Here is a 44802-nt window from a genome sequence, read left to right as displayed (position 1 = left end):
CGTCGTGCCACCCCCTCGCCTCTGCTCCCGACCGCCGCTGTGGTCCAGCGGTTGTGCCGGGCCCGCCACCGCGTACGCGCGGGTGGTGCCACTCACCCACCGGACGGCTGGCCGGCCGGCGTCCACAAGTTATCCACAGCCTGTGTGTACCGACCGATTGTGGCCGCCCGCCGGACGCGGGTCGGACCTGCCCCCTGCCGGGGAGGGCGTGGAAGCGGGTTCACCGTGCCGAACGATTCACTGCCGGGTCCGGTCTTGCCCTCCGCCGACAACCCGGAATCGAAGCTGACCGCAAACGCGCACGGTAACAGCGACGGCGGGCCGCCATCAACCGCCGCCACCCCGACGCCCGCCCCGACCCGGGTGGAGAACGCCTGATCGGCGGGGTGCCGGCCAGCGGACCGCCGGCCCGGGGTGGTTTGACGGTCATTGCCCCCTTGCGTAGGGTGGAGGGGCTGCTCTGTCGCCCTCTGCTAGGGTGATGGGTGCTTGCTGTCCGTGGTCGCTGCCCCGCATCGCCGAGGTTTCGCGCCGCCGGGCAGCACCGATCGGAGGCCACCGCCGAGGTGGTCTGGTCCATCAAACGACCCTGGCGAACCCGCGCCGGGGACGTACGAAAACGGAGAGCCTGACGTGAGCAAGCGCACCTACCAGCCGAACAACCGTCGGCGCGCGAAGACCCACGGCTTCCGGCTGCGCATGCGCACCCGTGCCGGCCGCGCCATCCTGTCGACCCGCCGCGCCAAGGGCCGTGACCGCCTGTCGGCCTGAGGCCGACCGGTCCGAGGACGTGGACAGTCGTGCTGACGGCCGCACAGCGCCTGCGGCGTAGCACCGACTTCGCCGCAGCGGTCCGTGCTGGTCGACGCGTCGGTCGTGGTGCCGTCGTCGTCCACCTGACGTTGCCGGCGACCTCCACATCTCCAGCGACCACACCCCTCGGGACAACCTCGCCGGAGCCGGCGCGGAGCACCGACCCGGAGCTGAGCTCCGGATCGAGCCGCGCCGGCTTCGTCGTGTCCAAGGCCGTCGGACCCGCCGTGGTCCGCAACAAGGTCCGCCGCAGGCTGCGGCACCTGGTCCGCGACCGGCTGGCCGCGCTGCCGGACGGCAGCACCCTGGTGGTACGCGCCCTGCCCCCCGCGGCCGGGACGCCGTACGCCCGACTGGGCAGCGACCTGGACGCGGCGATCGCCGCCGCACAGTCGCCCCGGGCACGGCGGTCGCGGTGAGCAGCGGACCCGCCGTGTCGGCACGCCGGAGCATGGGTGCCCGGATGCTCAGTGGCCCCATCATCGCGTACCGTCGTTGGATAAGCCCGGCACTGCCGGCCCGCTGCCGGTTCTACCCGTCGTGCAGTGCCTACGCCCTGGAGGCGGTCACCCGTCACGGTGCGCTCCGGGGAGCCGGCCTGACGGTCCGGCGGCTGTCGCGCTGCCACCCTTTCCACCCTGGTGGACACGACCCGGTGCCGGAGCCGGGCGGTCGCCGACGCGCCGACGTGACTGGAGTCTGAGAATTGAGTCTCGACTGGATCTACTACGCGATCTCGTGGATCCTGCTGACCTGGCACTCGGCGTGGGACGCCATCGGGGTGCCGGTCCGCACGGTTCTCGGCACGAACTGGTCGTGGATTCTCGCCATCGTCTTCCTGGTGGTCACCGTCCGGGTGATCCTCTTCCCGGTCTTCGTCAAGCAGATCAAGTCTCAGCGGGCCATGCAGGCGCTCCAGCCGAAGGTCAAGGAGCTCCAGGAGAAGCACAAGGGTGACCGGGAGACGCTCCAGAAGGAGATGATGGAGCTTTATCGGAAGGAAAAGGCCAACCCGCTGATGGGCTGCCTTCCGATGTTCCTCCAGATCCCGGTCTTCCTCGGTCTCTTCCACGTGCTGCGTCGGCTCGACCCGACCAGGGAGGCCAGGAGCCTCTACGGCTGGACGACCGAGCAGTTCGACAGCGCCTCCAGCGCCACGATCTTCACCGCCCCGATCGCCGGCAAGTTCGGCTCCACCGCCGAGGAGTTGGCCAGCCTCGGCGCCAACGGCACCACCGTGAAGGTGATCGCCGGCATCCTGGTCCTGGTCATGATGGGCACCACCTACCTGACCAGCCGTCAGATGATCCTCAAGACCGGCTGGGCGGAGGACCCGCAGCAGCGGATGGTGCAGCGGCTGATGCTCTACGGCATCCCGCTCTCCCTGCTGGTCTCCGGCTCGATCTTCCCGATCGGCGTGATCATCTACTGGGTCACCAACAACCTGTTCACCCTCGGCCAGCAGCAGTGGGTGCTCCGCAAGTTCCCGCCGCTGGTGACCAACAAGGGGGTCGCCGGCAACAAGGCGACGACCACCGCTGGCCGGGGCCCGGTGCAGCCGGCCAAGACCGGCGGCTTCCTCAACCGGAACAAGCCCGTCGCGCAGGTGCCGGCCAAGCCGGCCGCGCCGAAGGTCGCCGGGCCGAAGCCGGGTGCCAAGCCGGCCAACCCGAAGAAGGGCCCGGCCAAGCGCCAGGGCTGAGCCACCGGGCCGCCGCCGGAACGACCGACGGCGGCCTCTCCGGCACCGCGCAGCCACCTGACGGTCGGCGCCGGGCCGGAACTGCCGCGCCCCGCGCGGATGCGGGCGAGACTGCCCCTACGAGACGTGCCCGTGACCGAACCGGCCCCCTTCCCGCCGGTCGCCCGGGAGACCAGCGGACCCGACGGTCCGGCCGAGCTAGTACGGAGATGACACCGTGACGGACACCAGCATCCCCAGCGCGGACGCCTCGCTCGACGAGGAGACCGTCCCGACCGCCGCGACCGGTGACGGTGAGCCCGAGGAGGGCGGCAAGGAGAGGAAGCCCGCAGGCGAGGGCGAACTGTTCGCGCAGAGCGAGATCGCTGCCGACTACATCGAGGGACTGCTCGACATCCTCGACTACGACGGCGACATCGACGAGTTGGTCTCCGGTGGCCGCCCGGTCGTCGAGGTGGTCGGTGCCCGGTTGCAGAACCTCGTCGGCCAGCGCGGTGCCACCCTGGAGGCGCTCCAGGAGTTGGCCCGACTGGCCGTGTTCCGGCAGACCGGCTCGCCGAGCCGGCTCCTGCTCGACGTGGGCGGCTACCGGGCCACCCGGCGCAAGGAACTCGCCGCCGTCGCCAAGAACGCGGTGGAGAAGGTCAAGGAGCACGGTGAGCCGGTGCGGCTGGAGCCCATGTCGGCCTTCGAGCGCAAGTGCGTACACGACGTGGTGAACGCGATGAGCGGGGTGGAGAGCGAGTCCGAGGGTGTCGAGCCGACCCGACGCATCGTCGTCCGGCCGGCGGACTGAACTGGTGACGCCCGACGACCTCACGACGGATGCCGGTCCCGGCCCGGGTGGTACGCCGCCCGGGCCGTCGGCCGAGCGTCCCGTCCCCTCCGCGCAGGACGCCGCGCTCCCGGCCGAGCTGGCCGGCGCCGCACAGGCACTCTTCGGTGACCGACTCGATCTGGCCGCCGGCTACGCCGAACTGCTCGCCACCGACGGCGTGCTGCGTGGTCTCCTCGGCCCCCGCGAGGCACCCCGGATCTGGGACCGGCACCTGCTCAACTGCGCCGCCGTCGCCGAGCGGATCCCCGAGGGCGCCAGCGTGATCGACGTCGGCTCCGGAGCCGGGCTGCCCGGGTTGGTGCTGGCGATCGCCCGCCCCGACCTGAGCGTCATCCTGGTCGAGCCGTTGGCCCGGCGTACCTCGTTCCTCGTCGAGACCGTGGAGCGGCTCGGGCTGGCCAGGACGGTCCGGGTGTTCCGGGGTCGGGCCGATGAGGCGGCCACCGGGGCGAACGGCGTCGGCCCGTTCATGGCCGACGTGGTGACCGCCCGCGCGGTGGCACCGCTGGACCGGCTCGCCACCTGGAGCCTGCCGCTGGTGGTCCGCGGCGGCCGGCTGCTCGCCCTCAAGGGGTCGTCCGCCAGGGACGAGATCACCGAGCACGCCGGGGCGGTGGCGAAGCTGGGCGGAGGCGAGCCGACGGTGCAGCTGTGTGGCACCGACATCCTCGACCCGCCGACCACCCTGGTGGAGATCGTGCGGGAGCGGGTGGTCAGACCTCCGGGGGTCAAGAAGGCGCCGAAGCGGTCGCACGGTAGCCGAAAGCGCGCCCGCTGAGCTTTTCCTGTCGCCGCGGATCGCACCGCTCCATCGGGAGGTCCGGTGGAGCGGTGCCAAACTGATCGGACGCAGCACCGCCGGAGAACGAAGATGGACCCGCCGCGCCCGTCCCCCGTAGGCTGACCGCGCGTCGATAGTGTGGGGCGGGCGGATGTCGGGCGCACCGGGTCACGATCGCCCCCGCCGGACCGTACGCTCTGCGGTGCGAGCGCGGGTAGGGCAAGCGAGACGGGGTGCGGGCCGACCATCCGGAGCGGGTAGGGATGACAGGTGCATGACGACGACAGGTACGACGATCCACGGGTGAACCGTCCCGAGGGATCGGGCTCGGGCGCGGGCCCTGTTTCACGTGAAACCGACCCTCAGGGCCGGGCCACCCGCGGGCAGCCGACGATCCGCCCACCGGAGCACGATCCCGGGTTACGGCGGGAGCCGCCGGCGGTGGGTGCCGCACGCCCGGCACCCGAGTCGTACGTACCGCCGCCCGGTGCGCGTTCCGGTCCCGACGGCGGACCGGTCAATGCCCCGGATGGCCGGGTGCCCTCGGTACGACGGAATGCGGGAGCACCGTCTCGGTTCGAGCTCCCGGTGCAGGGCAATTCACCACCGGTACCCACCCAACCCCACCCCGGCGCGGTGCCCGATGCGACGCCCACGCTCGACACCCCTGGGCCCGCCCCCGGGGTCGTTGCCGTGGCCTCGGCGGACGCCGCGTACGTTTCACGTGAAACTCCGACGCGCGAAGAGGATGACCCACCGTTGGCTATGGAGGCGATGCGCGCCGTGCAGATCCTTAATCCGAGTGGCGAGGTGACCATGCCCCGTCCTGAGCGGACCCGGGTGATGTGCGTTGCCAATCAGAAGGGCGGCGTGGGCAAGACCACGACCACGGTGAACCTGGCGGTGGCTCTGGCCCTGCACGGTAACCGGGTGCTAGTGGTCGACCTCGATCCGCAGGGCAACGCTTCCACCGGGTTGAACGTCCCGCACCACACCGGGGTGCCGGACGTCTACGACTGCCTGATCGACAGTGTGCCGCTGGCGGAGGTGGCGCAGGAGGTCGAGGGCATCCCCAACCTGTGGTGCGTGCCGGCGACCATCGACCTGGCCGGCGCCGAGATCGAACTGGTCTCCGTGGTCGCCCGGGAGTCCCGGCTGAACCGGGCCATCGACGCGTACCCGGGGCACTTCGACTACGTCTTCATCGACTGCCCGCCCTCCCTCGGCCTGCTCACGGTCAACGCCCTGGTGGCCGCGCAGGAGGTGCTGATCCCGATCCAGTGCGAGTACTACGCCCTGGAGGGGTTGAACCAGTTGATAAACAACATCAACCTGGTTCGCCAGCACCTGAACCCGAAGCTGGAGGTCTCCACGATCCTGCTCACCATGTACGACCGCCGTACCCGGCTGGCCGACGCGGTGGAACAGGACGTCCGGAACCACTTCGGTGACAAGGTCCTCCAGGCCGTCATTCCCCGCAACGTACGCGTGTCGGAGGCCCCGAGCTACGGGCAGTCCGTGATGACCTACGATCCCGGTTCGCGGGGTGCCACGAGTTACTTCGAGGCTGCCCAGGAGATCGCCGAGCGCGGTGCCAAGGAGCCGGTGAGCCGGAATGCGTAGTGCGGACGAGTCGCTGGGAGGCGTCGTATGAAGAACCGTCCCCGGGGCGGTCTGGGTAGAGGGCTCGGTGCGCTGATCCCGACCGGGCCGGTGCAGGAGAGCACGACCACGGCGACCATGCCCGTGGAGGTCGACCCGGCACATCCGGCGATCGAGACGTCCGCCGATCCGGTGGCCGTTGACGTCACGCCGCCCGCTCCCGTGGCCTTCGCGCCGCCGGAGCCCGACGAACCGCAACTCAGCCCGGTGCCCGGCGCGCGCTTCGCCGAGATCTCCGTCGACGCGATCATGCCGAACCCCAAGCAGCCCCGGCACGTCTTCGACGAAGAGGCGCTGGAGGAGCTGAAGACCTCCATCCAGGAGGTCGGCTTCCTTCAGCCGATCGTCGTCCGACAGTTGGACAGCGAGAAGTACGAACTCGTCATGGGTGAACGGCGCTGGCGCGCCGCCCAGGCGGTCGGTCGGGAGACCATCCCCGCGATCGTCCGGGAGACCAAGGACGACGCGATGCTCCGCGACGCGCTCCTGGAGAACATCCACCGGGCCAACCTCAACCCGTTGGAAGAGGCCGCCGCCTACCAGCAGCTGCTGGAGGAGTTCGGTGCGACCCACGAGGAGTTGGCCCGGCGGATCGGCCGGAGCCGGCCGCAGATCTCGAACACGATCCGGTTGCTTAATCTGCCCCCGCAGGTCCAGCGTCGGGTGGCCGCCGGTGTGTTGTCGGCCGGTCATGCCCGCGCGCTGCTCAGCCTCGACGAGGCCGAGGCGCAGGAGCAGTTGGCCCTCCGGATCGTCGCCGAAGGGCTCTCGGTCCGGGCCACCGAGGAGATCGTCGCCCTGGCGCTCAGCGACGGCCCGGCGAAGACGCCTGCGGCGAAGCGCCGTGCCAAGCCGCACGCACCCGCGTTGACCGATCTGGCCGACCGGCTCTCTGATCGGTTCGACACCCGGGTAAAGGTGGACATCGGTCGGAGCAAGGGAAAGATCACGATCGAGTTCGCCACGGTGGACGACCTGGAGCGGATCGTCGGCATCATCGGGGTCGGCGAGGAAGGCCAGCCGGAGCCCGAGGACTGACCGTCCCCGCCGTTCCCCCCGGCCGCGTACCCGACTCGGGTACGCGGCCGTTCTGCGCTGGGGTGCTGCTCTCCGGCAACCGTGGGTGGAAGGACCTGGCGCGGCGGGCCGAGCACGCCTGCGTCGGTCAACGACGCCCTGCTGAGTTTCCAGGCCCACCCGGACGCCGGCCTCCCGCAGACGGCTCCGTTTGGCGCGGCCTTGAGGGCGCGATTCCTCCGGGTCCCTGGAACCTCCGGGGCCCTGCGGAGCCTGGCCCTCCCTGGCCGCCAGCCCCTCCGGCGGACGGCGGTCCGCAATTCGGCGCGGTCAGGTGCCCATGCTGTTTCTCGTTCCTCTCGGGCGACCCATGTCTCCTGCCCGGCGATCCCCGAAGTTCGGGGTCAGTGATCAGCCGGCTCGTGACCGAGCCGAGCGCCTCCCTGTTTCACGTGAAACGGCGACGACCGATGCGGGGCACTCGGCCCGGGTGAAGAACCCGATCGGGCCGCCCGTCTGTTGCTGGCGGTGTCCGGACGACGAGCAGGGGAGTTCGGGGGCACGGTCAAGGGGCGGCGACTCAGCTGTGCGGTGGAACCCGGGATGTCCGGGCGGCGGACCGGATCGGGCGCGGTCCGATTGACCGGTGACCGGAGTTCGGTTCGGTCGGAGGACCCTGGCCCTGCTGTGCGGTGACTGACGCCTCGGCAAAGCGGGGTACTAGTTCCGGGCACGGCACGGCACGGCTGCGGCATGCACGGCATGGCGCAGCACGACTGCGGCGCGCACGGTAGGGCACGGTAGGGCACGGTAGCGGCGCGAACCGCAGCAATGAACGTGGTGGGCAGGCCGTGCCCGAACCTGGACGTCAGGGAGAGCTGAGCGGTCGAGTTCATCTCCGGAGGTCTGGGCCCGCCTCTCGATGATCCCGCGCCGCCGCTTACGTCGCCGTAGATCGCTCGGAGAGTTGCACCCCGCACCGTGGTGCCCAATAGGTTCCGGTGACTGCTCAGTCGATCTGAGGCCCCCTGGAGTGCGTGGCAAGCCGGGCGGCCTAGGCGACGAAGGACCGCCTCGCCCTTGGGGGGCCTCGGGAAGCGGATCTCGGTAGCGGCGATGTGAGAGGATCGCGGCTCTCTGCTACGGCGGTGCCGATCCCACCGGCCGAGGGCTGCATGGGCCATCGCTGCCAGCACGACAAGTCCCACCTGCCACATGCGGCCATGTTTCACGTGGAACGGGACCCGGTCTCGCTCGTCCGGCCAAGGCTCCTGCGCCGCCACCGCCACGCTCCCCGCTACCTGGTCGCTGTCGGCGAGGACTCCGGGGAGACCGGTGCAAAGGAGCGGCGGCCGATGGGTCGGGCAGGCGGGAGAATGACGGGCCGCGACCGCGCGGTACCGGGCCGACAGCAGATTCGCCACGAAACCCACCGCCAGCACCCCGACCATCGTGAACAACGCCGGCCGGGCCAACGCCGGCCGGGCGAAGTGCAGACATCTCTGCATGGCGGTGCTCAGGATCTGGACCCGCCCAAGGTGGGACTCCGCCACCGGAGCCAAGGTCTCGGCGACAGGTTGGCATCGGATTGCTGGCCAAAGAAGCCCTCGCCTATCCCCGGTCGGCGCCCGTGCCGTACGGCCAGCCGAGCAGCCGGTCTGCTCGACGGTTTCACGTGAAACCCGCGCCACTCGCCAGGCGGAACCTCGCGACATGCCGGCGGGTCGAGTCCCTGGTTCCACGTGAAACCAGGCGCGCTCAAGCGACCTCGTGGAACCAGGCCGCGCGAGCGACCTCGTAGTACCAGCGTCCGCGCCCGCGTTGAGCAAGTACCCGCACCAGTTCTCCGGTGGGCAGCGGCCGCGGTAGCGACGAGGACGCCCCCCCAGCGGGTGGCCCGCCGAGCTTGACGGTCCTTGAATCCAGCCAGGGCGGACAGGCCGCGCCGGCCTCACAGCGGCTTGTGTAGACCGGGCTCCGAGGGAAAAGTCTCGGCCTCCCGACAGCCGGAGGAGCCCCTCGGTCGTTGAGAGAATCGGGCCCGTTGTCCCTGTGAACAGTGCTGTGGACGAGCACCAAAGTTATCCACAGAAGTTTTCCACAGGCAGGACCCGTTTCACGTGAAACAGCGCGTCAGAGCCCTCCCCAGCCTGTGGATGACGGGGTGTGGTGGTGATCTCATCAGCCTGTGGACAACTATCTTCCCGCCCCCTCCGTGCGCGGATGTCAGCCGCGTCGATCGGCCGAATTCCCGTCATGATCAGCGGCGTTCGGGGTAGGGACAGCGGTGCCGGTCTCGGTTAGGGTCAGCGTCGTGCACGACACCCCTCCCTCCTCAGTTCCGGACTTCACCCAGTGGCCGTCGTTCCCCTTCGAAGGCGAGCTGCGCGTCAAGCATCTCGACGAACCGGTGGCGGTCGAGCCTCCCCGCAAGGGCGAAGGACTGCGGGAGTGCATCGCCTGCAACGCGCCCGACGATGCGTACATCTGGGTCGGTGAGCGTTGGCGGGTGCGGGCCATGGACCGACCCACCGGCCTACCGATGGTGCTGATCCTTGAATCGCGGTCGCATCTCGACCTGGGCGACCTGCCCAACCTGCTCGCTGCCGAACTCGGGGTGATGACCGTTCGCCTGGAACGCGCCATCCGCTCGCTGGACGGCGTCGCCCGGGTGCATGTGAACCGATGGGGCGACGGGTCCGCCCACCTGCACATGTGGTTTCTGGCCCGTCCGTACGGCCGGCTCCAGTTGCGCGGCACGTTCCTGTCGCTCTGGGACTCGATCCTGCCGCCCATCTCCGAATCCCAGTGGCGGGAAAACCTGGCGCACGTCGCGGCCTGGCTGGCCGAGTTCGGTGGACGTCCCCTCGCCGAGCCGCCCCGCATTCAGTGGCAGACGCCCTCCAGCATCGCCGCGCAGTCGTCGGCCGAGGCCGCTGCGGCGGCGGCGGCCGAGGACGCCGTCTCGGTGATCGAGGCGGAGGAAGAAATTCCTCCACCGGCACCGGAGGAGACCGAGACCGCGTCAGCGGAGCACTCGACCGGGATCGCGCCGGAGGAGGGTGCCGCGCCCGGCAGTGCTTCCCTCGACCCCGGATCCGACGGCACCCCGCACGACGGGATCAACGGGACCGGTGCTGACGAGAACGACAGCGTCGCCGCACCCGCCTCGCCCCGGACCAACGCGGCGGCCCGGACCGATTCGGGGGTCGCGGCCAGCACGGCCAGCGCCGACGCGGACGCCGGGACTGACTCAGATGGCAACAGGTCCGACCGGACCGGCACCGGGTCGGGAAGCGGCGACATCGAAGCCGGGGCGGATGCCGAGGGCACCGGGGCCAACGGGCCGGCCGGCGCCGACAACCGGACGGGCACCGACGACGGAGACCAAGGAACTGTCGCGTCGGATCCCGACCGGCGCTGACGGGGCCGCCCCGTGCGAGCCAGCACGGCTCGCTCCGGGCGACCAAGCTGGCAGAAGCAGCAGCACCTGTCCGGGCGGAAGAGCGCCGGCACCGACCCGACCCGAAAGGAAGCCGGGGCATCGCGCCGGGCGGACCGGTCGAGGGAGACGTGGTGCGTAGGGATCAGGAGCGGCGGGCTGCGGCCTGGCCGACCAGGGTGCCGAGGACCTGACCGAAGTCCAGCCCGGCGGCCTGGATCGCCAACGGCAGCAGCGACGTCTCCGTCATGCCGGGCGACACGTTGACCTCCAGCACGTGGGGTCGGCCGTCCCCGTCGACGATCAGGTCGACGCGGGAGAGGTCGCGCAGCCCGAGCGCGCTGTGGGCGGCCAACGCCACCTCGGCCACCGCACCGGCCACGGCCGGGTCGAGGCGGGCCGGCGCGTGCCAGGTGGTCCGGCCGGCGGTGTACCGGGCCGCGTAGTCGTACACGCCGTTGCGGGGCACGATCTCCACCGGCGGCAGCGCCTGCGGCCCGTCGCCCAGGTCGAGCACCGACACCGCCACGTCCATCCCGGCCACGTACCGCTCGACCAGCGCCGTCGAGTCGTACGCGAAGCAACCGACCATGGCGGCCGGCAGTGCGGCGGCATCCCGCACCACGGCGGCACCGAGGCCCGAGCCGCCCTGCGTCGGCTTGACCATCAGCGGCAACCCCAACCGCTGCACGATCCGGTCGAGCACCGCCACCGCGCCCAGCTCGGAGAACCGGTCGTGCGGCAGGGCCACCCAGTCGGGGGTGGGGATGCCGTTCTCCCGTAGCACCGCCTTGGCCGACGGCTTGTCCCAGGCGAGGCGGGCGGCCCGCGCGTCGCAGCCGACGTAGGGGACGTCGCACAGGTCGAGCACCCCGCGCAGCGAGCCGTCCTCGCCGGTGGCGCCGTGCAGGGCGATCACCACGGCGTCCGGCGGGTCGGCGGCCAGCGCGGGCAGCAACGCCACGTCGGCGTCCCGCAGCTCCGCCTCCACCCCGGCGCTGCGCAGCGCGTCGAGGACCCGCCGGCCGGACCGCAGGGAGACGTCCCGCTCGTACGACAGGCCGCCGGCCAGCACCAGGACGTGCAGCTCGGTGGCGGCAGAGCCGGTGGCCGCAGGAGTTGCGGCGGCGGAATCGGTCACGAGGGAGCGCTCGGCGGGGATGGCAGCCATGCGGGAATCATGCCAAGTCAGGGCCGGGGGCGTCCGCGCCACCCCGTCGGCTACCGGTCGGGCCGACGGTGCCGAAGACCTGACGCATGGCGAGGTCCTGCTCCATGACCCGGGCCAGCCGGCGTACGCCCTCCCGGATCCGCTCCGGGGTGGGGAAGGAGAAGTTGAGCCGCATGTTGCCGGTGCCGGTGCCGTCGGCATAGAAACCGGTGCCCGGCACGTAGGCGACCCGGGCGGCGATGGCACGCGGCATCATCGCCTTGGCGTCCAGCCCGTCGGGCAGGCTGGCCCAGACGAAGAGCCCACCGGTGGGCCTGGTCCAGGTGGTGCCCTCGGGCATTAGATCGTGCAGCGCGCCGAGCAGCGCGTCACGCCGCTCCCGGTAGACCTCCCGGTAGATCTTGAGCTGCTCGCGCCACGGCATCGTCGACAGGTACGTCGTGACGGCGGCCTGCGCGAAGCCGCTGGGGCAGAGGATCTGCGCCTCGCTGGCGATGACCAGCTTGTCGCGTACCGCGTGCGGGGCGAGGATCCAACCCACCCGCAGCCCGGGGGCGAAGGTCTTGGAGAAGGTGCTCAGGTAGAACACCCCGTCGCGGCGGCGGGCCCGCAGCGGCCGGGGCGCCTCGCCCTCGAAACCCAGCTGACCGTACGGGTCGTCCTCGACCACCAGCAGGCCGGCCCGCTCGCAGATGTCGAGCACCCGTTCCCGCCGTTCCTCGCTCAGCGTCACGCCGGCCGGGTTCTGGTAGGTGGGGATGGTGTAGAGGAACTTCACCCGCCGGCCGGCGCGGGCGAGGTCGGCGATCGCCACCTCCAGGGCCTCCGGAATCAGCCCGTCGTCGTCCATCGGCACGTGCACGACCTGCGCCTGGGCGGCCTGGAACACCCCGAGTGCACCGACGTAGGTCGGGCCCTCGGCGAGCACCACGTCACCCGGGTCGAGAAAGAGCCGGGCCACCAGGTCGAGCGCCTGCTGCCCGCCGACGGTGACCACCACGTCGTCCGGGGAGGCGCCGCAGGCCGCGTCGATGCCGGAGAGCGCCATCACCTCGCAGATCCGTTCGCGCAGCTCCAGGGTGCCCTGGCCGATGCCGTACTGGAGGGTGGTGACGCCGTGCTCGCTGCCGAGCTTGCCGAGCATCTCGCCGACCGCGTCGAGCGGCAACGCGGCGATGTATGGTGCACCACCGGCGAGCGAGACGACCTCCGGCCGGCTGGCCACCGCGAAGAGGGCCCGGATCTCCGAGGCGGTCATGCCCCGGACGCGCCGGGCGTACCGGTCGGTGTAGTCGTCGAGCGTCGTGCCGGTCATGACATCACCTCGATCGGGTGTCGGTCGGGCTCCCGCCCGCTGGGGTACCCGCGGTGCCGGCGACCATGGCGGCGCGGGGACGCCGGTCGGTCGATCGTAGTCCCCGCCGGGCCGGTCGTCGGTCACGATGTGGCCCCCGTCCACATCCCGGACGTCCGTCCCCCGGCCCGGGTGGCGATTCGCGCGTCCCCTCCCGTACGGTCGGCAGTCGGCGTACGATCGCTCGTCGGGGATGCAGCCGGTGCTGCTGCCGCTGTGGGCTGGTCTCGCCTCCGAGCCTGAGTGTGGGGATGCGCTGATGTCGCGACGTCTGGTCAGTCTGACCCTCGACACCCTGGAGGACCTGCCTCGCCCGTGCCGGCAGTGCGTCTACTGGGAGTTGGACCCGGTCTCCGCCGAGCGGGCCTGCGCCAACGGTGACCCGGGGCTGGAGAAGGAGGCGTGGGTCTCCCAGACACTGCTGGAGTGGGGTTCCTGCGGCAAGTTGGCGTACGTCGACGGGATGCCCGCCGGTTTCGTGCTGTACGCGCCGCCGGCCTACGTGCCCCGTTCGATGGCCTTTCCGACCTCGCCGGTCTCGGCGGACGCCGCGTTGCTGATGACCGCCAGTGTGGTGCCCGCCTTCGCCGGCGGCGGGCTGGGCCGGATGCTGGTGCAGGGCGTCGCCCGGGATCTGACCAAGCGGGGGATCAAGGCGATCGAGGCGTTCGGTGACGCGAAGTTCGGTGACGAGCCGGACGACACCGTCCGGGCCTGCGTCGCCCCGACCGACTTCTTCCTCTCGGTGGGCTTCAAGACGGTCCGTCCGCATCCCCGTTACCCACGCCTGCGGTTGGAGCTGCGCACCGCGCTGAGCTGGAAATCCGACGTCGAGTACGCGTTGGAGAAGCTGCTCGGCTCGATGAGCCCGGAGAGCCTGCTCCGCCCGGTCCGCCCCGCCCCGGCGACCCGCTCCAGCGCCGGCTGAACCACCCCGCGCCGCACCGGTCGACCCGTCCCGCCAGTCGGGCGGGACCGCTCAGTCGCGGATGGCGCCGGCGGCCACCACCGCCCGCAGCGTGCTCACGTCGATCGAGCCGGTCGGCACGTCCCGTTCGATCGGGAAGAACATCCGCTGCACGGCGGCCATGATCGCCTCGACGACCCGGTCCCGGAACCGGGGGTCGACCAGCCGGGCCCGGTCCTGTGGGGAGGTCAGGTAGCCCACCTCGACCCGGACGGCCGGCATCCTGGTCAGCCGCAGCAGGTCCCACGCCTTGGCGTGGGTACGGCAGTCCCGCAGCCCGGTCCGCGCGACGATCTCCCGCTGCACCAGCCCGGCGAGCCGTTCCCCGGTGGCCGAGGTGACACCGTTGTCGGTGCCGTAGTGGTAGGTGGCGACCCCGTCGGCGACCGGGCCGGGGTGGCCGTCGGTGTGCAGTGAGATGAACACATCGGCACCGAGCGAATTCGCCAGCTCCGCCCGGTCGACGTCCGGCAGGCAGTCCCGGGGCGCGGGACCACGGGTCAGCTGCACCCGTACCCCGGCTGCGGCGAGCCGTCCCTCCAGCCGGCTGGCCAGGTCGTGCACCAGGTCCGCCTCGGTCCAGCGCAGCGCCCCGTCGGGCACCACCACGCCGGGGTCGGTGCCGCCGTGCCCCGGGTCGATGACCACGGTCCGCCCGACCAGCGTCGGGCCGGACTGCCGGATCGCGTCGGACTCGCGCAGCCACTGGGGGCGTCCGCCGACCACCTTGCGGCCGAGCCGACGCAGCGCGCCCATCGTGTACGGGCCGCAGGAGCCGTCGGGCTTCAGCCCGACCTCGCGCTGGAACTGGGCCACCGCCCGGGAGGTGCGCACGCCGTAGACGGCGTCGGCGCCCCCGACGTCGTACCCCATCTCCAGCAGTCGTTCCTGCAGGGACCGGACGTCCTCACCGGTGAGCGGGTCGGGCACCGCGTGGTAGAGGGTGCGGGCGCCGAGCCGCCAGCGGGCGGCGTCCAGGGCCCGCCAGGTCTCCGCGCCGACCCGGCCGTCGGCGCTGAGCCCACGGGACTGTTGGAAGGCCCGGACGGCGCGTTCGGTGGCGACGTCGAACTCGTCGCCGGGGGTGGCGGCGAGGAGGTCCAGGCCGGTCAGGACCGCACGGATCTCGGTCACTGCCGGGCCGCGGTCACCGGATCGGATCGGACGCACGCAGGACCCCCTCGGAGGTTGGCTGCCGGGCACCTCAACGCCGGCCACGCTGTGCGTCCGGCGGACCAGCGCTTACGGAGCGTACCGTGACCGCTGCGGTCCGACCGACGGTTCGCGCAGGTCAGCGGCCGGGACGACCGGAACCCCGCACCCGGTGGGGTACGGGGTTCCGGTGGTACGCCGGTGTTACAGCGCCGACTCGATCAGCCGGACCAGTTCGCCCTTCGGCTTGGCACCGGCGATCGACTGCACCGGCTCGCCGTTCTTGAAGATGGTGAGGGTCGGCACCGACATGATCCGGTAGGCGCGGGCGGTCTCCGGGTTCTCGTCGATGTTGAGCTTGACGATGGTGACCTGGCCGGCCATCTCGCCCGCGATCTCCTCCAGCAGCGGCGAGACCTTGCGGCACGGCCCGCACCACTCGGCCCAGAAGTCCACCAGGACCGGCTTGTCGGACTTCAGCACGTCGGCGGTGAAGCTGGCGTCGGTGACGACCTTCGTTGCTCCCACTATGACCCTCCTCCTCAGTTTGTTGTGTTGCGAGCGTTCAGCTCAGGGTGGCGATGAACCGCTCGGCGTCGAGGGCGGCGGCGCAGCCCGTACCGGCGGCGGTGATCGCCTGCCGGTAGGTGTGGTCGACCACGTCACCGGCGGCGAAGACGCCGGGCACGGTGGTCCGGGTGCTCGGTGCCTGCACCTTCACGTAACCCTCGTCGTCCAGCTCGACCTGGTCGCGGAAGAGCTCACTGCGCGGGTCGTGGCCGATCGCCACGAAGACACCGGTCACGTCGAGCACCTTGACGTCGCCGGTGTGCACGTTGCGGACCCGGACGCCGGTCACCTTGCCGTCGTCGCCGAGCACCTCCTCGACGGTGCTGTTCCACTCCACCTTGATCTTGTCGTTGCCCAGCGCGCGGTCGGCCATGATCTTGCTGGCCCGGAACGAGTCGCGCCGGTGGATGATGGTGACCGACTCGGCGAACCGGGTGAGGAAGCTGGCCTCCTCCATCGCGGAGTCACCGCCGCCGACCACCACGATGTGCTGGTTGCGGAAGAAGAACCCGTCACAGGTGGCGCAGGACGACACGCCGTGCCCCAGGTATTTCTGCTCACCCGGCACGCCCAGCGGACGCCAGGCCGAGCCGGTGGAGAGGATGACGGCCTTGGCCCGGTAGGCGGTCTGCCCGACCCACACGGTGCTCACCGCGCCGGAGCCGGTGTCGCCGGTGTCCTTCAGCTCGACCCGGGTGACGTCGTCGGTCAGGAACTCCGCCCCGAACCGCTCGGCCTGCTTGCGCATGTTGTCCATCAGCTCGGGGCCGAGGATGCCGTCGGCGAAACCGGGGAAGTTCTCCACCTCGGTCGTGGTCATCAACGCACCACCGGACTGCACACCCTCGATCACGAGTGGCTTCAGGTTGGCGCGTGCGGCGTAGACCGCCGCCGTGTAGCCGGCCGGCCCGGAGCCGATGATGATCAGGTTGCGGACCTCGTCCACTGCCGTCTCCCGATGTGTGTGTACGACATCGGCGGCGCACCGACGTCGATCCGAGCGCCGACGGTTCAATGACGTCGGCGGCTGACTTGCAGAACGTCATCGTACGAACCGGGGATTCCCGGACCGGTCGTCCGGTGGGTCACGTCACGCGATGCGGGACGAGCGGTGACCGGGCCCTCACCCTACCTGCGCCTGGTAGCGGGTGTCCGCGCCGGACCCCGGCACTCCGCACTCCGCACCGCTCGCCCACGCCCACCGCCCACCGCGGGGATCGGTGAAGCGGACCACCACCGCCGGCAGGCCGTTGAACGTGGCGTAGTCGACCACCTCGACGGCGACCGGCCCCCGGTTGTGCTCGGCCGCGATGTCGGCGAGACAGGCGTCGAGCGCCGCCCGGCCGGTCAGCCGGTCCAGCCCGCCGGGGGCCATCAGGCGTTTGCTCTCGGCCGCGGTGGGGGCGGTGGGGCTGATCTGGGTGGTGACGCCGGGCCCGTTCCCGGGCTGGAAACCCGGCGGGGTGACGGGGCGGGGCAGCGGGGCGGTCGAGGCACCGTTCAGTGTCGCCGGGGACCAGTCGATGCCGCTGTGTTGGGTCTGACCGGTGAACCGGAACCCCCGGCCGCCGGCGTTCTCCGCGCTGTCCTGCGCCGGCCCGGCCATCGTCGAGGCGGCGGAGTCCCGGGCGGCCGCACCGTCGAGCAGGTGGGCCACGCCGAATCCCACCGCGGCCAACGACGCCGCGGCGAGGCCGACCGGCCCGGCGAGCCGTGCCCAGCGCCGCCGTCGGCCGGGCCCCGACGAATCGGCGCGGCCGTCCCCGGACCGACCGCCGGGGGTACGCCGCCCGCCCGGTTGCGCCGGCACCGGGCCACCTGTCCCGGCGGGCCGGTCGGTGCGGTCGGCTGCCTCGGCGTCGTCGGTGGACGCGGTGGTGGCCGGACCGGCACCGGCGAGCACGGCGGTGAGCCGCTCCAGCACGGCCAGTGGCATCTCCGGTGCGGCGGCACCCCAACCCGTCAGCTCGTCGTGTACCCGGGCCATGGCGGGGGCCAGCGTGGCGTGTGCGTCGGCCCAGGCCGCGTCCTCGGCGACCAGGCGGGCGACGACGGTCTGCTCCGGGGTGCCGTCCAGTGCCCCGCCCACATAGTCGGCGAGCAGGTCGTGGTCGACCTCCCTGAACTCCCGGCCCGTCACGTCTCCTCCTGGATGGCGCCCCGCCGGGCCTGCCCCGACCCCGATCGGACGCCGTTGGCCGGCTGCCGGTTCCCGGGTGTGACGTCGGAAACGTCCCGACCCGTCCGGGGGTGCCCGCCCGGTGCGGTCGGGTCGGCCGATCCGGTGCCGGCCGGGCGGGACGACGGGTCGGCACCGCCGGCGCGCAGGTGCCCGAGCACCCGGGCGAGTCGGGCCCGGCCCCGGGCGCAGCGACTCTTCACCGTGCCCTCGGCGACGCCGAGGATGCGGGCGACCTCGGCCACCGGGTAGCCCTGCACGTCCACCAGGATCAGCGCGGCCCGCTGCTCGACCGGCAGCCCGGCCAGCGCCTGGCGTACCACCAGCGCGGTGTCGTGGTCGGTGGCCGGGGCCACCGGCTCGACGCCGCCGGTGCCACGGGCGTCGCCGGTGTGGTTCCCGTCGGGCAGCGGGACGGTGGGATGGGCCTGTCGGCGGCGGATCCGGTCCAGGCAGGCATTGACCACGATCCGGTGCAGCCAGGTGGTGACGGCGGAGTCGCCCCGGAACCGGCCGGCGGCGCGGTGGGCGGAGAGCAGCGCGTCCTGGAGGGCGTCCGCCGCCTCCTCCCGGTCGCCCGTGGTCCGCAGGGCCACCGCCCAGAGCCGGTCACGGTGCCGGTGGAACAGCTCGGTGAAGGCGTCCCGGTCACCGGCGACATGGGCACGGAGCAGGTCCAGGTCGGCGGTCTCGGTGTGCGGCACCACGCTCGCCGCCGGATCGGGTGGGTGCCCGCCGCGACCGACCATCACCACGCCCGGTGGAGGCGGTGACGGGGTCGCGGCCGGCAGATCACGATCCCTGGACCGAGATCTCCTGGACGCCCAGCTTGAAGCCCCGCTCGGTGGAGGGCAGCTCGGTGATCCAGAAGAGCAGGTACTGGTACTTCTGCTCGGGGTCGAAGCCGTCGAAGGCCATCTTGGTGCCGTCGTGCTGCTCGAACGGCTGCCCGATCCGCGTCTTGAAACCCTTGACCAGGTCCTTGTCGCCCTGCGAGCTGGACGGGAAGTCACCGACGCCGGTGAACAGCGCGGCGGAGACGCCGGAGTCCGACAGGGTGGCGGTGAGCGACTTGACGGTGTGCGGGGCGCCGAGGTCGATCCAGACCCCCATGCCCTTCTTGTAGTTGCTGAAGTTGGCCGAGTAGTAGGTGTCGGTCTCCCAACCCTTGTTCTCGTCGCCGTCCATCATCTTCTCGGCGTCGCTCAGCTCGTTGCGCTGCCGGCTGTCCGGGTCGACGATCCGGATGTCCTGGATGGTCAGCTTGCGCACGACGGGGGCCGGGGTGGCGTCGCCGGCCGGGGTGCTGGCGGAGGGGCGGGCCACCGGCTCGGTCTCCGGGTCGTCGTTGCCCAGGGTGGCGATGCCGATGAGCAGGCCGACCAGGGCGACCGCCAGCAGACCGGCGATGCCGATGGCGACCTTCCGACCACCTGCGGCGGCGAGCGGCGAGCGGTCCTCGACCCCGTCGGCGGTGAACCGGATGGTGCCGGTCTGGTCGAGGAAGTGGTCCTCGGCGGGGATGTCGAGCCGGCCCAGCTCGGCCGAGAGCACGTCCGACGACGGCGGGGCGATCTCGGCGTCGAGCAGGTCCATGGTCAGGTCGTCGAGGTACGCCGGCACGCCGGCCCGGACCTGCCGGGGCGCGGCGATGGCGCCGCTGGCGTCGCGGACGGCGTCCGGGATGGCGGCCCGGCCGTGGCCGGCGGTCGCGCCGCGCAGCGGCGCCTCGGCGTGCGGCCAGTGCCCGGTGAGGGCGAAGTAGAGGATGCCGCCCACCGCGCGGATGTCGGCTTCCTGGCTGTCCTCGCCGTCGGTGCGGGCGTCGGCCAGCACCACCCGGCCGTCGTCGCTGATCATCACGGTGCCCGGGTGCACGTTGCCGTGGACCATCCCGGTGGCGTGCACGGCGGCGATGGCGCTGGCGACCGCGTTGCCGATGGCGGTGGCGCGGGCCGGGTCCAACGGACCGTCCGCGACCAGCTCACGCAGGGACCGACCGTCGACCCACTCCCGGACGACGTACGCCCGGACGTCCTCGTCGATGGCGTCGTAGACGCCGACCAGGTTGGGGTGGATGACCCGGCTGGCGGCAACTGCGGCCTGGAGCATCTCGGTGGCGGAGTCGCCACCGGGGTAGCGGAGCACGACCGCCACGGGCCGGCGCAGGATGACGTCGACCCCCCGCCAGACCAGGCGCCCGGCACTGTCGTTGTTGATGTGCTCGACCAGCTCGTACCGCTCGGCGAGGATCTCACCGGCTGTGGGAGCACCGAAGGTCATGACCGGAGGAGCAGTTTCCTCCGCCTCCTGACCCTCGCCGACCTGGGTCACCCGTCCTCCCTCGGTGATCGTGTCGATCGATGGACCCGCGCTGCTGGGCATGTGGCTTCCCGCTCCGCCGTCGATGGAACCGGCCGGCGGCGTCGACACGGGCGTCGGCCACCTGCCGTGCCCGTCGAGAGCGACCTTACCCGGACCGCCCGTCATCCCGACATGTCATCTTCCCGCCGCGCTCAACAGGCTGTCGTATATGAGGGGTTAAGTCCGTTTACCGCCACTCTCGCCCGCGTTGCTGGCACATGTACTGGCCAATCTAGACGCTGACCGCAAGCCGCCGGTCGGTGGGCCGACCCGCCGGTGACAACCCGTCGGCGGTAGGTCAGGTTCCCCCCGAACGGCCGTACATGCTCAGCCGTACGGTTGGTTGTCCACAGGCCCTTACGGTGACTGAGCGGGGGTTAACCAAGTTATCCACAGGCGTGTCCCCAGGCTGGTGATCCTCGTTCACCCTGCGTGTCCCCTGTCCGGTGGACCCCCGGTGTGGGCGGCGGACCCCGGCGGGTGGTGGACCCCGGTGGGCGGTGGATCAGCGACCGAGTCGGCGACGCACCATCCCGACCACCTCGGTGATCTCACCGATCCGCAGCACCGTGGCCAGACCCAGGTAGGTCCCGCCGATCACCGCACCGCCGAGCACCAGCCGCACCGCCGCCGCCGTCCAGCTCAGGTTGCCCGGATCGCCGGGGAGCAGGTTGACCACCAGCAGACCGACCAGGGCCGCGCCGAGCGCCGCCACGACGACCTTGCCCACGGTCCGCATGATCCGGCCCAACCCGATCCGGCCGACCCGGGGCCGCAGCAGCATCGCCGAGAGCACCGCCGCCGCCACGTACGAGATGGCATTGCCGAGCATCATGCCGGCCGCCGCGAAAGTGGCCGAGAAGGCGACGAAGACCCCGATCTGGACCGCCACCCGCAGGATCACCACCGGGATGTTGACCAGGGCCGGGGTGCGGGTGTCCGGCAGCGCGTAGAAGGCGAAGGTGAACAGCTGGCTGATCGCGAACGGCACCAGGCCCAGCGCGGCGACCAGCAGCACCAGCGAGGTGGCCAGCGCGTTGTCACCGGTGAACGCGCCGTACCGGAAGACCACCACGGAGACCGGGCCGGCCAGCACCGCGTAGCAGACCGCGATCGGGGCGAGCACCGCCGTCACCATCCGGGTGCCCCGGGACAGGTCGGCGGTGACGTCGGCGAACCGGCCCTCGGCCGCGGCGGCGCTCATCCGGGGCATCAGCGCCGTGATGATCGAGACGGCGATGATGCCGTGCGCCATCATCAGCAGCAGGAAGACGTTGTTGTAGATCAGCAGGCCGGCGTTGCCCTCGTCGCCACCGGCGGCCCGGGTGAGCAGGTTGACCACCACGAACAGACCGAGCTGGTTGACCGCGACGTAGCAGAACATCCACCCGCCGAGCCGGGCCAGCTCGCGCAGGCCCAGCTCGCGGAAGTCGAACCGCAGCTTCCACCGGAAACCCACCTTGCGCAGCGCCGGCAGCAGCCCGGCGGCCTGCACCGCCACGCCGAGCAGGGTGCCCCCGCCGACCAGCAGGATCCGGTCCCAACCGATGCCCTCCGGACCCAGCGCCTTCGCGCCGTACACCACGATGTAGAGGCCGAAGGTGCCGATGACGACCAGGTTGTTGAGGATCGGCGCCCACATCGGGGCGGCGAAGTGCCCCCGGGTGTTCAGCACCGCGGCGATCAACGCGCTGAGGCCGGTGAAGAACAGCATCGGCAGCATCAGGTAGGACAGGTTCGTGACCAGGCCGGTGTAGTCCTGGTTCTTGCCGCCGGCGTAGAGCGTGGTCAGGGTCGAGGCCAGCAGCAGGGCGAGGACCACGGTGACCGCGAGGGCCAGCACCGCGAGGGTCAGCAGCCGCTGGGCGTACGCCTCGCCCCGGTCCGGGTCGGCCTTGCGTCGGCGGACCAGCACCGGGATCAGCACGCTGGTCAGCACGCCGCCGAGCAGGAACTCGTACACCTGGTTGGGCAGGAACTGGGCGGTGGTGAACGCGTCGCCGACGGCGCTGCCCAGCGCGGCGCCGATCATCAGGTTGCGGATGAAACCGGTGCCCCGGCTGACCAGGCTGCCGACCGCCATCACCGCGCTGTTCGCCGCCGCGCTGGTCTCGGCGACCACCTCCTGCGGCGGCGCGGTCGCCTCCACCCCCGGCTGGTTCAGCGGCTCGGCGGAGATGAAGGTCGCCCCGTCGTACGGCCGGAGCCCGTCGTCACCCTGCGCGGCGTTCGCGCTGCGGTAGAGCCCGCCGCTCATCTCCAGCCTCCCAGGGATACGTCGGACGCGGTACCGGTCCGCACGCCATGACCATAGTCAACCCGGCCCCGATACCCGCGCCCGGCGGATCGGTTCCCGTCCCCGCCCGATAGGCTGGCGATCCCATGTCCGAAGCCTCCGCACCCCACGCCGCCGAACGCCGTGAGCTGACCACCGTGCAGCGCAACGCCGTCGCCGAACTGCTCCGCGTCTCGCCGGTCGCCGACGAGTTGGGCCGCCGGTTCGCCCGTGCCGGGCACGAGCTGCACCTGGTGGGTGGTTCGGTGCGCGACGCCCTGCTCAGCCGGCTCGGCGACGACCTGGACTTCTGCACCGACGCCCACCCCGACCAGACGCTGCGGATCATCAAGGGCTGGGCCGAGTCGATCTGGGAGACCGGTCGGGAGTTCGGCACCATCGGCTGTCAGCGTGACGGCCTCCGGTTGGAGATCACCACCTTCCGCGCCGAGGCGTACGACCAGGTCAGCCGCAACCCGGTGGTCGAGTACGGCACCAACCTCACCGACGACCTGCGGCGGCGCGACTTCACCGTCAACGCGATGGCGGTCAGCCTCCCCGAGCACCGGTTCACCGACCCGCACGGCGGCCTGGACGATCTGGCCGCCAAGATCATCCGTACCCCGGGCACGCCCGCCGAGTCGTTCGGCGACGACCCGCTGCGGATGCTGCGGGCCGCCCGGTTCGCCGCCCAGCTCTGCTTCGCCGTCCACCCCGACGTGCGTACGGCGATGACCTCGATGGCCGCCGACCTGGACCGGATCACCGCCGAGCGGATCCGCGACGAGTTCACCAAGCTGCTCTGCGGCACCGACCCGATCACCGGGCTGCGGCTGCTGGTCGACACCGGGCTGGCCGACCGGTTCCTGCCCGAGCTGACCGGCCTCAAGCTGACCATCGACGAGCACGCCCAGCACAAGGACGTCTACGAGCACACCCTGACCGTGGTCAGCAACGCGGTGTCCTACGAGACGGACGGCTGTGACTTCGTGCTCCGGATGGCCGCGCTCATGCACGACGTGGGCAAGCCGGCCACCAAGGCGGTCGGCGCGGACGGTCGGGTCAGCTTCCACCACCACGAGGTGGTCGGTGCCCGGCTGACCAAGGCCCGGCTGAAGGCCATGCGTTACCCGAAGGACGTCACCAGCCAGGTCACCAAGCTGGTCGGACTGCACCTGCGGTTCTACGGGTACGGCCGGGGCGAGTGGACCGACTCGGCCGTCCGCCGGTACGTGACCGACGCCGGTGACCTGGTGGACCGGCTGCACAAGCTGACCCGCTCGGACTGCACCACCCGCAACCGGCGCAAGGCCGCCCAACTCGCCGCCGACTACGACGCGTTGGAGGAGCGGATCACCCGGATCGCCGCCGAGGAGGACCTGGCCCGGGTCCGGCCCGACCTGGACGGCAACGCGATCATGGAGCTGCTCGGGGTGCCGCCAGGTCCGCTGGTCGGCCGGGCCTGGCAGCACCTCAAGGAGCTGCGCCTGGAACGCGGCCCGCTCGACCGCGACGAGGCCGAGGCGGAGCTGCTGCGCTGGGCCCACGACCAGGGCCTGCGCTGACGTACCCGAAAGGGGGCCGTCCGGATTCCGGACGGCCCCCTTCGTCGTCGGGTCAGCGGGTCTCGACCGCGCTGCCCTCGACCGGCGACTTGCCGTTGGCCGGGGACCCGGCCGACGCCGAGCCCAGCTTGGCGAGCAGGGCCGGCAGGTCGATGCCGGTGAGGTCGGAGCCGAGTTGGAGGCCCTGGGCCACGTTCCCGGCCACCGACTTGGTCAGCGAGGACGCCCCGTCGGTGGAGATCACCGTCAGCTTGTCGATCGCGCCGATCGGGGCGCTGGCCGCCTCGACCACCTGCGGCAGCACCCGGACCAGCAGGTCCAGCACGGCGGCTTCACCGTACGCGGCGAACGCCTCGGCCTTGCGGGCCATCGCGTCGGCCTCGGCCTGACCCCGGGCCAGGATGGCCGTGGCCTCGGCCTGGCCCTCCCGCTCGACCGCCTCGGCGATGGCGGACCGCCGCCGCTGCTCGGCCTCACCCTCCTTGGCGCCTTCGATGGCGTTCGCCTCGGCCAGCGCCGCCCGGCGGGCCCGCTCACCCTCACCGGTGAGCCGGGCCTGCTCGGCGGAGGCCTGGGCGGCGGCGATGGTGGCCTGCCGCTGCGCGTCGGCGCTCAGCACGGCCGCGTTACGGGCCGCCTCCGCCTCCTGCTCCACCTTGTACCGGGCCGCGTCGGCCGGCTTGCGCACCTCGGTGTCGAGCTGGCGCTGCTTCAGCTCGGCGTTGCGCTCGGCCACCTTCTGCTGCTCGGAGAGGATCGCCTGGTCCCGCTCGGCCTGGGCGAGCGGCCCGGCAGCCGCCGACTTCGCCTTCGCCGCGTCGATCTCGGCCTGGATGCCGGCCTGCTTCAGCGACAGGTTCCGGTTGGCCTCGGCGATCGCCTCCTCGGCCAGCAGCCGCTCCTGCTCGGCCTGCTGCCGGGCGCGGGCCTCGGCGATGGCGGCGTCCTTGAGCACCCGGGCCGCCTCGGGCCGACCCAGGTCCTGCAGGTACGACCCCTCGGCGAGGATGTCCTGGAGCTGGAAGGTGTCCAGCACCAGCCCCTGGTTGGTCATCGAGTGCTCGGCCTCCTCGGCGACCGCGTTGGCGAACGCGGCCCGGTCCCGGATGACCTCCTCGACGGTGAGCCGGCCGACGATCGAGCGCAGCGCGCCGGCCAGCACCTCCCGGGTGAAGTTGTCGATCTCGGCCTGCTGGTGCAGGAACCGCTGGGCGGCGGCCCGGATCGCGTCCTCGGTGCCGCCGACCTTCACGATGGCCACGCCGTGCAGGTCGGCCCGGATGCCCTGCTTGCTGACCGCGCCCCGGATGCCCACGTCGATGCGGCGGCTGGACAGGTCGAGTGACTGGAGCTTCTGCACCACCGGCAGGACGAAGACCGACGCGCCGAGCACGACCTTCTGGCCGGAGTTGTCGGTGGACCGGCCGCCGTCGGCGGTCTGCGTGGTCCGCCCCTTGCGGCCGGTGACGATGAACGCCTCGTTCGGCCCGGCCACCTTGATCCGGGAGAGCACGAACATCACGAGGACGAGGGCGAGGACGACCGCGCCACCGATGGCGATGAGGAGAGGCATGGGGGTTCCGTCTCTGCGAGAAGAGGGTCAGTAGGTCTCGACGTGCACGCTGGTCTCGCTCAGCGTCTGCACCACGAAGATCTGCGCGCCGAGCGGGATGGGCTCGTCGGCACGGGCGTTGAGTTTCACCGGCTGGCCGGCGACGCGTACCCGTACCTCGCCGTAGCCGCCGGTCGGGATCGGGGTGACCACCAGGCCGAGCGCGCCGACCAGGTCGTCCCGGGTGGGGGTGGCGTCGGTGCGCATGTCGCGCGCCGCCCGGCTCAGCCGCCCCGCCAGCCACGCGGTGGGCACCGCGGCGAGCGCGCCGCCACCGACCGCCGCCGCGATCATCCCCGGGGTACGCCCGCCGAGCAGTTCGTTGACGATGGCCGCGCCGAAGCCGAACGCGCCGAGGAAGCCGGCGACCGCCTCGACGGAGACCGGACCGTCGACGCCGGGATGACCGAAGTGCAGGAGTTCGCCGCCGAGCAGGGCGAGCGCCAGCACGCCGACGCCCGCCCCACCGATGATCAGAAAGATGAGCGTCCCCGTGGCCACGACCTGCACGGTAGCGACCCGACGCAACGTTCTGCGTGATCATTTGGGGGCGATGGACACCGTCCGTTCGGCCAACTCCCGCGGCAGCGGCAACCGTTGCAGCTCGTGGCCGGCGGGGTCGGCGAGTACGACGTCCCGGTAACCGCCGGGCCGCCGGTAGAGCAGCCGGTCGTCGCCGACCCAGGCGACCTCGGCCACCGGCAGCGTGCCGAGCACCGTCCCGGTGACCGCGTCGACCAGCAGCGGCTTCCGCTGTCGGGGCGCTCGTCCCCGGAACGCAGTTCGTGGCCGGGGGCCGGCACCTTCGTCGTGCCGACCCTGACGAACGCCGGGGTCGAGCTCGACCCGAAGCCCACCTACTGGGTCGCCTTCGGGAGCTTCGAGAGCAGCGAGGTGATGGACGTCTCCGAACTCACCACACCCGCGCAGGTGTCGTACCCCGCCGGCATGACCAGCGCGAAGGCCGTCTTCGACGGCAAGGGATGGACCATCTCGTACGGGAGCTAGGGTCACCGGCCGGTGTCCCGGCGGGGCGGGAAGAATGGCCGGCATGCGTTGGACCGTGCTGGACTCGCCGATCGGTCAGTTCTCCGTGGCCACCGACGGGACGGCGGTCTGTGGCACGCACTTCGGCCGGGTCACGTCGGCCGACGACGAGCCCGGCGACACGCTGGCCGGTCGGGTGGTCGCGGAGCTGAGGGCGTACTTCGCCGGTGAGCTGACCGGGTTCACCGTGCCGGTGGTCATGCCGCGCGGCTCCGAGTTCGAGCGTGCCGTCTGGCGGGAGATGACCCGCATCCCGTACGGGGAGACGCTCACCTACGGCGAGGTGGCCCGGCGGGTCGGCGATCCCGGCGCGGCGCGGGCAGTCGGGGTGGCCTGCAACCGCAACCCGGTGCCGGTGATCGTCCCCTGCCACCGGATCGTCGGTGCGGGCGGCAAGCTGGTCGGCTTCGGTGGCGGCCTACCCCGCAAGGTGACCCTGTTGGAGTTGGAGGCAGGCGTCGCCCTGCGCCGTGCCTGGTCCTGATCGGGTAAAGGCCAGCCCTCGCCTATGCCCTCGCAGTTGGGCCGATGTAGCGGTGTCGGCGGTGAGCGGATACCGCAGTATCGGCACAATGGAGTTGACCATGGAGGTACGGCGGGTCGGTGGGTCAGGGGAGTGGGGCGAGGCGACCTGCGCGGAGGTCCGTGACGAAGGCGGCCCAGCCGGCGGCGGGGTAGAGCAGAAGCGGGCCGCCACGGTCCTTGCTGTCGCGTACGGCGAACCGGCCACTGCCGTCCAGCACCGGCCCGGCCTCGACACAGTCGCCACCACCGTTGCCGCTGCGGGTGCTGACGTGCCAGGCCACCGAAAACCCGGTACTGGCGGATTGGTCGATAATCGCCATTGGCTCACTCCAGACGCGCTTCCAGATCGAAGAGGAATCGCTGCACGGCACCGTTGCGCAGCGCCGCCCGGCGCAGTCGATCGTAGCGCTGGTGCAGCGAATCGGCCTTCTCTCCTTCCACCACCACGGCTCCCACGGCAGTGGAGACGCAGCCGGTCGGTGCGTAGGGGCGGCGCATCCGGAAGACATCAAAGGTCCCGTCCGGACATGCGTGGGCTCCGGCGCTGGCCGGCAGGATCATGACCTCGACGTTCGACCAGCCGGCCACCGTGCGAAGGTGGGCGAGTTGGGCGCGCATGACCTCTGGTCCGCCGACGACCCGCCGGAGAGCGCCTTCGTCGATGACGGTGGAGAGCCGGACGGGGTCGGGTTCCTCCAGCCGCCTCTGCCGCTGCATCCGGACCTCGACGTATCGGGCGACCTCATCGTCCGTGGCGGCCTCGTCCCAGGCTCCGATCAGGGCCTTGGCGTAGGCCCGGGTCTGGAGCAGCCCGGGAATGACAGATGCCTGGAAGGACCGGATTTCGGTGGCCCGGCTCTCCAGCCAGATCCAGTCGATCAGCGAGCCGGCGACGTTGGCGCTGAAACCGTCCCACCAGCCCTTCTGCCAGGCGTCCTGGGCCATGGTCTTGAGGTCGTCGCGGCGACGCGGGTCGTCGACGCCGCACAGGTCGAGGTAGGCGAGGACCTCGGGCACCCGGGGCGGAATGATCCCGGACTCCATCCGGCTCACGGTGGACGCGTTGCGGTTGATGAAGTCGCCCACGTCCTTGAGGGTCAGCCGGGCACCCTCCCGCATCGCGCGAAGCTGCTGGCCGATCCACTGTGCCCGTAGCGTCGCTGCCTGTTCATTGATCATCTCGTACCCCCGCCCGCCGAGCCGCCGCTGTCACGCCAGAACAGCATGGAGTGAGAACCGCTGATACGCAATCTTGCGTATCGGTGCGGCAGCGTGCATTCTGCGTGTGGCTGTGATTACCGAAGGTGATCGACGGTCGAGATGAGGACGGACCGGGGTGGGACGGCTTGGCGGCATGCCCACCCCGGTCCGGGAACGAGCCGAACGGGAGGCGCAGCGCGATGGCCGGCGTCCCGGGGAACGACTCCCCGACTGTCTACCACGTCGTACCCGCGCGAAGCGGGTGCCGGCGTGCGTCGCGGTGCGTACCCCCTCGGTTTCCTGGTCCGGGGGTGCGGCTCGACGGCGCACCCCCGGGCCCGAGCCGGGCGGACGTGCGGACCCCCGCCGGGAATCCCCCTCGCGGTGGTGACCCCGGGACCGCGCGTCCGCCCCTTGCGAAGGGGTGCCAGTGGGCCTGTACGAAACCCGGGCGCGGGTGGAGAGCCGCGCCGCGCACGAGATCATCGCCGCGCACGTCGCCGATCCTGAGAGCCAGCAGTGCCGGGTCTGCCTGACCGTCGTACCGTGTCCGTCGGCCAACGCGGCGGCGAATCGCCTGGTGGAGCTGGGTCTGCCGGTGCTCGATCCGGTACCGCCGCAGCGGCGCTGCGCACTGCGGCGCTGGCTCGCCCCGCACCGGCGGGGGCGAGCACGGCCGGCACCACTGCTCAGCCGGGCCTGGCGGTGGCGACTCGGGTCGGCGGTGGGCTGATGCGGCTCAGCTTCGATCCGGAGGACCCGCCGGCCGAGCCGCCGGTGGAGTGCGTGTCACCGACCATCTGGCGGTGGAGTCACCGGCTGCACCGCCGTCACCCGCTCGCAGACGACGGCCGGTGTGCCTGTGGCGAACCGTTCCCCTGCCAGGCGCGGCGGCTCGTGGAGCGTGGCTTCCTGGCGGCGCTCGGGTCGGGCGTCGGAGTGGGCCGAGCGGATCTGCTCGACCGGCTCATCGCACAGTCCGTCCGCACTGATCCGAGCGATCCTCGCCACCATCGTTCCGGACGACCCAGTAAGGAGGAGACGTGACGCCGAGCGTGGTTGACCAGCCGACGGGCGAGTTATACAACTCTGGTATGGCCTTCACCCTGAACCTGAAGCCCGAGGTCGAGCAGCGACTCAAGGAACTCGCCGAGGCGGAGCACCGGTCGATGCACAAGACGGTCGAGGTGGCGGTGCAGGCGTACCTGGACCGGCACGAGCGCGACGAGTGGACCCGCCAGGCTGCCCGGCGGGTCTTCGAGGACGATGCCGAGTTCTTCGAGATGTTAGGTGACCGATGACGCTGACTCAGCCCTGGCCGGAGCCGGAGGATCTGCTGACTCTCCTCGCCGAGCACACCGGTCCGCAGAGTCGGGTGCGGGATGCCGGCATTCTCGTAGCCGCAGTGGCCCGCCCGCACGCCCGACTCATGGGGCGCGCCGTCTATCCGACCGCGTTGGACAAGTCGGCGGCGCTGCTGCACGGGTTGATGATGTGGCGACCGCTCGACATGTGGAATGCCGGGCTTGCCTGGGCGACAACGCGCGTGTTCCTGCGGCGAAGCGGTCTGAACCTGAACATGCCGGCCAAGGAGCGAATGGCGCTGACCGACGCGATGGCCAGCGGCGAGGTCGACTCGGTGGAGGAACTCGTCCTGCGGCTGTCGCCGTACCTGGAGATGTCGGTCTGAGGTGACCAGCGAGGGCCGGGTTCCGTCTGGAACCCGGCCCTCGGTGGTGCTGGTGTTCAGCGCGTCAGCGCTCGATGTCGCCCTTGATGAAGGACTCGACGGCGGCGTGCGCGTCGTGGTCGGCGTACTGCTCCGGGGGGGACTTCATGAAGTACGAGGAGGCCGAGAGGATCGGGCCACCGACCTTGCGGTCCAGGGCGATCTTGGCGGCCCGGACGGCGTCGATGATGACACCGGCGGAGTTCGGCGAGTCCCACACCTCGAGCTTCAGCTCGGCGTTGAGCGGGGTGTCACCGAAGGAGCGGCCCTCCAGGCGGATGTAGGCCCACTTGCGGTCGTCCAGCCACGGCACGTGGTCCGACGGGCCGATGTGCACGTCGCTCTTGACCATCTCGTGCGGGATCTGGGACGTCACCGACTGGGTCTTCGAGATCTTCTTCGAGACCAGCCGGGTGCGCTCCAGCATGTTCATGAAGTCCATGTTGCCGCCGAAGTTGAGCTGGTAGGTGCGCAGCAGCTCGACGCCCCGGTCCTCGAACAACTTCGCCAGCGCGCGGTGCACGATGGTCGCGCCGACCTGGCTCTTGATGTCGTCACCGACGATCGGCAGGCCGGCGTCGGTGAACTTCTGCGCCCACTCCGGGTCGGAGGCGATGAAGACCGGCAGCGCGTTGACGAAGGCGCAGCCGGCGTCGATCGCGGCCTGGGCGTAGAACTTGGCGGCCTGCTCGGAACCGACCGGCAGGTAGCAGACGACCACGTCGACCTGGGCGTCGCGCAGCGCCTTGACCACGTCGACCGACTCGGCGTCGGACTCCTCGATGATCTCGCGGTAGTACTGGCCCAGGCCGTCGAAGGTCGGGCCGCGCTGGACGCTGATGCCGGTGGGCGGCACGTCGCAGAGCTTGATGGTGTTGTTCTCGCTGGCGACGATCGCCTCCGCGAGGTCCATGCCGACCTTCTTGGCGTCCACGTCGAACGCCGCGACAAAGTCCACGTCCGATACGTGGTAGTCGCCGAAGGTGACGTGCATGAGACCCGGGACGCGGTCGTTCGGGTCGGCGTTGCGGTAGTACTCCACGCCCTGCACGAGGGACGAGGCGCAGTTACCCACACCGACGATGGCGACGCGGACGGAGCCCATAGCGTCTGCCTCCTTCTTCTTCATCACGGCCGCTCATTCCTGGACTCTCCAGGCGGAGGCGGGCTGTTGTTGTCTCGTGGACCGCCGGCCGTCCCGGGTCGCGGGACGGCCGGGGCACGGCCGGAGCGCTCGTTGGCGATGAGCTCCTCCAGCCAGCGGACCTCGCGCTCGCACGCGTCGAGGCCGTGGCGTTGCAATTCCAGGGTGTACGCGTCGAGACGCTCGGCCGCCCGGCCCAGCACGTCCCGAAGTCCTTCGCGACGCTCCTCGATCGTGCGGCGGCGACCCTCCAGGATGCGCAGCCGGGTCGCCTGGTCGGTGCGGGCGAAGAACGCGAAGTGCACACCGAAGCCCGTGTCGTCGTACGTCTCGGGCCCGGCCTGCGCGATCAGCTGGGCGAAGCGTTCCTTGCCCTCCGCAGTGATCTTGTAGACCACCCGACCTCGTCGGCTGGTCAGCGCGGGAACCTCCTCGGCGGTGGCCGGGGCGTCGGTGGCTTCGGTGATCCAACCCGCCGCCTGCAACCTGCGCAGGGTCGGGTAGAGCGAGCCGTAGCTGATCGCTGCCCGGATGGCGCCGAGCTTGGCGGTGAGCTCCTTGCGGAGTTCGTAGCCGTGCATCGGGGCCTCCTGAAGGAGGCCGAGGATGGCGAGTTCGAGCACGGGCCACCCTTCCCTTACCCTCGGAGCGGCAGCTTAACCGCCTCGATGTATCGGACCGATACATCGCACGTTAGTACCTCGTCTGCCGTCAGGGCAAACCCCCGTTCCGCGCCAGCCCGTGCACGGATCGTGACGGTGGTCGCCCCACCCGATCGGAACGCGTACCCTTTGCCGCATGCGGACGTCTCGTCAGGTCGTCGACTACTCGCTGCAGAAGCGAGCAGTGCTGCGTGACGTGCTCGCCGGACGGGTCGGCACGTACGACGTCTGCGACGCCTCGCCGTACCTGAAGAACGCGGCCCGCTTCCACGGGGAGCCGACCGAGCAACGGTGTCCGATCTGCCGGAGCGAGAACCTCACCCACGTCCACTACATTTACGGGGACGAACTCAGGCAGTCCGCCGGGCAGGCACGCACGTTGGCCGAGCTACCTGCGCTGGCGATGACGCTGCGTGAGTTCCAGGTCTTCGTGGTGGAGGTGTGCCTCGGCTGTGACTGGAACCATCTCGTCGAGCAGTTCCTGCTCGGCCGGGACGGGCTGGCCGAGGGCGGCCCGGAACAGGGTGTGGCGGAGGCCGCCACGGCTGCCACGCAGGAGCGAAGGCGAGAGGCGCAACGGTGAACCTGGCTGCTCCGGTCGACTCTGGTGTCGTAGGACACAGACACCGCGACCGGCGGCCCATCGGCCCGATTGGCCCGAATGATGTGGAAATTGCAGCGCGCATCCGGCCCCTTGCCGGCCCCATGGCGCGTGTGTCAACTCACGGCAACCCGGTGGTGGCGCCCCCGCGTCCCACCGCGACCGGCAGGGTGTGAGGAATGAACTCGTACGGCGATCCCAGTTCCCCGCGCGCGCGGGCCCAGGTACCGGGTTCGAACGGCGGCCCCGGACCGGGGGCGGACGACGCGTACCCCCGACGGGGCGGTGACGCCCGGGGTGCAGCCCCGGCCGGCCGCGCCTCGGTCGGCGGTGCCGCGCCCACCGGACGGGCCTCGGCGGCGGTGCCCCCGCCGCGCGCGACAGGCGGTGCGGCCCCGGTCGGCCGGGCCGGCCCCGGTCGTGCCTCGGTGCCGGTCTCCCCGGCCGGGCCGGGTCGTGCCTCCGTGCCGGTCTCCCCGGCGGCGTCGGGATGGGGTGGCGCGGGCCGTGCCTCCGTGCCGGTCTCCCCGGCGGGTGGACCGGCCGGTCGGGTCAGCGTCGGGACGGCCCCCGCCGGTCGGGCCAGCGTCGGCGCGGCCTCGGTCGGCTCCGCCGGGCGGGCCTCGGTGGCGCGGGCCGGCGTCGCGCAGGTCGGCGGCGGCGGCGGACCGGGCGGCCCGAACGGGCCGGGTCGCGGCTACGGCGGTGGTGCCGGCGGCGGACGCGGACGCGGGCCGGGTGACCCGGACGCGCTGGCGCGGGCGAAGCGGCGCAAGCGGATCAACCTGCTGATCGCCGGGTTCGCGGTCTTCATCATGCTCGCCGGCCTCGGTGTGGTCGGGTTCACCTACTACTCCACCACCGTGGTGCTGCCCGCCCAGATCAAGCTGCCGCTCGCCACGACCATCTACGCGGCCGACAACAAGACGGTCATCGCCAAGGTGGGCGAGCAGAACCGGACATTCGTCTCGATCAACCAGATTCCGCAGCACATGCGGGACGCGGTGGCGGCGGCGGAGGACAAGAACTTCTACGAGCACGCCGGCGTCGACTACAAGGGCATCGCCCGGGCCGCCTGGAACAACCTCTCCAACGGCGACAAGCAGGGCGCCTCGACGATCACCCAGCAGTACGCCCGCAACGCCTACGAGAACCTCCAGGACGACTCGTACGCGCGGAAGGTGAAGGAGGCGATCGTCGCCTCCAAGCTCAATGATCAGTTCACCAAGGAACAGATCATGGAGCACTACCTCAACACCATCTACTTCGGGCGCAACGCGTACGGCATCGAGGCGGCGGCGCAGACCTACTTCGGCAAGTCGGTCTCGAAGATCGACGTGGCCGAGGCCGCCGTGCTCGCCGCCCTGATCAAGCAGCCGGAACCGAGCGCCACGCACAAGGGTTTCGACCCGGCGCTCAACCCCGTCGAAGCCAAGGACCGCTGGGACTACGTCATCAAGAACATGATCGAGATGCGCTGGGTCGATGCCCCCGGCCGGCCGGCGCATCCGACGGAGTACCCGACCAAGACGCTGCAGACCCCCAAGGAGTCCCGCTCCGGCGTCAAGTTCGGCGTCAACACCCCGATCGGCAACGTCATCAACTACGTCTCGGCGGAGATGCGGGAGAAGAAGCTCTGCACCGACAACGACGCGGAAGTGACCGAGCGTAAGCCGCGCTGCTCGGCGATGCTCCGCGAGGGTGGCTACCGGATCAGGACCACCATCGACAACAAGGTGCAGAAGGCCGTGACCACCGCCGCCCAGCGCAGCACCAAGGGCTCCGAGTTGGACGGCGCGCGCAAGAACCTGATGGCCGCCGTGGTCTCCGTCGACCCGCGCAACGGCCGGGTGCTCGGCTACTACGGCGGGGACGACGGCACCGGCACCGACTACGCCGGCACGAACACCGACACCAACGGCAACATCACCGGCGGGCATTCGCCCGGCTCCAGTTTCAAGATCTACACGCTGGCGGCGGCGTTGGAGGCGGGCAAGTCCGTCGACTCGCGCTGGAAGGGCCGGGCGTTCACCCCGGAGGGCGACAAGTTCCGGGTCAGCAACGCCGGCACCGACAACCCCAGTTGTGGTGACTCCTGCACGCTGCGCGAGTCGACCCTGAAGTCGCTGAACGTGCCGTTCTACCACGTCAGCCTGGATATCGGGCCCGACAAGATCGTCGACATGGCGGCCAAGGCCGGCGTCAGCATGATGTGGCAGACGAACGTGAGCCCGCCCAAGGGGCACGACCTGGCCAAGGAGAAGGCCGCCGACCTGGCACCCGACCCCTTCTACCACGTGGTCGCCTACGGTCAGTACCCGATCACCGTGCTCGACCACGCCAACGGCATCGCCACCTTCGCCAACAAGGGCATCTACAACAAGGCCCACTTCCTGATCTCCGCCGAGAAGCAGAACAAGGAGACCGGCAAGTGGGAGAAGCTCGGCGGCGAGCAGCTCAAGCCGCAGAAGCGGATCAACCCGGACGTGGTCGCCGACGTGACCGACGTGCTGAAGGACTACCCGGGCAAGATCAACCACACCCTGGCGGACGGCCGGAAGGCCACCGCCAAGACCGGCACCTGGGAGCTCAAGGAGGGCACCGACCAGAACGGTGACGCCTGGACCATCGGGTACACCCCGCAGCTCGCCACCGCCGTCTGGGTGGGCAACAAGGGCAAGCGGGAAGCGATCAAGCTGAACGACGGCACCAAGATCAGCGGTGCGACCATGCCCGGCGAGATCTGGGAGCGGGTCATGAACGGCGCGCTCAAGGGCGAGGACAAGCTGGACTTCCCGCCGGCGGCGAAGGTCGGCGACCCGGAGTCCGGCAACGGCACCCCGCCTCCGCCGCCTCCGCCGCCGCCGAACGCCCCGACCGGGCCGAACTGTGCCCCCACCGACCTGCAGTGCCTGCTGGGCGGCGGCAACCAGGGCGGCAACAACCCGGGTGGGAACCAGGGGGGCAACCCCGGCGGGAACCAGGGCGGTAATCCGGGAGGTAACAACCCGGGCGGCAGTCCGGTGACCCCGCCCAACCAGAACCTCCCCGGCCAGAACGGCGGGAACGGCGGCGGGCTGCTGCCGACTCCACGTACCCGGGACTGAGCTGACCAGTACACCGACGATCGTCTATGCCGCTGCCGGCGACCCGCAGACCTGCGGTCGCCGGCAGCGGCGTCTCTCCCCCAGGCCACCGAGGGGCGATCTGAGCGGGGTGCAGCGGGCCTCCGGAGGAAGATGCTGCTCGTCCGAGAGCCATTCATAGGGCAGGATGCATTCTCATGAGCACCCAGCCGACGCCCGGCATCGACGACGCCGGGAGCAGCGACCACCCGTCCCGATCGGACGGCTTCGTCCGGGGCGTCTCGGAGGCGATCGGCGGGCCGCTCGGCGACCACGCCGTCGCCGTCGACCGGCCCGCCGGTCGGGAGAGTCGGTTCTGGACGGCGGCCCGGATCGTGCTGGCCCTGGCCTGCCTGACCCTGGCCCTGCACTGGGTGCAGAAGGCGCCCTGCCAGAACGGTGCCTGGCAGAACAACATCCAGTACACCCGGATGTGCTACACCGACGTGCTGGCCCTCTATTACGCCGAGGGCCTGCACGAGGGCAAGGTCCCCTACCGGGACCACCCGGTGGAATACCCGGTGCTCACCGGCTACATGATGGGCGCGCTCGGCCTGCCGGTGCACGCCGTCGGCGTCGACGACCCGACGATCAACCAGGGGCGGTGGTTCTACAACGCCACCGCGTTGACCCTCAGCGCGCTCGCCGTCGCCACCGCCGCGGTGATCCTCGCCCTGCGCCGCCGACGACCCTGGGACGCGGCACTCTTCGCGCTGGCCCCGGCGCTGTTCCTCACCGCCACCGTCAACTGGGACTTCCTCGCCATCGGGCTGGCCGCTCTCGGGCTGGCCGCCTGGGCGAAACGACAACCCGTCCTGGCCGGGGTTCTGCTCGGCCTGGGCGGTGCGGCGAAGATGTGGCCGCTGTTCCTGCTCGGCCCGATCCTGATCCTCGGCCTGCGGGCGAATCGGCTGCGGGCCGCGTTCACCGCCGTCGCCACCGGCCTGGTCGCGCTGGTCGCGGTGAACCTGCCGACGGCGATCCGCTACCCGGACAACTGGGGTCGGTTCTTCGAGCTGAACACCACCCGGCCCATCGACTGGGGCACCCTCTGGTACATCGGGCGGTACCTCGACGGCAAGGTGAACACCGGCGCCCCCGGCGACCAGGGCCCCTTCCAGTGGCTGAATGGCAACATCCCCACCCTCAACAACCTGTCGTACGCCCTGTTCGGGCTGGCCTGCATCGGGGTGGCCGTGCTGACCCTGCGGGCGCCTCGCCGGCCCCGGCTGGCCCAGCTCGCCTTCCTCGTGGTGGCCGCCTTCCTGATCTTCAGCAAGGTCTGGTCACAGCAGTTCGTGCTCTGGCTGCTGCCGCTGGCGGTGCTCGCCCGACCCCGCTGGGGGGCCTTCCTCGCCTGGCAGTTCGCCGAGGTGTGCTACTTCGTCGCCTTCTACGGCGAACTGCTCGGCTCGGCCACCAGCCGGCCGGTCTTCCCCGAGGGCGTCTTCGTGCTGGCCTCGTCGCTACGGCTCGGCACGGTGGTGGTGCTCTGCGTCCTGATCGTCAAGGACATCCTGCACCCGGAGCGGGACGCCGTCCGCTGGACCTACCCCGACGACCCGGACGGCGGCGTCCTCGACGGTGCCCCGGACGCCCCCTGGCTGACCAAACTCCGCCGCAAAACCCCCGCCCCCGAACCAGAACCAGCCCCCACCCCCGCCTGACAGCCGCACCCCACCCAGACGCGTAAGTCCGAGACGGCCCCCGCGTCCGTCAGGGGGCGGGGGAGCCCCGCCGGCGCAGGGATCAAGTCTGACCGCCCGGAGCCGGCGGGGCTCCCCCGCCCGCCCCCACCGCAACCCGCCTCAGAGACGGAACACCACGGCGTTGCCGACCTGTTGGCGGGTGATGCCCAACTGGTCGACCGGAGCGTCCACGGTCACCTCCCACGGCGTACCGACGATCTGGTCCCGCAGCACCACCACGTTGCGTACGCCGAGGGTGCGCAGGTAGTCGACGCTGGTCTGGTCGGGGAACGCCGCCGTCACCCGGCGGACGTCGTCGAGCTGTTTCGGGGTGAACCCGCTGCCGCCGTTGACCACCTGCGGGAAGCGGCTGGTCGACCAGAGCATCACCGGCTGGTCCTGGTTCTGGCTGCTGGGCAGCACCAGCAGTGGACCGTCCACCGTGCGCATCGCCGCCGGTTGCTCCGGCACCACCGGGTGCGGCGTGGTGTTCAGCCCCTCCACGACCACCAGCAGCAGTGGCAGCAGGGTGGCTGCCCGCAGCCACGGTGCCGGCCGGGCGGGCACCCGCTCGGTGCTCAGCTCGCGGACCCGCTGGGCGAAGGCGCTCACCGCACCGGCCGCCAGCAGGGCGAGCAGCAGGGTCGTCCAGAGCATCATCCGACCGGGCGTCCGCAGCCCGTTGAAGCCCGGCAGGTGCGCGAAGAGCGGCGCGTAGGTGAAGGTGCCGTCGAAGAACCGGGTGCCCATCGCCAGCACCATCGTGACCAGGACTCCGGCCAGCATCCACAGCCGGTGCCGCAGCCGCCACACCGAGAAGAACAGCCCACCGGCGGCCAGCGCGTAGAGCACGAAGCCCGGCAGCAGGGTCATCTCCGGATGCCAGGGCAGCGTCGCCCGCGCCCCCTCGTGCAGCCCACCCCAGATCCTCGACTCGGCGGGCGCGGTGAAGAAGCCGCTCGCCGGCGGTGAGTAGACGCCGATGTCGCCGATCGTCCGCTCCGCGTTCGGGTGCAGCTCGGCGACCTTGAAGTACGGCACCGCCAGCAGCGCGCCGACGGCGGCGAAGAGCAGCCCGCCGACCAGGTCGGCGACGAACAGCCGCCGCCCGAAGGGCCGCCGCCCGCGTCGCCGCCGCTGCCAGAACCACACCGCTGCCGAGACCAGCAGGGTCACCGCCAAAACGTAGGCGAACACCAGGCCGATGCCGAAGCCCAGGCTGAGCTGCCAGGCCGCGACCGCCCAGCCGGCGTACGCCCAGCCGACCCGGCGACGCTCCGGCCGGTAACCGTGCCGCAGTGACCAGCCGTGGCCCCGGGCCAGCATGGCCAGCGCCAACGGGATGCCACCGTTGGAGACGATGTGCAGGTGGCCGGCCTGGGCGAGCAGCCACGGCGCGTAGGTGTAGCTGACCCCGGCGACCGCCGAACCGATCCGGCCCGCGCCCCACTGCCGGGCCAGCACGTACGCCCCGAAGGTGGCCATCGCGTGGGCCAGCACGAACATGATGTTGTAGCGGAGCACGGCGGCATCCGGACCGGTGCCGAGCAGGCCGGCCGGGGCGTACCCGAGCAGCATGTCGGAGAAGGCGAAGCTCCAGGGCTCGGGGAAGAACGTGTTGGACTGGAACAGTTGCCCCGGGTTGGTCCGCAGGGCATGTCCGGACCAGGCCATCTGCCAGGCCTGGAGGCTTGGGTCCCAGTAGTCCTGGGGCAGCGTGTAGAGCGGGTACCGCAGGGTCGGCCAGGTCATCCCCACGGCCAGGGCGAGCGAGGCGAGGACGGCGAGCGTCCACTCGTGCACCAGGAACCGGCCGGTGGCGCGGGCCGCCCGTCCGGGGCGGCCCGGCACCGGTTCGGGCGCGGGCGCGAACGAGGTCCACGGATCGGCCTCGGCGGCCGGCTCCTGTTGCTCCGTTTCGCCCCCGGCCGGTTCGTCACCCCGGCCCTTCCCGGCCTCGTCCTTCCCGGCCCTCCTTCTTGTGAGCCGGTCTTTCCAGGTCCTGGACTTCCCGGCGTGGTCGGTCGTTGTGCCGGCCTGGTCGGCCGTCACCGCGGTCGTCGCTGCGGCCTTCTCCGTCGACGTCCCCGCCGGCTGGGCTTTCGCCCCGGTCGGCCCGGGGCCGGCTCCGGCCTTCCCGCCCCCAACCCGGCCGTCGTCGGCTACCGGGCCGCCCTCGGCGGGCTCCGCACCGGCTCCGTCGGGTGGCACGTCGGGTCCGGCGGGCTCCGCGCCCGATCCGGCGGGCTCCGCGCCCGATCCGCCGGGCTGTGGGTCGGGTCCGGTGGTCGGGGGTGAATCGTCCCTGCCCGGCTTCGCGCTGTCCCGCGCGTCGGGTGCCGGCCGGCCCTGCGGCGACCCCGCCCCGCCCCCGGAGGTCGGGTCCGTGCCGTCTGTCTGCCGTGGCGGCTGGCTGCCGCCCGTCGCGTTGGTGGTCATCGGCGCTCAGGCCCCCGTGCCGAGTTGCTCACGGAGGAAGGCGATGTCGGCGCCCTGACCGGTCGCGCCGCCGGGAGTCTCCACGATGACCGGGGCGTCCGCCGCCCGGATCACCGCCACCAGCAGCTCCGGGTCGATGGTGCCGCCGTCGAGGTTGTCGTGCCGGTCCTGCCCGGAGTTGAACCCGCCCTTGGAGTTGTTCGCGTGCACCAGATCGATCCGGCCGGTGATCGCCTTCACCCGGTCGACCAGCTCGAGCAACTCCTCGCCACCGGCATGGGCGTGACAGGTGTCGAGGCAGAAGCCGACCTCGTAGTCACCGAGGGCGTCCCAGAGCCGGGCCAGCGCGTCGAGCCGCCGGGCGCAGGCGTTGTCGCCACCGGCGGTGTTCTCGATCAGGACGGGCACGGGGAAGCCGCCGGAGTCGGCCGCGTAGGCGAAGGTCTTGCGCCAGTTGTCGAAGCCGACGGCCAGGTCGTCACCGGCGTTGACGTGGCCGCCGTGCACGATCAGCCCCCGGGCGTCGAGCTGCGCCGCTGCGGCGGCGTGGCCCAGCAGGAGCTTGCGGCTGGGGATGCGGATCCGGTTGTTGAGGGTGGCCACGTTGATGACGTACGGGGCGTGCACGTAGAGGTCGACGTCGGCGGCGCGCAGCCGGTCGGCGTCCTCCCGGGGTTCCGGGGCCTTCCAGCCCTGCGGGTCGGAGAGGAAGAACTGCACCGCCTCGGCGGCACGGGTGGCCGCCTCCGCCAGCGGGTCGGCCGGGTCGACGTGGGCTCCGATACGCATGCAGGCGAGCCTACGTCCCGTCCCCGACGCCGGCAGGTGACGGTCGTGGGCAAGTCGTGCCGTTCCTCTGCCCCTGCCCGCCGCGCCGCAGGGCAGGTGGCGTCACCCGACGACCCCGGCGATCGTTGACCGAGGTGGGACAGTCGGACGAATAGTTGCAATTCGGCTATCGCGTGACGATTGCCGTTGTACCGTCGGATAACAACAGGATGAAGCTCCGCGGGGTGTCCTCGATCCAACCTCATCGGTGTGGTCGTTCCTCCCCAGGTCCCACCCAAGGAATGCGGACGGGACGCCCCGCGGCCCCGTGGACAGGGGTCCACCGCCGGCCTTCGGGTGTCGCGGTGGGCCCCTGTCACCTTTCCCGCCCGGCCGGCTCGCGCCGTCGGGTCGACCTGCCCGGGCATGATCGTCGGGGCCGGGTATTCTGGTCAGGTTGTCCGCGTCCGGTCGGGTTCCCCCGGTCGGGACGGGCACGACGCACGACCTCCTGCCACGGAAGGACCGTGGCCGCCTAGCCCACAGGAGGTGAGCACGTCTTGCGTCATTACGAAGTAATGGTGATCCTCGACTCCAGCCTCGAGGAACGCACCGTCGCACCCTCGCTCGACACGTACCTGAACGTGATCCGGACCGCGGGTGGCTCGGTCGAGAAGACCGACGTATGGGGCCGCCGGCGCCTCGCGTACGAGATCAACAAGAAGGCCGAGGGCATCTACGCCGTCATCGACCTTCAGGCGACGCCGGAGGCGGTGGCCGAACTCGACCGCCAGCTGCGGCTCAACGAGTCCGTGCTGCGTACCAAGGTCATTCGACCGGAGATGCGCTAAGCATTCAACCCCGGTTCGCCCGGATCAGCCTCGTCGGTGATGTCGTAGGGCTCTGCGAGTCTGTACGACGCAACGATGAGTGCGCGAGGAGATGGTCATGGCAGGAGATACCACCATCACGGTCATCGGCAATCTGACCGATGACCCCGAGTTGCGGTTCACCCCGTCCGGTGCGGCGGTCGCCAAGTTCCGGGTCGCTTCGACGCCCCGGTTCATGGACAAGACCACCAACGAATGGAAGGACGGCGAGCCGCTCTTCCTGGCCTGCACCGTGTGGCGGCAGGCGGCGGAGCACGTCGCCGAGTCGCTCCAGCGGGGCGCCCGCGTGATCGTCTCGGGTCGGCTGCGTCAGCGGTCGTACGAGACCCGCGAGGGCGAGAAGCGCACCGTCATCGAGCTCGAGGTCGACGAGATCGGCCCATCGCTGCGCTACGCCACGGCGAAGGTGCAGAAGATGTCGCGCTCCGGTGGCGGCGGCGGAGGCTTCGGCTCCGGTGGCGGTGGCAACCAGGGCGGCGGCGGAGGAAACTTCGACGACCCGTGGGCCTCTGCTGCTCCGGCCCCCTCCTCGCGCGGTGGTTCGGGCGCCAATTTTGATGAGGAGCCACCGTTCTAATGGCGCCGAGCGCCCGCGATCGCAAACCAGGAGCACGTGCAACGGCCAAGGCTGCGGCACTTCGCAAACCAAAGAAGAAGGTGAACCCGCTCGACAAGGACGGGATCGCCTATATCGATTACAAGGACACCGCGCTGCTGCGCAAGTTCATCTCCGACCGCGGCAAGATCCGCGCTCGGCGGGTGACCGGGGTCACCTCGCAGCAGCAGCGGCAGATCGCCCGTGCGGTCAAGAACGCCCGTGAGATGGCGCTCCTGCCGTACACCGCCACGGCCCGCTGAGAGGAGGCACCGACATGAAGATCATCCTGACCCAGGAAGTTTCCGGTCTCGGTGCCCCCGGCGACATCGTCGAGGTCAAGAACGGCTACGGCCGTAACTACCTGCTGCCGCAGGGCTTCGCGATCAGCTGGACCAAGGGTGCGGAGAAGCAGGTCACGGTCATCAAGCGGGCCCGCTCGGCCCGGGAGATCCGCGACCTGGGCCACGCCACCGAGGTCAAGGACCAGCTTGAGGGCCTGAAGGTCAACCTGAAGGTCCGCGCCGGCGACGGTGGCCGGCTCTTCGGCTCGGTCACCCCGACCGAGGTCGTCGACGCCGTCAAGGCGGCCGGCGGTCCGGTCCTCGACCGTCGTCGGCTGGAGCTGCCCGGTCACATCAAGTCGACCGGCTCCTACCCGGTGCGGATCAAGCTGCACCCCGAGGTGTCCGCCAAGTTCGACCTCCACGTCGTCCAGGGCTGACCTCACCGCACAGCAACACCCGACATGGCCCGCACCGGCACCCGGTGCGGGCCATGTCGCGCTGTCCGTGGGTGGCGTAGAGGTGCAGCGGCGGCGTTCGCCCTGGCACCGTCGACGGCACATCGCGGGAGTCGGGCCGCGCTGCCCGTCGCCGTCACCGGTCTCGGACGCCGGAGCGTCGGACGCGGCAGCATCCGTGCCGGCCTCCGGGGTCGGCTCGGCCGCCGGTGCGTCGGTGCCCCGCGCCCCGGCCGTCGGCGCGACAACGGCCGGCGCCGGGAGCGGCACCGCGCACGTCAGCCGATCGGCTGACCGGTGATCGCGCTGATCAACACGGTGGACAGGCCACCACCCACCACCGCCGCCGCCAGCGCCACCGTCGCCGGCCGCCAGGTCGTCCCCACCCGGCGCAGCAGGACCGCCACCACCAGACTGCTCAGCAACGACAGCCCGAACCGGGGCGCCGCCGCGACCAGTGAACCGAAGGCGTGCGCCCGGGGCGGCTCACACCCGCCGCCGCTGATGTCCGTGACACAGCCGGCCGGCGGCTGACCGTCCAGGGTCAACAGCCACAGGAACACCAGCACCGCCGGCACCAGATAACAGGCGGCCGTGTAGACCAGCGGGCGCAGCGGGCCACCCGGGTCCGGGTCGAGCAGGTCGTCCTCCAGGCGACGGTTCCACGACCCGGCACCCACCGACCCGATCCGGTCCCGCAGCGAGGCCGTCGCCACCGCCCGGCCGGACGCCGGCTCGGCCCGACGCCGGGGGGCCGTCCGGGGCCTCGGTGCCGTGTAGCCCACCACCGGAGAGCGGGGTGCCGAGGTCGGAGGGTCCATCCACCGGGGATCGTCCCCGGCCAACCGGGTGCCCGACCAGAACCCCTCCGGCTGCTCACCCCACGGCCAGCCCTCGCCCTCCGTCACCGGCTGGGACGACCGAGGTGGCACCGACCGTTCCCACCGGTCGACCCCACCCCGGTCCCACCGGTCGACCCCACCCCGGTCCCGGCGGTCGACCTTGCCCCGGTCCCACCGGTCGGTGTCATCCCGGTCCCGACGGTCGAATCCGCCCGTGTCCCGGCGGTCGGCCTCGTCACGATCCGCGGTCACCGGACCCCACCGGCCGACGTCCGTCCGGTCCCACTGCGCGGTGTCGGTGAACCGGTCCCACTGGCCGGTGCTGTCGCTCTGCTCCCACCGCGACGCCCCGCCGGGACGCTCCCACCGGTCGTCGGCGACCGGACTCTGCCAGGTGTGCACGCCGGACGCGTCCCACGGGTCGACCGCCGGCCGGTACTCCGGCTCCGGCTCGGCGGCACGGCTCCACGGATCGGCCGCCGGGCGGCTCCCCGGGTCGGTCAACGGACGGGCCCACGAATCGTCAGTGTTGCGTCGCCGTCGCCGGGGCGGCTGCTCGGGTACGGCCTCCACTGGCAGGTCGGAGTCGTCACCGCCGGACCAGACCACCTCGGGGCGACGGGACGCGGACCGACGCGGGCGGGCCGTCGGGGCGGCACCGGAGACCGGCTCACCCTCGTCGGTGTCCGCCCGCCGGCTGCCCACGTACCCCTGCTCCTGCGGGCGGTCGAAGGTCCACTCCCTGGTGTGGTCGGACTCGGGGGCTGCCGCGATCGCCCGGGGCTCCCGCCGCTCGCTCTCCCGCCGCCGCCTGGCCGCACGCCTACCCAACCCGGAGACCGGACGGGCGTCGTCGTCCTCGTCGTCGTCCGGGGCGGCGTGCCGGCCCCGACCGTCGGCGTGCGCGATGCCCGACTCGACCGCCCACCGAGGCAGGTAGGCGTCGACGGGCTCCTGCTGGCCACGCTCGACCGCCCGTCGGCGGCTCGGCGTACGGTAGCGGTCCGTCGAGGAGGAAGAAGCTGACGGAACCGGGTCGCCGAGGTCGTCCCACGGGGCGATCGGCTGACGCTCGCGCGGGCTGCCCTCCCCGCGCTCCCAGTCCCGGTAACTCACGGCCGGAGCGTGACCCTTCTCAACCGAAAGTGCAATCCGCTGTCCAGGTGTAGCCGTTTCGCAGAGATAGTACGGGAAGACCGACCCAAGAGCCTTACCAGAAATTATTCGTCCACAGGGTGTGGATAGTGAACCTCCAGGTCAGGGCCGTGTTGCCCGGAATTCCCCCACAGTTTTCCACAGGCTGTGCACACGCTGCGCACATGGTTGTCCACTCGCATCCAC

42 protein-coding genes are annotated in these 44802 nt (G+C 71.3%); 23 read left to right on the top strand and 19 right to left on the bottom strand.

The window, feature by feature from the left end; all coding sequences use genetic code 11:
* Positions 1-633: 633 nt before the first annotated feature.
* From rpmH to ACQP1S_RS31925, 9 genes are all read left to right on the top strand, one after another.
* Positions 634-771: a 50S ribosomal protein L34 gene (rpmH, locus tag ACQP1S_RS31965; RefSeq protein ID WP_091249168.1), complete on the top strand. Its 138-nt coding sequence runs from the start codon at positions 634-636 to the stop codon at positions 769-771.
* A gap of 29 nt (positions 772-800) precedes the next feature.
* Complete coding sequence (gene rnpA, locus ACQP1S_RS31960; protein ID WP_432901839.1) at positions 801-1232, top strand: ribonuclease P protein component; 432 nt, start codon at positions 801-803, stop codon at positions 1230-1232.
* Positions 1233-1276: 44 nt separating this feature from the next.
* Positions 1277-1516: a membrane protein insertion efficiency factor YidD gene (yidD, locus tag ACQP1S_RS31955; protein WP_218108252.1), complete on the top strand. Its 240-nt coding sequence runs from the start codon at positions 1277-1279 to the stop codon at positions 1514-1516.
* Positions 1517-1519: 3 nt separating this feature from the next.
* Entirely contained in the window at positions 1520-2515 is a 996-nt protein-coding gene (gene yidC / locus ACQP1S_RS31950; protein ID WP_432901837.1) for a membrane protein insertase YidC, read from the top strand.
* A 217-nt stretch (positions 2516-2732) separates the two neighbouring features.
* Complete coding sequence (locus ACQP1S_RS31945) at positions 2733-3311, top strand: protein jag (protein ID WP_432901835.1); 579 nt, start codon at positions 2733-2735, stop codon at positions 3309-3311.
* A gap of 118 nt (positions 3312-3429) precedes the next feature.
* Positions 3430-4131 carry a 16S rRNA (guanine(527)-N(7))-methyltransferase RsmG gene (rsmG, locus tag ACQP1S_RS31940; RefSeq protein ID WP_432908492.1) on the top strand — a complete coding sequence of 234 codons (702 nt, stop codon included), beginning with the start codon at positions 3430-3432 and terminating at the stop codon, positions 4129-4131.
* Between the two features lie 273 nt (positions 4132-4404).
* Positions 4405-5757: an AAA family ATPase gene (locus tag ACQP1S_RS31935; protein ID WP_432901833.1), complete on the top strand. Its 1353-nt coding sequence runs from the start codon at positions 4405-4407 to the stop codon at positions 5755-5757.
* Between the two features lie 27 nt (positions 5758-5784).
* On the top strand, positions 5785-6834 hold the full coding sequence (locus ACQP1S_RS31930; protein ID WP_432901831.1) for a ParB/RepB/Spo0J family partition protein: 1050 nt from the start codon (positions 5785-5787) through the stop codon (positions 6832-6834).
* Positions 6835-9355: 2521 nt separating this feature from the next.
* Complete coding sequence (locus ACQP1S_RS31925; protein ID WP_432908489.1) at positions 9356-10237, top strand: hypothetical protein; 882 nt, start codon at positions 9356-9358, stop codon at positions 10235-10237.
* A gap of 163 nt (positions 10238-10400) precedes the next feature.
* On the opposite strand, the gene ACQP1S_RS31920 is transcribed toward ACQP1S_RS31925, so the two are convergent.
* Together ACQP1S_RS31920 and ACQP1S_RS31915 are read right to left on the bottom strand one after the other, a co-directional pair.
* Positions 10401-11396, bottom strand: a complete 996-nt coding sequence (locus tag ACQP1S_RS31920) for a D-alanine--D-alanine ligase family protein (RefSeq protein WP_091249373.1) — start codon at positions 11394-11396, stop codon at positions 10401-10403.
* A 37-nt stretch (positions 11397-11433) separates the two neighbouring features.
* Positions 11434-12741: a PLP-dependent aminotransferase family protein gene (locus ACQP1S_RS31915; RefSeq protein ID WP_432901829.1), complete on the bottom strand. Its 1308-nt coding sequence runs from the start codon at positions 12739-12741 to the stop codon at positions 11434-11436.
* Positions 12742-13039: 298 nt separating this feature from the next.
* Between ACQP1S_RS31915 and ACQP1S_RS31910 the strand changes: the two genes are divergently transcribed.
* Complete coding sequence (locus tag ACQP1S_RS31910) at positions 13040-13708, top strand: GNAT family N-acetyltransferase (protein ID WP_091249369.1); 669 nt, start codon at positions 13040-13042, stop codon at positions 13706-13708.
* 51 nt (positions 13709-13759) lie between these two features.
* Here ACQP1S_RS31910 and ACQP1S_RS31905 read toward each other — a convergent pair whose 3' ends face one another.
* The 7 genes from ACQP1S_RS31905 to murJ form a co-directional block, all read right to left on the bottom strand.
* Positions 13760-14917, bottom strand: a complete 1158-nt coding sequence (locus tag ACQP1S_RS31905) for an N-acetylmuramoyl-L-alanine amidase (protein WP_432901827.1) — start codon at positions 14915-14917, stop codon at positions 13760-13762.
* Between the two features lie 186 nt (positions 14918-15103).
* Positions 15104-15427 (bottom strand): thioredoxin, encoded by a 324-nt coding sequence (gene trxA, locus ACQP1S_RS31900; protein ID WP_067310719.1) that lies wholly within the window; start codon positions 15425-15427, stop codon positions 15104-15106.
* Positions 15428-15464: 37 nt separating this feature from the next.
* Complete coding sequence (trxB, locus tag ACQP1S_RS31895; protein WP_432901825.1) at positions 15465-16415, bottom strand: thioredoxin-disulfide reductase; 951 nt, start codon at positions 16413-16415, stop codon at positions 15465-15467.
* Between the two features lie 177 nt (positions 16416-16592).
* On the bottom strand, positions 16593-17609 hold the full coding sequence (locus tag ACQP1S_RS31890) for a hypothetical protein (protein ID WP_432901822.1): 1017 nt from the start codon (positions 17607-17609) through the stop codon (positions 16593-16595).
* Entirely contained in the window at positions 17606-18397 is a 792-nt protein-coding gene (gene sigM / locus ACQP1S_RS31885) for an RNA polymerase sigma factor SigM (protein ID WP_432908485.1), read from the bottom strand. The genes ACQP1S_RS31890 and sigM overlap by 4 nt, the downstream gene beginning before the upstream one ends.
* Positions 18398-18440: 43 nt before the next feature.
* Positions 18441-20033 carry a protein kinase family protein gene (locus ACQP1S_RS31880; RefSeq protein ID WP_091249125.1) on the bottom strand — a complete coding sequence of 531 codons (1593 nt, stop codon included), beginning with the start codon at positions 20031-20033 and terminating at the stop codon, positions 18441-18443.
* A gap of 484 nt (positions 20034-20517) precedes the next feature.
* Positions 20518-22269 (bottom strand): murein biosynthesis integral membrane protein MurJ, encoded by a 1752-nt coding sequence (murJ, locus tag ACQP1S_RS31875; RefSeq protein WP_091249121.1) that lies wholly within the window; start codon positions 22267-22269, stop codon positions 20518-20520.
* A 125-nt stretch (positions 22270-22394) separates the two neighbouring features.
* On the opposite strand from murJ, the gene ACQP1S_RS31870 reads away from it, so the two are divergent.
* Positions 22395-23852, top strand: coding sequence for a CCA tRNA nucleotidyltransferase (locus ACQP1S_RS31870; RefSeq protein ID WP_363672419.1), 1458 nt, complete (start codon positions 22395-22397; stop codon positions 23850-23852).
* 52 nt (positions 23853-23904) lie between these two features.
* Here ACQP1S_RS31870 and ACQP1S_RS31865 read toward each other — a convergent pair whose 3' ends face one another.
* Genes ACQP1S_RS31865 through ACQP1S_RS31855 form a run of 3 tightly spaced genes read right to left on the bottom strand, consistent with a single transcriptional unit; the run spans position 23905 to position 26181 of the window.
* Entirely contained in the window at positions 23905-25425 is a 1521-nt protein-coding gene (locus tag ACQP1S_RS31865; protein ID WP_432901819.1) for a flotillin family protein, read from the bottom strand.
* Positions 25426-25452: 27 nt separating this feature from the next.
* Positions 25453-25974: a hypothetical protein gene (locus tag ACQP1S_RS31860; protein WP_245722629.1), complete on the bottom strand. Its 522-nt coding sequence runs from the start codon at positions 25972-25974 to the stop codon at positions 25453-25455.
* Between the two features lie 30 nt (positions 25975-26004).
* Positions 26005-26181 carry a hypothetical protein gene (locus tag ACQP1S_RS31855; protein WP_432901815.1) on the bottom strand — a complete coding sequence of 59 codons (177 nt, stop codon included), beginning with the start codon at positions 26179-26181 and terminating at the stop codon, positions 26005-26007.
* Positions 26182-26274: 93 nt separating this feature from the next.
* On the opposite strand from ACQP1S_RS31855, the gene ACQP1S_RS31850 reads away from it, so the two are divergent.
* Positions 26275-26472: a hypothetical protein gene (locus tag ACQP1S_RS31850; protein WP_432901812.1), complete on the top strand. Its 198-nt coding sequence runs from the start codon at positions 26275-26277 to the stop codon at positions 26470-26472.
* Between the two features lie 43 nt (positions 26473-26515).
* Positions 26516-26995, top strand: a complete 480-nt coding sequence (locus tag ACQP1S_RS31845; RefSeq protein ID WP_091249366.1) for a methylated-DNA--[protein]-cysteine S-methyltransferase — start codon at positions 26516-26518, stop codon at positions 26993-26995.
* A gap of 124 nt (positions 26996-27119) precedes the next feature.
* Here the strand turns inward: ACQP1S_RS31845 and ACQP1S_RS31840 are convergent, their stop codons facing one another.
* Together ACQP1S_RS31840 and ACQP1S_RS31835 are read right to left on the bottom strand one after the other, a co-directional pair.
* On the bottom strand, positions 27120-27317 hold the full coding sequence (locus ACQP1S_RS31840) for a DUF397 domain-containing protein (RefSeq protein ID WP_413231985.1): 198 nt from the start codon (positions 27315-27317) through the stop codon (positions 27120-27122).
* Positions 27318-27360: 43 nt separating this feature from the next.
* Complete coding sequence (locus ACQP1S_RS31835; RefSeq protein ID WP_432901810.1) at positions 27361-28215, bottom strand: helix-turn-helix domain-containing protein; 855 nt, start codon at positions 28213-28215, stop codon at positions 27361-27363.
* A gap of 451 nt (positions 28216-28666) precedes the next feature.
* Here ACQP1S_RS31835 and ACQP1S_RS31830 point away from each other — a divergent pair, with 451 nt between their 5' ends.
* The 3 genes from ACQP1S_RS31830 to ACQP1S_RS31820 all read left to right on the top strand — a co-directional run bounded on the left by ACQP1S_RS31830 (position 28667) and on the right by ACQP1S_RS31820 (position 29926).
* Positions 28667-28969, top strand: a complete 303-nt coding sequence (locus tag ACQP1S_RS31830) for a hypothetical protein (protein WP_432901807.1) — start codon at positions 28667-28669, stop codon at positions 28967-28969.
* A 310-nt stretch (positions 28970-29279) separates the two neighbouring features.
* The gene (locus tag ACQP1S_RS31825; protein ID WP_432901805.1) at positions 29280-29537 is read left to right on the top strand and encodes a ribbon-helix-helix domain-containing protein; all 258 of its coding nucleotides are present in this window, start codon (positions 29280-29282) and stop codon (positions 29535-29537) included.
* Positions 29534-29926: a hypothetical protein gene (locus ACQP1S_RS31820; RefSeq protein ID WP_432901803.1), complete on the top strand. Its 393-nt coding sequence runs from the start codon at positions 29534-29536 to the stop codon at positions 29924-29926. The genes ACQP1S_RS31825 and ACQP1S_RS31820 overlap by 4 nt, the downstream gene beginning before the upstream one ends.
* Positions 29927-29990: 64 nt before the next feature.
* Here ACQP1S_RS31820 and ACQP1S_RS31815 read toward each other — a convergent pair whose 3' ends face one another.
* Together ACQP1S_RS31815 and ACQP1S_RS31810 are read right to left on the bottom strand one after the other, a co-directional pair.
* Positions 29991-31070: an inositol-3-phosphate synthase gene (locus ACQP1S_RS31815; RefSeq protein ID WP_091249082.1), complete on the bottom strand. Its 1080-nt coding sequence runs from the start codon at positions 31068-31070 to the stop codon at positions 29991-29993.
* A gap of 23 nt (positions 31071-31093) precedes the next feature.
* Positions 31094-31732 (bottom strand): PadR family transcriptional regulator, encoded by a 639-nt coding sequence (locus ACQP1S_RS31810; RefSeq protein ID WP_432901800.1) that lies wholly within the window; start codon positions 31730-31732, stop codon positions 31094-31096.
* A gap of 175 nt (positions 31733-31907) precedes the next feature.
* On the opposite strand from ACQP1S_RS31810, the gene ACQP1S_RS31805 reads away from it, so the two are divergent.
* The 3 genes from ACQP1S_RS31805 to ACQP1S_RS31795 all read left to right on the top strand — a co-directional run bounded on the left by ACQP1S_RS31805 (position 31908) and on the right by ACQP1S_RS31795 (position 37164).
* Positions 31908-32354, top strand: a complete 447-nt coding sequence (locus tag ACQP1S_RS31805) for a DUF5318 domain-containing protein (protein ID WP_357892685.1) — start codon at positions 31908-31910, stop codon at positions 32352-32354.
* A gap of 197 nt (positions 32355-32551) precedes the next feature.
* Positions 32552-35479 (top strand): transglycosylase domain-containing protein, encoded by a 2928-nt coding sequence (locus ACQP1S_RS31800; protein ID WP_432901798.1) that lies wholly within the window; start codon positions 32552-32554, stop codon positions 35477-35479.
* 176 nt (positions 35480-35655) lie between these two features.
* Positions 35656-37164: a glycosyltransferase family 87 protein gene (locus ACQP1S_RS31795; RefSeq protein ID WP_432901796.1), complete on the top strand. Its 1509-nt coding sequence runs from the start codon at positions 35656-35658 to the stop codon at positions 37162-37164.
* 141 nt (positions 37165-37305) lie between these two features.
* Here ACQP1S_RS31795 and ACQP1S_RS31790 read toward each other — a convergent pair whose 3' ends face one another.
* Entirely contained in the window at positions 37306-39237 is a 1932-nt protein-coding gene (locus ACQP1S_RS31790) for a hypothetical protein (RefSeq protein WP_432901794.1), read from the bottom strand.
* 393 nt (positions 39238-39630) lie between these two features.
* The gene (locus tag ACQP1S_RS31785) at positions 39631-40413 is read right to left on the bottom strand and encodes a deoxyribonuclease IV (protein WP_432901792.1); all 783 of its coding nucleotides are present in this window, start codon (positions 40411-40413) and stop codon (positions 39631-39633) included.
* Positions 40414-40952: 539 nt separating this feature from the next.
* Here ACQP1S_RS31785 and rpsF point away from each other — a divergent pair.
* The 4 genes from rpsF (at position 40953) to rplI (ending at position 42601) form a co-directional block, all read left to right on the top strand.
* Entirely contained in the window at positions 40953-41243 is a 291-nt protein-coding gene (rpsF, locus tag ACQP1S_RS31780) for a 30S ribosomal protein S6 (RefSeq protein ID WP_067301247.1), read from the top strand.
* 79 nt (positions 41244-41322) lie between these two features.
* Entirely contained in the window at positions 41323-41859 is a 537-nt protein-coding gene (locus ACQP1S_RS31775) for a single-stranded DNA-binding protein (protein WP_176739072.1), read from the top strand.
* The gene (gene rpsR / locus ACQP1S_RS31770) at positions 41859-42140 is read left to right on the top strand and encodes a 30S ribosomal protein S18 (protein ID WP_091249063.1); all 282 of its coding nucleotides are present in this window, start codon (positions 41859-41861) and stop codon (positions 42138-42140) included. The genes ACQP1S_RS31775 and rpsR overlap by 1 nt, the downstream gene beginning before the upstream one ends.
* A 14-nt stretch (positions 42141-42154) precedes the next feature.
* The gene (gene rplI / locus ACQP1S_RS31765) at positions 42155-42601 is read left to right on the top strand and encodes a 50S ribosomal protein L9 (RefSeq protein ID WP_091249061.1); all 447 of its coding nucleotides are present in this window, start codon (positions 42155-42157) and stop codon (positions 42599-42601) included.
* Positions 42602-42897: 296 nt separating this feature from the next.
* Here the strand turns inward: rplI and ACQP1S_RS31760 are convergent, their stop codons facing one another.
* Positions 42898-44577, bottom strand: a complete 1680-nt coding sequence (locus tag ACQP1S_RS31760) for a hypothetical protein (RefSeq protein ID WP_432901789.1) — start codon at positions 44575-44577, stop codon at positions 42898-42900.
* Between the last annotated feature and the right edge of the window lie 225 nt (positions 44578-44802).

Source organism: Micromonospora matsumotoense (assembly GCF_050951065.1).
In the GTDB taxonomy this organism is placed as follows: domain Bacteria; phylum Actinomycetota; class Actinomycetes; order Mycobacteriales; family Micromonosporaceae; genus Micromonospora; species Micromonospora matsumotoensis.
This window is presented reverse-complemented; position numbering and strand designations above follow the sequence as displayed.

What these genes read in the sequence shown, in the direction of transcription:
- ACQP1S_RS31925 (WP_432908489.1), top strand. Translation starts at nt 9,356, where the DNA reads ATGGTGCTGATCCTTGAATCGCGGTCGCATCTCGACCTGGGCGACCTG.
- ACQP1S_RS31880 (WP_091249125.1), bottom strand. Translation starts at nt 20,033, where the DNA reads ATGCCCAGCAGCGCGGGTCCATCGATCGACACGATCACCGAGGGAGGA.
- ACQP1S_RS31805 (WP_357892685.1), top strand. Translation starts at nt 31,908, where the DNA reads ATGCGGACGTCTCGTCAGGTCGTCGACTACTCGCTGCAGAAGCGAGCA.
- ACQP1S_RS31815 (WP_091249082.1), bottom strand. Translation starts at nt 31,070, where the DNA reads ATGGGCTCCGTCCGCGTCGCCATCGTCGGTGTGGGTAACTGCGCCTCG.
- ACQP1S_RS31835 (WP_432901810.1), bottom strand. Translation starts at nt 28,215, where the DNA reads ATGATCAATGAACAGGCAGCGACGCTACGGGCACAGTGGATCGGCCAG.
- ACQP1S_RS31845 (WP_091249366.1), top strand. Translation starts at nt 26,516, where the DNA reads ATGCGTTGGACCGTGCTGGACTCGCCGATCGGTCAGTTCTCCGTGGCC.
- ACQP1S_RS31870 (WP_363672419.1), top strand. Translation starts at nt 22,395, where the DNA reads ATGTCCGAAGCCTCCGCACCCCACGCCGCCGAACGCCGTGAGCTGACC.
- murJ (WP_091249121.1), bottom strand. Translation starts at nt 22,269, where the DNA reads ATGAGCGGCGGGCTCTACCGCAGCGCGAACGCCGCGCAGGGTGACGAC.
- rplI (WP_091249061.1), top strand. Translation starts at nt 42,155, where the DNA reads ATGAAGATCATCCTGACCCAGGAAGTTTCCGGTCTCGGTGCCCCCGGC.
- ACQP1S_RS31865 (WP_432901819.1), bottom strand. Translation starts at nt 25,425, where the DNA reads ATGCCTCTCCTCATCGCCATCGGTGGCGCGGTCGTCCTCGCCCTCGTC.
- ACQP1S_RS31820 (WP_432901803.1), top strand. Translation starts at nt 29,534, where the DNA reads ATGACGCTGACTCAGCCCTGGCCGGAGCCGGAGGATCTGCTGACTCTC.
- ACQP1S_RS31795 (WP_432901796.1), top strand. Translation starts at nt 35,656, where the DNA reads ATGAGCACCCAGCCGACGCCCGGCATCGACGACGCCGGGAGCAGCGAC.
- ACQP1S_RS31800 (WP_432901798.1), top strand. Translation starts at nt 32,552, where the DNA reads ATGAACTCGTACGGCGATCCCAGTTCCCCGCGCGCGCGGGCCCAGGTA.
- yidD (WP_218108252.1), top strand. Translation starts at nt 1,277, where the DNA reads ATGCTCAGTGGCCCCATCATCGCGTACCGTCGTTGGATAAGCCCGGCA.
- rpsR (WP_091249063.1), top strand. Translation starts at nt 41,859, where the DNA reads ATGGCGCCGAGCGCCCGCGATCGCAAACCAGGAGCACGTGCAACGGCC.
- sigM (WP_432908485.1), bottom strand. Translation starts at nt 18,397, where the DNA reads ATGGTCGGTCGCGGCGGGCACCCACCCGATCCGGCGGCGAGCGTGGTG.
- ACQP1S_RS31915 (WP_432901829.1), bottom strand. Translation starts at nt 12,741, where the DNA reads ATGACCGGCACGACGCTCGACGACTACACCGACCGGTACGCCCGGCGC.
- ACQP1S_RS31910 (WP_091249369.1), top strand. Translation starts at nt 13,040, where the DNA reads ATGTCGCGACGTCTGGTCAGTCTGACCCTCGACACCCTGGAGGACCTG.
- ACQP1S_RS31785 (WP_432901792.1), bottom strand. Translation starts at nt 40,413, where the DNA reads ATGCGTATCGGAGCCCACGTCGACCCGGCCGACCCGCTGGCGGAGGCG.
- ACQP1S_RS31930 (WP_432901831.1), top strand. Translation starts at nt 5,785, where the DNA reads ATGAAGAACCGTCCCCGGGGCGGTCTGGGTAGAGGGCTCGGTGCGCTG.